A 54,373-nucleotide genomic window follows, 5' to 3' on the forward strand; every position below is an offset into this window, starting at 1 on the left:
GTCGGGCCCCACGCACTTTGACGATGGAGAATTCGGCCGCCACGAAAAAGGCGGTCATAAAAATGAGCAAGGCGACGATCAATAAGCTGAGTAACATGGGACTGTCCAAAAATTCCCCCAAAAATCGGGGAGTCACCTCCATTAACGTTAAGTCGTATGTCGTTCAGGAGAATCCCTGAAAACGAATAGTTTGTTTCAGTATAGTAGATTTACCAAAAATATTCAAAAAACAGGCGGAAAGGTTTCGACAAGAGGGGAATGAGGGAACTACAAATCGAGAAGAGATGAAGGAGGAATTGATATGGCTAACTATCCAGAACTAAAGGGAAAAGTCGCAGTCATCACCGGGAGTTCGAAAGGACTCGGGCGCGCCATCGCGGAACGATATGCGAAGGAAGGGGTTCATGTCGTCTTGAATTATCGTAGCAGCGAGGACGAGATGAACAAAGTCATTGAAGGCATCGAGGCTGCTGGCGGGAAAGCGGTCGCAGTCAAAGGGGACGTCGCCGAAGAGGGTCTCGCCGAGAAGATGATTGAAACGGCCGTATCGGAGTTCGGGAAGATGGACATTTTCGTCAACAATGCCGGCGTACAGGTCGAGGCGAAGACGCACGAGATGGAGCTCGATAACTGGAAGAAAATCATCGACACGAATTTGACGGGAACGTTCCTCGGTGTACGTGCCGCCCTCAAATACTTCGTCGACCATGAGATTCAAGGAAACATCATCAATATGTCATCGGTGCACGAAGTGATTCCACGTCCAGGCTATACGCATTATGCGGCGAGTAAAGGTGGCGTGAAGATGTTCACGAAATCGGTCGCCCTCGAGTACGCACCGAACAAAATTCGTGTCAATGGCATCGCACCAGGCGCCATCGACACACCAATCAATGAAGAGACGATGCAAGACCCTGAAGAGAAGAAAGGGCTCGAGGCACTCATCCCGACTCATGAGATTGGTCGTCCGGAACAGATTGCGGCCGTTGCGGCATGGCTTGCTTCAGACGAGTCATCATACGTCACCGGCGCGACGATTTTCGCGGACGGAGGCTTGTCGCTCTATCCATCATTCGGTCCTGAAAATAAAGTGCAATGATAAAAGGGAGACGCCGCTTGACGCGGAGCCTCCCTTTGTCTATTAACTGCTTAGTTGATCTTCCGCCGCGTATTTCGGCAAGATGATGGTGAATGTCGAGCCGTGGCCGACGCTCGAATCGACGCGAATCGTTCCGCCGTGTCCTTCGGCAATTTCTTTACAGATGGCGAGGCCAAGGCCCGTGCCACCGATTTTACGACTGGCCGAGTTGTCGACGCGATAAAACTTGTCGAACAGTTTCGGTAGCGCCGACGTCGGAATGCCGATGCCGGTGTCCTGAATCGAAATCTCGATGACATCGGACTTGTCATTCGTGACACAGACGGCGACTTTTCCGCCTTCCGGTGAATATTTGATCGCGTTGTGGAGCAAGTTCGTGAACAGTTGACTCAAGCGATCCCGATCACCGTATACATATAGATTCGTATCACATTCGAGGTCGAGCTGATGATGTTCACTCGCACCTTGATGGATGGCGATCGTTTCTTTTAAAATCGTATGCAAGCTCTCGGGTCGGCTATGGTACGTCTGTTTTCCGGACTCCATCCGTTGCACATCGAGCAGGTTGGAAATCAAGTCTTCGAGACGGAGCGTCTCTTGGTGAATCATCCCTAAATATTGATCGATGCGCTCCGCGGGCATCGTCCGGTAGCGAAGCAGCTCGGTGAAACCGATGATGCTCGTGAGCGGTGTGCGCAGTTCGTGCGACACGGTCGACACGAGTTCCGTTTTCAAACGGTCGACCTCGGTCTCTTGTGTCACGTCCCGGAAGACGAGCATCGTGCCGTGACGGGTGCCGCGCAAGTGGATTTTCTCCGCATACATCTGAATGAAGCGTTCTTCTTGATTCATCGAGAACGTCACACTTTCTTCCATGCTCTCGCCATCAAACGCGCGGCGCATGAATGAGAAGAACGAGTCTTTCTGATCGACTTGGAAACCAAGTTCTTCTAAATCGGCATCCAAACGATACAAGTCCATCTCGTTCCGTTTCGTGGCGGCTTGATTGAACATGATGAAGAGGGCCTGGTTGGCGAACTTCTCATGTGTCGTATGCTCGACATAAATGACCGCATCACGAATCGAGTGCAGGAGGCGCGCCGTCTTCTCGCGTTCTTCCTCGACTTGGTTGCGTTGTGTCGCGAGCGAAGAGGCCATTTGACGGAATGAGTTCGTCAATTGTCCGACCTCGTTTCGTGAAGATACGGCCGCTGGAATCGGAATGATGCGTTCATCCGCCAATCGTTCACTGTTGACGATCAACTCTTGAAGTTGACCGGTTAATCGTTTCACGTAAGGACGAGCAACGATAAAGAGGACGAGCAACACGGCGAGGAGGGAGAGGAGCCAGAGCACTTGCGCCCACTTTGTATGAGTGGCGAGTTGTTCTCGCAACTGATTCTCTTCTTCATTCAACGAGTTGCGGTATTCGGTGAACACCGTCTCCATATCGACGATGCTCGCACTCATGTCAGCTGCACTTTTTGAGTTGATTTTAAATTTGCGGTCGGCAGGCGGTTCCGCTTGCGGTGTCACTTTACCGAGCGTCGGCATTTTCAAAAACGGTTCTGTGACCGTCCCTTCGCGTTTGGCGATGACATATCGCTCTAGACTCGGCATGACGCGTTGTTGATAGGCCGAGAATAGCGTCCGTGCGTCGCTTGCATACGTCTTCTCTTTTTCAGTGACCGCGTTCGTCTCGAACCATGCGGTCTGAATCTCAATTAAGTCTTGTTTTTCTTTCACGCGGGCGAGCATCGCATCGTCGCCGAGGATGACATACCCGCGCATTTCATATTGCATCGACTGCCACGTCTCGAATAGTTCAGTCGCGTTCGTGCGACGTTCACTAATGTTCTCGAGCGATGACGTCGTTTGTTCGATTCGGTTTTCCGTATACATGTACACGGCGAGTGAGGTAAGGAGGATCAGTCCGATGAATAAATAGAAGACGAATAAAAACTGTCTTCCGATCCGCTGGTCAATCCATGCTTTCATAAAGACCGTTCCTTCCTGGAACTGCGTACGTTCCTACTGTGACAAATATCCTGCGAGTGTCGTTCCTTCATTGTACAGATTTGAACCAGTTGTTTCCACCAATCAAGAAATAAGCGGAAATTTAACTATTATCTATTGAATAATAGTGAATGATAAGCTATTGTTTAATATATAGTAGAGGAGGCGAAGAAATGAACCCTCAGTTCAAGAAAGGCGTACTCAATTTATGTGTGCTCGCGCTCGTCGAGACGCATGACCGCTACGGGTATGAGCTCGTGCAAGCCATCTCGGCAAAAGTCGCCATCTCGGAAGGGGCCGTCTATCCGCTCCTGCGGCGACTCACCTCGGACGGGTACTTCACAACGTACTTAAAGGAGTCGGCAGAAGGACCACCGCGAAAGTATTACACGATCACAGAGCAGGGGAAAGCTCATTTGGCAGAACTACGTGCGGAATGGGAAGCGTTCACGACCGGTGTCAACGAATTGATTGAAGGGGGAACGGACAAATGACAGAAGAACAATATTTATTGGAACTCGAACGGTTACTGATGGGAATGAGCGTCATCGAGCGGGTCGACATTTTACGGGATGTGTCGGAATACTTTGCGAGTGGACGAATCGACGGGAAGACAGATGCGGCGATGATTGAGGAACTCGGGGCGCCAAGCGCGCTCGCGAGCGAGTTGCTTGGTTCGGTCGACCCATCGCCTGACGTACGAAAAGAACCGGCCGTTGTCAAAAGCCAGAACGTGGCGTTTCGCAACGTCTCGATTAACGTCCTGCAAGCACACGTCCAAGTCGTGCCGTCTCATGACGGCTTTGCCTACGCCACGCTCGAGACGGAACGGGACCACGGGGTGACGATGGAGATCGTTGGGGACACCCTGGAGATTCGAATCGAATCAGAGCGCCGGTTCGGTCTGTCGAACTTGTTCGCCTGGGCAGTGACAAAGGCACCGGTGTTACACGTCGAGCTACCACGCCATGCGTATGAGCAAGTCGTCTTGAAAAATCGTCTCGGCTCCTGTGACGTGCGCAATCTCGAGGCCGCATCGGTCGAAGTTGAGAGTGAGAACGGGAGCATCACGGGCCATACTGTTAGCGCCAAGCGAGGCTCGTTCCGCTCTTCGAACGGGAAAGTCAGTCTCACGTCGATGACAGGGCAGGACCTTGACGCGCAATCGTCGAACGGACGCGTGGAAGTGCTTGGCTCGACTGTGGATCGTCTCGATGTTCAGTCGTCGAACGGCCGTCTCGATATCCATGACGTGACAGGGGCAGTCGAGGCGAAGACATCGAACGGACGCATCGACTGTGTCATCGATGTGCTCGAGCATCCGGTCCGTCTGAAAACGAACAACGGACGCATCGATGTGCGTTTGAAGCGAGATCCGCGTGACGCCGTCATCCGGGCCAAGACGAGAAACGGCAAAGTCGAACTGTTCGGGGATCGGGCGAACGAGCGGACGTTCGGGGACGGGACGGTCGAACTCAAACTGACGAGCTCCAACGGGAGCATCACCGTCGAATAAGCATGAAAAAGACTCGCGCGTGAGCTATTCACGCGCGAGTCTTTTTGTTTACAGATCGTGGACGAGCAAGTAGGCGACACGGACTGGTCCGTGCACCCCAACAATCAAATTCATCTCGATATCGGCCGAGTTCGATGGACCTGAGATGAAGTTGACTCCGTTCGGCGAGTTGAGCTCACCGGAGCGGTCGAGGTCGGCCAATTGTTTGGCCGCCTGCGTCATCCGCGGGACAAGTACCGATTTCGGGATGATGGCGATATGGTCGCGCGGCAATAGGCTGATTGTACGTGACTTGCCGGGTGCTGCGTATTGAACGATGGTTGCACTCTCGGCGAGGGCCTGGTCGGCAATCGTGATGCCGATATCGGCTTTTATGGCGAGGGCACGGCTGTCTTCCGGGCGCTCCACATCCCACCAGTCAAACAATTCGCTCGTGTTTGGGGCCCACGCCTGAATCCGGTCGTCATGTTCAGCGATGATGGCCTTCCCTTCATACCGATCAATTAACAGACGGAGCGTATCATCGAGGTTGGCCGACTCGCATTCGACGACGTCGGTGTGGATGCGTGTCGCGACCATCCGGAACGTTTCGAGCAGTTCCTCGTCGGACGCATCTTTCAACACCTCGTCTTGCGGTCGGTGCTTATACACTCGTTTCGGCGGCGTCAAATCGACGTCACGTCCGAGTTGCCCTGCGATTCGTTTTAGAAAATCCTCGCGATTGGTGATTGTGCCTGGATTCATTCTGCATTCCCCCGTTTCTTGAACCAATCCCGCACCGTCTGCTTGGCGGGTTGTGGTAAGTCTTTCGAATCCGTCCACGCCGGTAACCCTTTGTCGATTTGTCCCGCTTTCGTGAACGGGGACGATGCGAACGGCGCGATGTGTTCGGCCGCTTCAAATAAGAACGGACTCGAGGATGTGACGGCGAAGCCTTTCATGGCGATGCGCTCGACGAACGGTGATTGTCTCTTCTCCTCGACGATGACCCGACGATGCTCAATCAACAGCTCGTGAAGCGGGATTTTAACCGGACAGGCTTCCGTACAGGCACCGCATAGGCTCGAGGCGTATGGCAATTCTTTATAATTCTCGTATTCGTCGAGGAGCGGGGCGAGTACGGCACCGATCGGGCCCGGATAAATTGAGCCGTAGGCGTGACCACCGATATGGCGGTAGACTGGGCAGACATTAATACAGGCCGCACAGCGGATGCATTGGAGCACAGATTGGAACTGTGTGCCGAGGATACCAGAGCGTTTGTTGTCGACGATGACGAGATGGAACTCCTCTGGTCCGTCGACTTCGCCGTGACCGCGCGTGCCAGCGAACGTCGTGATGTACGAGGTGAGTCGTTGACCGACGGCGCTCCGACATAGCATATTGACGAGCACCTCGAACTCTTCATACGATGGCACGATCCGTTCCATGCCCATGACCGAGATGACCGTGTCCGGAAGCGACGTCACCATTCGACCGTTCCCTTCGTTCGTCACGAGCCCGACGGCACCGCTCTCGGCGATGGCGAAGTTACAGCCCGTGATGCCGACTTCTGCTTTCAAAAAGTCTTTCCGCAACTCACGGCGAGCATAACGCCCGAGCTCGGTCGGGTCGTTCGATCCTTCATAGCCGTGGGCCGTGAACGTCTCGTGGACGGCGTTTCGGTCTTTGTGCAAGGCCGGGGCGACGATGTGCGACGGTGGATCGTTGTCGAGCTGCAGAATCCATTCCCCGAGATCGGACTCGACGACCGTGCATCCTTCCTCATGGAGCGCCTCATTCAACCCGATTTCTTCTGTCACCATCGATTTCGATTTGACGACGTGCTTGGCATTCTTGGCGCGAACGACTTCCCGGATGTAACGGTTCGCTTCTTCCGGCGTCTCGGCGAAAAAGACGTTGCCGCCTCGTTTGGAGATATTCTCGCTCAATTGATACAAGTAATAGTCAAGATGTTCGAGCACATGTTGGCGAATCTCTTCCGAATGGTCCCGAAACGCTTCCCAATCCCCAAGCTCACCTGCCGCGTTCAGCCTTCCGTCACGTAATCGGTTCTGGGCCGAACTGACAGCTTGGCGCATGAACGGATTATCAATCCCGTCTTTGCGTCGATCTTGAAACTTCTCATCTAACCGAATCCCCATGCTCATGCTTGTTTCACCCCTTCGTTCAACACTTCCGCGATATGCATCACTTTGATTGGATGACCTTGTTTATGGAGGCGTCCCCCGATATTCATCAAACACGAGGCGTCCGCCCCGATGAGCACCTCGGCCCCCGAGTTCAAGATCGATTCAACTTTCTCATCGACCATCTGCACCGAGACGTCTGGCATCTTGACGGAGAATGTCCCCCCGAAGCCGCAACAGTTGTGGACATTGTCGAGCGGGAGCATCGTCAAGCCGTCGACATTTTTGAGCAACTGCCCCGGTGCCGCCTCGATGCCGAGCAGGCGCGTCATGTGGCACGAGGCGTGGTACGTCGCCTTGGCGGAGAACTTGGCCCCGACGTCCGTCACTTCGAGCACGTCGACGATGAACTGCGTCAATTCGAACGTCTTCGCCGCATGGGCCTCGGCCCGCATCTTCCAGGCAAGGTCATCTTTGAACAAGTGCGGATAGTCGCGCATCATCATGACACATGAACCGGACGGGCCGACGATATAATCGGCATCGGCCTTCTCGAACGTCTCAATCATATGCTTCGCAATCTTCTTCGTCTCTTCATGGTAGCCGCTGTTATAGGCGGGCTGACCGCAACACGTCTGCTCAAACGGGAAACTGACGTCACAACCTAGATGTTCTAATAGTTCGACCGTCGCTTGTCCTACCGATGGGAACAACGTATCAGAGAGACAAGTGACGAACAGTGCCACTTTAGGCATGTCCATTCCTTCTTTCCTGTTCATAGTTTTATTCGTAAACGGTTTCACAGTTATTATTCCATAACAAACAGCCACAAAACAGAAAAATGGGACGAATCTCTCAAATAAATGTAAAATCCTACCTAATTGAGAACTAAATGATAATGAATCAAGATTCAGGACGGAACTGATATACGACAGTGTTCCCGTGCTGAATAACAGAAAAACCCTCGTCGGTCGACGAGGGCACGAATCTAACTTATAAGAAGAACATTTCCAAAATGAACAGTGCGCCGAACAAGTAGATGAGCGGGTGGACCGTCTCTTTGTTCATCGCTTTGAAGATTGGATACAGGATGAACCCGAAGGCGATCCCGCGTTCGATACTGCCCGAGAGCGGCATGATGAGAATCGTCATGAACGCCGGGAAGTATTCGCTGAAATCGGTCCAGTCGATATAGCGGACGTTCGTCAACATGAGCGCACCGACGATGATGAGCGCCGGCGCCGTGATGGCGGCAACGCCAGAGATGGCACCGATGAGCGGGCTGAAGAATAGGGTGAGTCCGAACAAACCGGCTACGACCGCTGTCGTGAGACCGGTCCGTCCGCCTTGGGCGACACCGGCAGCTGATTCAATGTAAGCCGTCGACGGGCTCGTCCCGACGAGCGAGCCACCCATTGTCGCGAGCGAGTCGGCGAACAAAGCGCGGTGACCGTTCTCAATCGTCCCATCCTCTTTCAACAGGTTGGCCTGTTTTCCGACACCGACGAGTGTTCCCGTCGTATCGAATAACGTGACGAGGAAGAATGACAAGACGGCACCGAACAAGCCGTATTGGATGACGTCTGAGAACGCCGTGAGCGGATTGACCATCAGTCCTTCCGGCAATGTCGGCATCGCCGTCACGCCTTCAATCTTCAACAGACCCATGAAATAGGCGGCGATTCCGGTAAGTACCATCCCGATGAGGAGCGAGCCTGGGACGTTCCGAGAGAACAAGAGCGCCGAGACAATCAAGCCACCGAGGACGAGCAAGACACTCGGCGATGACAAGTCCCCGAGCCGGACAAGGTTCGCCTCATCCGCAACGATGAGACCTGACAACTTCAATCCGAGCGAGGCAATGAACAAACCGATACCGGTCGTGATGGCATGCTTGAGCGACGCTGGAATCGCTTGAATCAGTTTCGTCCGAATCGGTGACAGCGACAAAATCAAGAAGAAGACCGACGAGACGAACACGACGCCGAGCGCGGTTGACGGAGCAATCTGTTGCTGGGCGACGAGTGTATACGCGAAGAATGCGTTCAGTCCCATCCCTGGTGCAACGGCGATTGGGAGGTTGGCGTAGAACGCCATGAGTCCGGTACCAATCAAGATGGCGATGATGGTCGCCGTGAACGCTTGTGCGAACGGGATGCCGGCATCTGACAGAATCGCAGGGTTGACGACGGAGATGTATGCCATCGTCACGAACGTTGTGATGCCGGCCATCACTTCTTGTTTAACGTTCGTCCCATGTTGTTTCAATTGAAAAAAGTTCATGAATAAAACTCCCTATCATTAGTAATTTCCGAACAATAATGTTCGTCAATCTTCGAATTAACGTTATCAACTTGATGACTATACAAAATGAGCTGGCTGTCGTCAATGATTTTGAGTGAAAATACCTGAAATATTCTCATGTAAGCGCTGAATGTTCGGAAATAGACAAAATAAAAATAGTACTTGCTCTGAAACGCGTTTCAGACTGTACGGTTAAGTCAAAGGAGGGAAAGCTCATGAATCCGACAACGTGGAAGACATGGTGTAGTGGGATCGTCTACGAACTCGTCATCAATCAGTTGTATACGCCGCTCGGAAGAATGTTGTGCGCCCGTTTCCAAGACGAGTTTCTTCATCTCTCCGTCGAAGAACGGTTTCGTCTCGTCCAAGCCATCCGGAAACAAGTGATTGCGAAAGGTGACAGTCAGGAGTCAGAGTGGGTACACTATATGCAAAGACTGACAGATTGAGGTGAAGCGGAATGGCGAACATCCGAGATATCGCAAAATATGCGGACGTATCCGTGACGACGGTATCGCGCGTGCTCAATGAGCACCCATACGTGTCGAAAGAGAAGCGGGAACGGGTGCGACGGGCGATGGCCGAACTTGGCTATTTACGGAATCAGCAGGCGCTGACGTTATCGACCGGTCGCACGCAACGCTTTGTCGTCGTGTTGCCGTATTTGGATCATCCGTATTATGGACTGTTCGTCAACGGGCTCGCGAAAGCTGCCCTCCAAAGAGATTATCGACTCGTCATGTGGCAGACAGAATATCAACTCGACCAAGAGCGGCAAGCGCTTGATTTATTGAAGCACCGTGAAGTCGATGGGGCGATTCTGTTATCCCATACGATGTCATTCGATGAGATGGAAACGTATAGACAGTTTGGTCCGATCGCGGTCGCGACCGTCGGAGCGCCGCAGACGATTTCTTCGGTCCACGTCGATCATTACACCGCGTTCGTCGCCGGTTTGCGCGTGTTGGCGCAAGCGGGATATGCCGAAATCGGCATCGTGTTGTCAAGACAAGACAGTCCAAGCTCGATCGCGCGTCAGCAAGCGTACTTCGATGAAGTCGAACTTGCGCGTGAGCGGTGGGTCTGGACCGGTTACTTGACGAGCGAGGACGGAATCGGACTGGCCGATGCGTTTCTACGTCAACAAGAGCGTCCTCGAGCGCTCTTTTTCTCGTCGGATTATGTGGCGCTCGGTTTTTTAGGGGAATTACGCCGTCGCGGTGTCAGCATCCCCGATGAAGTCGCCATCCTGGGCTTCGATGGTCATCCGATCGGTCAGGCATTCGGTCTGTCGACGATGCACTCGCCAAATGAAGACATCGGCCGGACGCTGTTCGACGTGACGTTTGATGAAATGAACGGTGCAGCTTCGGTCACAAACAGTTTAACGGTCACGTATTTGCCGGGGACGACGCTCTAGGCAACTTCCTCGCTCGTCTTTTCTGAAACGATTAGAATGGAGACAGAAGTCGAGAGGAGGATGACAGATGAAGATTAACGTGACAGAAGAAGCACTCCAATTTTTTAAAGATGAAATGGAAGTCGAGGCAGGCCAGACGGTGCGCCTCTTCGCCAAATATGGGGGTTCGACCGATTTGACGCACGGCTTCTCAGTGGGCGTCATCACAGAAGACATCGACAACGCTGTAGTCGAAACGGAAGAGGACGGGATTCGCTTCGTCGTGGCTGAACAGGATGAATGGTTGTTCCAAGGACAAGACGTCAACGTCGAGATCCGTGGCGACGAGGTCGTATTCGTTCAAGCGTGACATCACAGTTTGTTAACAGAAAGAATACATCCGTTTGAAGCCATCCAGCTCGGGGAACAGTCTACGACATGACAAAACCGAAAGGATGAGACAGATGTCAGAACAAGATAAAAAGCGTGAACAAGAAGAACAAGAGAAGTTGAAACGAGACCAACCGGATATTTCGCACGAAGAAGATTCAAAAGGGGATCATTCGGACCTTGAAGAGACGGACGAAGACGAACAAGCGTAAAGAGCCCCTAGTGGCTCTTTTTGTTTGGGAATTGAAAGAATGAGTATAGACGTTATAATGGATAAGGGAAAACTATCATAGTGAGGAGAATGTATGATGAGTACAGTACTAGTCTTTGGACATAAAAATCCAGACACAGATACGATTTGCTCGGCGCTCGCTTACGCGGAGCTCAAGAAAAAGTTAGGGATGGACGCCGAGGCGATCCGCCTCGGTGAAGTGAACGGGGAGACGCAATATGCGCTCGACCACTTCCGCGTCAAAGCACCACGCCTCGTGGAACGCGTCTCGGACGAAGTGAACTCGGTCATCTTGGTCGACCATAACGAGTTCCAACAAAGCGCGGAAGACATCGAGGACGTACGCATCCTCGAAGTCGTCGATCACCACCGTATCGCCAACTTCCAAACAGCAGATGCCCTCTACTATCGGGCGGAGCCTGTCGGATGCACGGCGACGATTTTGCTCAAACTCTATAAAGAGCACGGTGTCGAAATCGCGCCTGACATGGCAGGATTGATGCTATCGGCGATCATCTCGGACTCGCTCTTGTTCAAGTCACCGACATGCACGGACGAGGACATCAAAGCGGCAAAAGAACTCGCAGCTATCTCTGGTACAGATATCGAGACATACGGTCTCGAGATGTTGAAAGCCGGAGCCGACCTTAGCCAAAAGACGATCCCAGAACTCATCTCGCTCGACGCGAAAGAGTTTGCGATGGGCGACTACCGCATCGAGATTGCTCAAGTGAACACGGTCGACGCGAACGATGTATTGAGCCGTAAAGCTGAAGTCGAAGCGGCAATGGCCGTGAAGATATTAGACAAAGAACTCGATTTGTTTGTCTTCGCCATCACGAACATCTTGACGAACGATTCAGAAGCACTCGTTGTCGGTAAGAAGACTGACCTATTCGAGCAGGCGTTCAACGTCAAATTGGTTGATGGCCTTGCGACACTCCCTGGTGTCGTCTCACGTAAAAAACAAATTGTGCCTGTGTTGACTGCTGCAGCCACAAACTAAGAAATGCATGGACGTCCTGTCGATCGACTGGGCGTTCATTTTTTGTTTTATAACGAACAAGGCTCGAAGCGTCTGCTTCGAGCCTTGTTCGCATATATATTGTCAGGATTTCGTAATCACGAACAGCATGAACCGGCGTCCCTCTAGTTGGATTGTCTTCCATATGTTCCGATGCGCCATAACTTCTCGAACGGACCATATCGATGCGATTTGAGCCACCACATCGAGAAGAACGCTTGGGCAATCAAAATTGCGATGCTTAAGAACAATCCTTCCGTCAACGACAGGCGACCGTAGTAGCCGAGGGCGATGACCGGCAGGACGACGACGAGCGTGTGCGTCAAATAGTTCGTCAGCGCCATACGGCCGAGCGCCTGCAGTGGACGAAATGCGCGCCCGTTACGGACGGCAATCGTAAAGAGACAGACGTACGTCGTCGCGAGCAGTTTCCCAGAGACGAGGACAGCCGCAGAGTTCGTCGCCGAATACTCGGCACCGCTACCGTAGTGATGCCAAATAATGACTGCGAAGAACGGTATGGCCGCTATCGTACAGATGATGGCCGTCCGTGTCAATCCTCGGATGCTCCACGTGAGGAGTTTCCGTTCCCGTCCGATATAAAGTCCGAACAAGAACAGGCTTAGAATTTCAACCCCGACAAAAAATGAGTTTTGGAACATGTCAAAAATCTCTTCGTCTAAGCGATAGTCGAACCATGGGCCGAATCCAGAATTAAAGATTGCCGGGAAAGGATCACCACTAAACCTAAATCCGAGCGATAATTCTAAGTACATGGATGAGACATAGAAGAGTAAAAAGCTCCCAATCAACAAACTCCATGCCCATGTCAAAATCGCCCGGTTGCTTAATCCATAAAACAGTGGGAGCAACAAGCCCCACATCGCGTACGTATGTAAGATGTCACCCGACCAAATGGCCAGGTGAACGAGTCCGAATAGAAACAAAATCACGATACGGCGGATATAACGGGCGACCGAGTCCCCGCGCGCATACGAGCGCTCGAGAAAAATCGAGAAGCCGATTCCGAACAAGAGCGAGAAAATCGTGTAAAACTTCGTCTGGACGAACAAATCGAATAGCGTCCGAACGAGTAAATCGCTCCCCGCATAGTCGGCGCGACCGGAAATCCAGTCGCTTCCGAGCATTGTGGGGATGTTGACGAGAAAGATGCCGCATAGGGCAAACCCTCGAATGATGTCATATAGAACGATACGTTCGTTTACTTGAATCGGGCCAGCCATACGCCACTTCCTCTACACGGATTAGAATACTTTTGTCGTCCACGATTCGCAGTTCCAGACGTCGGTGACGATGTCTTGATAGAACTCCGGTTCGTGACTGATGAGTAGGATACTGCCTTTATATTCTTTCAACGCGCGCTTCAACTCTTCCTTTGCGTCGACGTCCAAGTGGTTCGTCGGCTCATCGAGGAGGAGCAAGTTCGATTCGTTGTTTTGGAGCTTACAGAGACGGACCTTCGCCTTCTCTCCACCACTGAGGACCGCGATTTTACTCTCGATATGCTTCGTCATGAGACCGCATTTCGCGAGCATGGCACGGACTTGTTGCTGGTTGAGTGATGGGAACTCGCTCCAAATCTCTTCGATACATGTGTTGTTGCTGACGGCCGCTTCTTGTTCGAAGTACCCAATCTCCAAGAACTCACCGCGTTCGACGGTTCCTTCAAGCGGGTTGATCATGCCAAGAAGGCTCTTCAACAGTGTCGTCTTCCCGATCCCGTTCGCACCGACGAGGGCAATCTTCTGACCGCGCTCCATTTGGAGGTCGAGTGGTCGTGAGAGCGGCTCATCATAACCGATGACGAGATTTTTGGCGTCAAAGATGAGACGACCTGACGTGCGTGCCTGCAAGAACCGGAACTCTGGTTTTGGACGTTCCGCACTCAGTTCGATGACGTCCATCTTATCGAGTTTTTTCTGGCGCGACATCGCCATGTTCCGCGTCGAGACGCGTGCCTTGTTGCGGGCGACGAAGTCTTTCAAGTCGGCGATTTCTGCCTGCTGGCGTTTATAAGCCGATTCAAGCTGCGAGCGTTTCATCTCGTACACTTCCATGAACTTGTCGTAGTCCCCGACATAGCGTGACAAGTCTTGGTTCTCCATATGGTAAACCAAGTTGATGACGCTGTTTAAGAACGGGATATCGTGCGAAATCAAGATGAAGGCGTTGTCGTAGTTCTGGAGATAACGCTTCAACCACTCGATGTGGGCCTCGTCCAAATAGTTGGTCGGCTCATCGAGGAGAAGGATGTCCGGCTTCTCGAGAAGCAATTTCGCGAGCAATACTTTCGTCCGCTGACCACCTGAGAGGTCCGTGACGTCACGGTCGAGTCCGACATCTAAAATACCGAGACCGCGTGCGACTTCTTCGACTTTCGCGTCGATGATATAGAAGTCGTTCGAATCGAGCATTTCCTGCAGTTCGCCGACTTCGGCGAGCATGTCGTCCATCTGTTCAGGCGTCGCATCGCCCATTTCCATGTAGAGCTCACCGATTCGTGTTTCGGTGTCAATCAAGTATTGGAATGCGCTCTTTAACACGTCCCGAATCGTCATCCCACGCTCGAGGACAGCGTGCTGGTCGAGGTAACCGACACGGACGTTTTTCGCCCACTCGATTTTGCCTTCGTCCGGTTGGAGCTTACGTGTGATGATGTTCATGAACGTTGATTTTCCTTCACCGTTCGCTCCGATGAGGCCGATGTGTTCGCCTTTCAATAGACGGAAAGACACGTCGTTCAAAATGGCGCGGTCACCGAAACCGTGGCTCAAGTTTTGTACTGTTAATATACTCATATTTCTTATTCGTTCCCTTCAAAGTTGACTATCCGATATTGTAGCATGGATTCAAAAAAATTAGTACGCCAGTCCGACTGATTGGCGGATGAAGAGTTGGTCTTCAACGGCGTTCAGCATGAACTGGGCGACATCGGCCCGTGAAATCTGTTTTCCGTTGTCTGGAATGCTGTCGATAGACGTTCGATACACCGAGGTCCGGGGACCGTCCGTCAATTGCATCGGCCGCACAATCGTGTAATCGAACGACGAGTTGCGCCATAAATCGACCGCGGCCCGGTGATCACGGAGCGGTTTCCGAAGCATGAACGTGACGACCGTGCCGGCGATACCTGGAATCTCTTTGTCGATTCCGGCCGAGGCGAGATAGACGACCCGACTGATGGCGTTTGCTTTCAGCGCCGGGACGAGTGCGTCGGTGACGCGGGCCAAGAAGTCCGAATCGCTCAAGTCGGTCCCGAGACAGCTGATGACGGCGTCATGACCAGCGAGGGCATCTGTCAAAGCGGCGCTGTCTGTGACGTCGCCTTCGATGATTTCAAGTTGCGGGGTCGGAATCAATTTTTTCTGTTCCCGTACGAAAGCGGTCACATGATGACCATGCTCGATGGCTTGATCGACAAACTGATGACCGGTCCGACCGGTGGCACCTAAAACGAATAGCTTCATAATGGATGTGGCTCCTCTCGTTTTTCCAGTATCTTTAGTATACAGCAGTTTCAGAAAAATCGAACTTTTAGCCGTCTTTTCCAAAACGGGTTGCAATTTATAAAATATCGTCTAGAATAAGTCCTATCTTATATAAATAAAAGATTCGCACTCGTATATCCGTGAGAATATGGCTCACAAGTCTCTACCGAACCACCGTAAATGGTTCGACTACGGGTGACGCTTGTCGTGTGCATTCGTTTTGTTTCCATGCGGTTCGTCGTCCCCGGGTTGGGGTGACGAATCGCATTTTTTTATTGGAGGGAAAACAATGAAGCAATTAGAAGACAAAATCAGAGATGAAGGGCAAGCGTTGTCCGAACACGTATTGAAAGTCGATGCCTTCTTGAACCATCAAGTTGATCCTGTCTTGATGCAGGCGATTGGTCGTGAGTTCGCGGACCGGTTCCGTGACGCGGGAATCGATCGTATCGTCACATTGGAATCGAGCGGAATCGCCCCAGCCATGATGACGGCGCTTGAGATGGACATCCCGTTCGTCTTTGCCCGTAAACGTAAATCACTTACGCTCCAAGACGATCTCGTCGAAGCGGATGTTTACTCGTTCACGAAACAAGAGACGAACCGCATCAGTTTGAGCCGTCGCTTCGTCCAACCTGGGGAGCGCGTGCTCGTCATCGATGACTTCCTCGCCAACGGGGAAGCCGCACTCGGTTTGACGCAACTCGTCGAATCCGCCGGTGCGGTCGTCGCCGGTGTCGGCATCGTCATCGAGAAGTCGTTCCAACCGGGACGGGACAAGTTGCTCGAGCGAGGCTATCAAGTCGAGTCACTAGCCCGAATTGCCAAGCTTGAAGCAGGTGAGATTTCCTTCGTGGAGGTGGTCCGATGAATACGTTTAAGACAGCCAGCCTTGGTTTCCAACACTTACTCGCCATGTACACGGGCGCGGCCATCGTCCCGCTCATCGTCGGTGGTGCCATCGGACTCGGTCCGACGGAACTCGCGTATCTCGTCGCCATCGATTTGTTCATGTGTGGTGTCGCGACGCTGTTGCAAGTCTGGACGACTCGTTTCACCGGTGTCGGTCTGCCAGTCGTACTCGGTTGTACGTTCACCGCGGTCGGTCCGATGATTGCCATCGGTAGTTCGAGCGGCATCACCGCCATCTATGGGGCACTCATCGCGAGCGGAATCATTGTCATCTTAATTTCAGGCTTTGTCGGGAAACTGGCTCGCTTCTTCCCGCCGGTCGTGCTCGGCTCGGTCGTGACGATTATCGGTCTCTCGCTCATCCCAGTCGCTGTCAATGATATCGGCGGTGGGATGCCAGGTGAGCCTGGCTTCGCTTCGATGCAAAACTTGGCGCTCGGTGGCTTGACCATCGGTTTGATTCTCGTCTTGAACCGAATCGGTACCGTGTTCACGCGCGCGGCCGCTGTCTTGTTTGCGGTCTTGATCGGTACAGGGGTCGCCGCGTTCCTCGGTCTCGTCGATTTCAGTCCGGTCCGTGAGGCCGGTTGGTTCCAAATGGTACAACCGTTCTACTTCGGGATGCCGACGTTTGACGTCTCGGCCATCCTCGTCATGACGCTCGTGGCCATCATCTCGATGATTGAATCGACCGGTGTCTTCTTAGCATTGAGCGATATCACGAAAAAACCGATTGGCTCGAACGAGTTGACGAAAGGGTATCGGGCCGAGGGTGTGGCAACGATTCTCGGAGGGATTTTCAACAGCTTCCCGTACACGACGTTCAGTCAAAACGTCGGTCTCGTCCAATTGTCAGGCGTCAAATCACGTCGCGTCATCTTCTGGACGAGCGGTCTGTTGATTTTGCTGGGCTTCTTGCCGAAAGTCGCGACGTTCACGACATTGATCCCGAAACCGGTTCTCGGCGGGGCGATGCTCGTCATGTTCGGCACGGTCGCCGCGTCAGGGATTCGGATTTTGAGCCAAGTTGATTTTGCGAAAAATGAGAACTTGATTACAATCGCCTTGTCGATCGGTGTCGGGCTTGGCATCACGGCCAACCCGGCCATCGTCGCAAATATGCCGGAAGCGGTGCAGTTGTTCACGGACAGTGCCATCGTCGCCGGATCGTTCACTGCCTTGTTATTGAACGGGTTCTTCCGACTCGTCGACCGGTTCCGTCCGGCCGAGGTCGTTGCCGATAACCGGCAAGTCAGCTAGACTGAAAGGAACTACGTAACTAGGGGGGAACAAGCATGGGGAAAACTGCACTTGTCGTTGGCGCCACCGGATTGATTGGACGCGAACTCGTCGAACAGTTGCTCGAACAAGAACGGTATGATCAAGTCTGGATAATCGTCCGCCGCTCGAAACGATGGAGTCATCCGAAACTGCATGAAGTCGTCGGATTCGAAGAGATGGACGAGGCGTTGCCGCACATTGATGACGTCTACTGCGCACTTGGGACGACGATTGCCGTCGCTGGTTCACGTCAGGCGTTCAAACATGTCGATCTCGACTTGCCGCTTGAAGTGGCACGTGTCGCGAAACGACACGGGGCGACACGTTACGCCGTCGTCTCGGCGCAAGGCGCGTCACTTCGGTCACCTTTCTTCTACAACCGGGTGAAAGGGGAGCTCGAGAACGGGCTCAAAGTGTTTGGCTTCGAACACTTGATTATCGCCCGTCCGTCGCTCTTGCTCGGGGATCGAGAGGAGTTCCGTCTCGGCGAGAAAGCAGCCGAGGTCGTCAGCCGTCCGCTCCAACCGTTATTGCTCGATAAATTACCAGATGCTGCACCGATTCAAGCGCTCCATGTGGCGCGCGCGTTGATTATGGCCGCGGAAGAAGGACAAGGCATCGAAGTATTGACGTCTGGCATGATGCAGAGGATGAGCCAATGAACCCATTAACGAAGAAACGGACCAAAGCCGTCTTGATTGACGGTGTCATTGCCGGATTGCTAAGTTTTGGTGTCGAGCAGCTCGTCCGCAAGAAAGTGAAGAGCGAGTTCGTCCACGTCGTCATCACGCCGACACTCATCGCCTACGCGCTCGAGGCATGTCAGATGCGCCGTGGCGGACAGACGCTCGGGTATAAGCTGATGGGTCTCGAGTTGAAAAATGACGATGGGACACCGGTGACGGCCGAGCAGGCGTTCAAACGAGCACTGCACCGCGATACGCGTTCGATTGTCACCTACGTCAAGGACCGCGCACACTTCGAGGCCGAAGACGGTGCCGTCTTGCCGCACGACGCTGCGTTCCATATGCACGTAACCGAAAAAAACTGACCTCACGCGAGGTCAGTTTTTTTTAGTCTTTGATACGGCTGAGGATGGCTGTCGTCAAGGCGACGATTGTTCCGAGGACGAGTCCGTTCGAGAACACGGTCGCCAAGAGCGGCGGCAAATCGTTCATCGCCCCAGGTGGGAGCAACATCGCGCCGGCCCCAATCACAAGTGGAAGACCGACAGTGAGTGACGCCGTCTTTTGGTTCAATTCGAACGCTGCCTCGTTAATCCCGATGATAATCATCGTCGCGATGAGCGGGGTGACGATGGCGTATCCGACGGCGGCTGGGATGCTCGCGATTAGCGAGACGAACGGACCGATGAGGGCGAGCACCATCATCACAGCATGGGCCACGAGATGGGGTGAGCGATGAACGCTCTCCGTCGAGGATAAGAAACCAGCCGTTCCAGAGATGGCGACCGGTCCCGGTGTCCCAAACATGCCCGCCACCATTTGACTGATCCCACTGACGACACCAGATGCCGGGACGTTGCCTTCGATTTGACGCTTCTCACGCGAGCTGACGATGCGTTCAATCAATTTGATATTGGCAAGGACGTTCGTCATGAGAAGGAGCGTGATGACGAACGCAGTCGGAAGCAAGTTCCAATCCCACACCCACGTTCCGAACGGGAACAGTTCAGGAACAAGGAAGAATGACTCGGAACGGACAATCGGGTTGCCGAGTCCGAGCAAGTTGAACAACCAAAATCCGGCGATGAGCGTCATGACGAGTCCATACTGTTTGAACCGGCTACGCTCGAGTGTGAGCGCGAACAACACGAGACCGGCCGTCGCGACGGCTTGAACGATGTTAATGCCGTCCTCGGTCACGCCAAAGCCGCCTTTGATGACGGCACCCGACAGTTGCAGGACGAGCAGAATCATATAGACCCCGAGCACTTGCGGGGTGAACAACGACAGCATCCGTCGCAACAGGCCGGTGACAGTCATGACGACACCGAGCACACCACTTAAGAACAACATGAAACCGAGCGCTTGGAGCGTCTCTTGTCCGCTCCCATAAAGTGCTGGACCGATGGAGGCATAGAGTGTGAACACACCCCACCAAATCCCGGCTGGTCCTTCTAAGATGGGCAGGCGGTGGCCGAGAAGCGTCTGGATGATGCTGAAGAGTGCGAAGACGAACAGTGAACGTGAGATGAACGTCATCGTCTCGCCTGGCGACAGTTCAAATAGGGCAGCGATCGAGAGCGGTGGTACAATGTTTGTAGCTAAAATAAAAATAAACCACTGAATCGTCGTGGTTACAGAACTTTTGGTCATGGTGTCCCCCTGGTATTTCCCTTTTTTAATATTAGTGTACCGTGACGGGGAAGTGGATGCAAATGGAGGTATATAATGAAGAAAAAACTGAAGTGGATTGGCCTCGGCCTATTAGGAGTCATCTTGGTCGCCATCATCGGCTTCCTCGTGTGGACGCAACTGACGTACGGACCGACGGAAGAAGCGCGCGGTTACGCGGCTGAGGCGACGAAAGTGGACAATCGACTCGAGTTCGGGCAGACGGACAGCGAGGTTGGGTTCATCCTGTATCCTGGGGCGAAAGTCGAGAAAGAGGCGTACGCTTACTATGGCACCAGACTGGCAGAGGAAGGTGTCTTCGTCGCCATCCCATCGTTGCGCTTGAATCTCGGGATAGCAGATATCGATGCTGCGGAGACGATTATCGCCGCCCATCCAGACATCGAACGTTGGGTCGTCGGCGGTCATTCACTCGGCGGTTCGGCGGCGTCCGGTTATGCGCTCGAACACGAGGAGCAAGTCGAGGGGGTCATCTTCCTCGCATCGTATCCGATCAGTACGATGGCGGATAGCAATTTGCGTGTTTTGTCCGTCTCCGGGGAGATTGACGGTCTGGCCACACCAGCTGATATCGAGGCGAGCCGTGACAACGTCCCGGATGACGCCGTCTTCTATCAAATCAAAGACGGCAATCACGCCAACTTCGGGATGTACGGCCCGCAAGACGGGGATAACGATAGTCCGCTCAGCGCCAAAGAGCAACTCGACGAGACGATTGACCAAATTATCGAGTGGCTCTAAAAAACAGCGTGCCCACATCATGGGGCACGCTGTTTTAACGTTGGTCGAGCTGATGACTGACCGCGGTCAATAAGGCGGTCACGAGCGCGACGGCGCCGGCGACGAGGGCGAGCGTCATCACGGGTGCGTTGGCATAGACAAGACCACCGAGCGCCGAGCCCATCCCGATGCCGACATTACTTGCGACCGGCATGAGCGATGACGCCAGTCCTTTAGCGTCCGGATTGAACTTCTCGGCCAAGTCGATCAAGTAGATTTGCGTCGATGTCGTCAGTAGAATCGCCATGAACGACATGAGTGCGATATTGATTAGACCGAGCGTCACGTTCGACGTCGTCACATACAAGGCCGCCAAGACGAGCGCTTGGATGAGAAAGACGAACCGGAGACGTCCAATCGGATTATGGCTGGCGATTTTCCCGGCCGCCATATTGCTGAAGATGGAGATGAACCCGTAAGCAAACAGGATTGGGCTAATCCAGGCGACCGGGACGCCGAGTACACCTTTCAAAATCGGGACGAGATACGTATAGACGACGTACGTCGCGCCGAAGCCGAACGCCGGGATGAAGAACGCGATTAAAATCCGCGGGTTCGTCAGTAGGCGCAACTGATCGGCAATCGACGTCTTGACGCTCGTCAACTGACTCGGGACGACACGGTAGACGGCGAAGAGCGCGATGACACCTAAGGCGGTCGTCAACAGGAACGTCGTCTCCCATCCGGCCCGTTGGCCGATGAACGTGCCGAGCGGGACACCGAATACGTTCGCCATCGTAAAGCCACCGAAAATGAACGAGACGGCAATCCCGCGCTTCCCGGTCGGCACTGATTCACTGGCGACGAGCATGGCGAGCGAGATGAGCACACCCGTCACGACGGCGGTCATCATCCGGAGGACGAGCAATATCCCGTACGTTGGAGCGAGGCTACTAAACAAATTGAAGACGATGAACGCAGCGGTGAGTGTGAGCATCAGTTTTCGTTTCGGCAAATGGCTTGTGAACGACATCGTTAGTGGTGTTCCAATAGCGAAGGTGATCGCGAACGCCGAGACGAGCGTTCCGGCCGTGGCAATCGAAATCGATAGGCCATCGGCGATATCGGGTAAAATCCCGACGATGACAAATTCACTCGTGCCGAGCACGAACGTGAGCAAGGCGAGCGATAAGATAAGCGTCCAGTCGGTCCGACTGAGCGATGGGGTAGTCGTCAAAATAAAATCACTTCTTTCGTTCAAGGTTGTTAGACTTCAGTCGTTTTCAACCATACAGGATTTCCACGCAAAGCAAAACCCTTTTCCCTTCCGTGAGGAAAAGAAAAGGGTACCATTTACCGCCAAAATGCCGTTGCTTCGACACCGGCATGATCCGAGACGAGCGGACCGTTCTCGCCATCAAAGACGACGGCATGGCGTGAGACGTGGATCGGGGCGTTCGTCAGCATCAAGTCGATGCGAAGCGCCTGCTTGTTCTCGTCCCAGCCGGCAATCTTGCCTTGGACGGTCGCATCGCCTTCACGCTCGGTCGCCAAATGGAACAAATCTTGGAGACCGTGCTCAATCAAGTAATCGTACCCTTCGCCACGGATGAAGGCGTCGTTATTGAAGTCACCGAGCAGCAAGGCGCGGTCGTCGTCCTCTACGCGGCGCAACAGTTCATCGAGCTGATGGCGCACCGGTTCATCGGCATCATGCCACCAACCGAGGTGACAGGAGTAAATCGCCGTCGGCGCGTCCATGCCGTCCACGACCGCCTTGACGATTTTCCGAGATTTGTAATCGTTCGGGTCGGTCGTCTGGGAGACGAAGAACGATTCGGTCGATACGAACGGGGTGCGCGACAAAATGGCGACGCCTTCTTCGTAGATATCATAGCCATAATGGGCGAAGTCCCACGTCATGTAGTAATCGACGCCTTGCTCTTTCAAACGCTCGACGAGCACATAGGCGAAGTTGTTCTCTCGAATCAAGCCGTCGATGAGCGGGGCTTCTTTATGTTGATTCACTTCTTGGAGTGCGATGATGTCATATTCCTCGCTCGCGATTCGTTCGACGATCGAGTCGATTTTCTCTTGTTGACGGTCCTCTAACCAGGCGTGACAGTTCAGCGTTAAAATATTCACGATAGTCCTCCTTTAGAAAAAACAGGCCAACTCGTACGAGCTGGCCTGTTGATTATGCACCGATGACGTCTTGAATATCTGACTTCAATACGTCGGCTTTCGGGCCGTAGATTGCTTGGACACCGCGGTCTTTCAAGATGAGACCCATGGCGCCGTTCTTTTTCCATTCGCTCTCTTCTGAGACGAGCGACATATCTTTGACTGTGACACGGAGACGCGTCATGCAGGCATCGACGTCCTCGATGTTCTCTTCCCCACCGAGTAGAGCGATAATCCCCATGACCTGTTCGTTGCCTGTCACGTTCGATTTCTCTGTCACTTCTTCCATATAGTTCCCGTTACGACCTGGCGTCGGAAGGTTCATCTTCTTGATGAAGAAGTTGAACACACCGAAGTTCAAGAAGAAGAAGGCAGCCGAGACGAGGAAGAAGTTAATCAAGTCTTGCAAGAGTCCCGCTTTGACAATCATCGGGATGCGTGTGAGCAATTCAATCGCACCGAACGCGTGGACACGAAGGTCGATGACATCTGCTAAAGCGAAGGCGGCACCGGCCATGAGCGCGTAGACGACGTAAAGGACTGGAGCGACGAACATGAACATGAATTCGATTGGTTCTGTGACACCCGTCAAGAAGACGGCGAGACCAGCCGACAAGAACATCGGTTTGTATTGTGCTTTCTTGTCTTCGTCGACGTTGCGGTACATCGCGTAAGCAGCACCGATCAAGGCAGCGAATGACAAGATGACTTGACCGACTTTGAAGCGGGCCGGTACGACGTCAGCAAGCAAGGCGTTGTAAGCGGCTGTATCACCAGCGGCGCGAAGGTTAACGAGGTCAGTGACCCAAGCCAACCAGAGCGGATCTTGACCCGCAACGACCGAACCAGCTGTCGCACCTGTCAAAATCGTGTACGTGCCACCGAGCTCCGTGTAGTTCATCGGCACAGTGAGCATATGGTGAAGGCCGAACGGCAAGAGGAGACGTTCGAGCGCACCGTAGATGAACGGCGCGAGGACTGGTGCCGTGTTGCGTGATGTGGCAATCCATTCACCGAAGCTGTTGAGCGCGCCTTGAATCGTCGGCCAAATGATTGACAACGCGATGGCGGCAACGACCGAACCGAGGATGACGACGAATGGCACGAAGCGCTTCCCGTTGAAGAACGAGAGGGCGTTCGGCAATTTGTTGAAGTTATAGAACTTGTTATAAAGGGCTCCACCGAGGAAACCAGCGATAATCCCGACGAACACGCCCATGTTGAGAGCTGGTGAACCGAGTACAGATGTGAAGTAGTCGGCGACGACAAGGTCGGCTCCGAAGAGAGACTGGACTGTCGCTTCCGGGTCTTGGAGCATCGTTCCATTGACGGCAAAGATGGCGCCTGTGACGCGGTTAATCAAAATGAAGGCGATCAGTGCAGCGAAGGCACCGCCGGCTTTATCTTTCGCCCACGAGCCACCGATGGCGACTGCGAACAAGATATGTAAGTTGACGATGATTCCCCAACCGAGATCTTCAATGATGCGAGCCGTCGTGAGCAAGATGCTGACGTCTCCGGCTGACATGCCAATCAATTTACCGATCGAGATCATGAGACCTGCGGCCGGCATGACGGCGATGACGACCATTAAGGCCTTGCCGAGTTTCTGCCAAAAGTCGAACGAGATGAGTTGTTTCATGTGATACGCTTCCTTCCTATACGGAACTTTTTATCTGTCTATGGCGACTGTCAATGCAATCGCTTGCATAGATGATTGTAATCGATTGCATAACTTTGTGCAACCGTTTTCCTAATTTTCATAGATTTTCATAATTGAAACCAATTTGGCTCGTTTCTCACCTAACTTGTCAGTCGGAACGAATCTCGCTACAATACTAGAGGTTGAAAGGGGCGAGAACGATGGGATGGAGACAGACGACATCGGCATTATCAAAAGAAGAGCAGACGGCCATGCTTGAGGAGTTGTTGCAATCGGGCCTGTTATTAGAAGAAGACCGACTGCTATATAGCATGTTGATGCCAGACCGGGTCAAACGGATGCAAGAAGTGTTGGAGTTACGGACGAACCATATCACGATTTTGACAGAAGGGGTCGATGATCCGCACAATCAGTCGGCCGTGCTCCGTTCGGCGGACGCGTTCGGTGTCCAGACGTTGCACGTTGTCGAAGGGCGGGCTAAGTTCAAACCGAACTCGATTATCGCCAAGAGCGCCGATCGGTGGGTCGACGTGGTCGAACATCCTTCGATCGAGGATGCGATTGATCGGTTGAAGGCGGACGGTTACCAAGTGCTCGCGACGGCACTCAGTGAAGAAGCGGTCCCACTCGAGGATATCGACGTGTCAAAACCGACCGTGCTCTTGTTCGGGAATGAACATCACGGCGTATCGGAACGGGCGCTCGCCAAAGCGGACGGCAATTACTTGATTCCGATGCAAGGATACGTCCAAAGTTTGAACATCTCGGTCGCTGCCGCCATCTCGTTGTACGATGTGACGACGCGGGCGCGCCACGTCGTGACGGAAGGCTATGGACTGAAGGCGAAAGACAAGCAACGCATCTTAAAAAATTGGATGGTGAAGAGCCTTCCGAAGCGGTCGCTCGGCATGTATAAGCAAAAAGGTTTGACCGCTTTTGCGCGCGAGACAGGAAAAACGGAGTAAACGGCGAAAGGTACAGGCGTACGAACAACTTGTCCATATTCGGAAAGGGGATGGAAAGATGAGTACGACCAGTTCATTTATCGTGAAAGATGTGACGACGCATTTCAAAGACTATGAAGAGGAATTCTTTAACCTGTACCGAACGCTTTACGGGGACATCGATCAACTGCGTTTTAAAGAACGGCTGTATCGCCATGCGAACCCGCTCGTGTTGCTTGCGTTTTCAGACGAGCGTCTCGTCGGGTTCAAAATCGGTTACGAGGCCGAGCCATATCGCTTCTATAGCTGGGCCGGCGGCGTCCACCCTGAGTTTCAAAAGCATGGCATCGGCCGCAAGCTGATGGATACGCAACTCGAGTGGGTGAAAGCGCAAGGGTTCCATTCGATTCGAACGAAAGCCCGTAACACGAACAAAGGGGTCATCATCTTGAACCTGTTGTGTGGCTACGACATCATGGGGGCGTATACAGAGGATAACGAGCCTCGCATCATGATGGAGAAACAATTGAACTGACCGAAAAGCCGTGGCGCATGCCGCGGTTTTTTTGTGGGCATGAAACCAAATGGGGCCGCATCCGTATTATAGAAAAAAAGGGGGAGACATCATGGTCCATGCGTTTGCATTTGGAGAAGAAGTATACATCGATTCGACGGGGATGGGGGATTCGTTTTTCGAAGGGATGTTCGGTATCTTCCCGATTGTAATCATTAGTATCATCGGATTGTTTTTGTTCGCCGTGATGGCAGGCATCCGTAATCAAGTGAAGACGAATAGTATCTTGAAAGACATGCAACGGTTCGCCTCCGATTTAGCCGACCATCCGAGTGATGAATCGGCGAATCGGCTCGCCGACTATTTGCGGGACGTGACCTCGTTCCCGGTGCATCGCACACAGATGGAGCCGTTTCGGGTCGCGCTCGGGAGCTATCAGTTGGTCATGGAGTCGCCGCACGTACACGACGAGACGAAAGAGCGGATTGACCGCCAATATAAACGGCTCGGCATTTTGGACGGGGAAAAGTTCGCCGACGAGCCGGCACCGCGCCGCCGTTCAAGCTCGCATCATCACAATCATCATGACCATCATAATCACCACATGTGAAAAACGCGCCAGGGAATGTTCCCCGGCGCGTTTTCGGCGCACTTGAATCGTATCTGGTTAGGAACGAGTGACAAGTAAAGGTGTCATCGGTCATCGGTAATTGGTTGGTCCATGGCCGTATGCTCATCCTAGACGTAGGAACAAGTGGTGGCGCCAATCCTTGACCCGGAGTCTCACCGGGCCAAGGTCACATGTAACGACTCGGGTCAAAGTCAATCTCCGTTCGATAGTTGGCCGCGTTGATGGCGTTTGAGATGCGGTTCGCCCGCTTCTCGACGTCAATCGCTTTCAAGCGATATAGCTCCGGATCGTAGAGTGCATGCTTGATGACGGCAGTCCCTTCACCAAAACCGTATTGAAACTCGCGCTTCGGACGCTCGGATAGTTCTTGATACATGCGGGCCTGAGCACGTAGTTGAATCGCGAACTCAATGGCCTCGACGAGCGGGAGTGGCCCGTCGTGCGTCTCGATTACCGTCTTCAAGTTCGCCTCATAAACGAGACGATCGAGACAACGCATATCTCGACGAATCGACTCGAGTTCGACTTCGATATCCTCGAGTGAGCGCGATTGAATCGTCGGGAGCGGCTCGTCTTTCTCGAGTTCGATGAACGCGACGCGCTCGACTTCTTCTAACAATTTATCAATCTGCTTATGGAGCAGGCTCTTCAGTTTGATGGCATCTGCCAAGTACATAGGGATTCCTCCTTCTGCTTTTTCTAACCGTACCATAATGTGACTCCTAAAAAAAGGAAGGCGTTACTTTTTCGAGACGAGGCGATATGATGAAAGAAAGAGAGGAGGGCGACCGATGAACAAGTGGAAAACGCAATGGATGATTGCCATCGTCTTGGTCGTGTTCGGGACGGCGATGTTCCTCTATCAATGGATCGATTTGCGACCAGCGGAGATTCAGGATTATATCGTTCAATTCGGTTGGCTCGCCCCGCTCGTCTATATCATCCTGTTCACGTTTCGTCCGCTTATCCTGTTTCCGACGTCCGTCCTATCTGTCGCCGGCGGCTTGGCGTTCGGGACGTTCGCCGGCGTTGTCTATACGGTCATCGGGGCCACACTCAGCGCGCTCGTCGCGTATTACGTGGCGATTCGCTTTGGCGACCGCTTTTTGCATCATTTCGAAGCGAGCAGCTATGAGAAGCTCCAACATAAAATCGAAGAGGACGGGTTCTTTTACGTTTTGATTTTACGCCTGATTCCGCTCGTCAACTTTGACTTGGTCAGTTATGCCTCCGGGCTGGCGAAAGTGCGACTCCCGGCATACGTGCTCGCGACGACGGTCGGCATGATTCCGGGGGCGTTCGCCAACAACTTCCTCGGCAGCAGTATCGCGAGTGGAGACTTTAAGATGATCATCCTCGCCCTCGTCGTCTTAGTCGTCCTGACGCTCGTTGCAACCGTGTTCCGCGAACCGATTAAACGACAAATTAATCGCTATAAAAAGAAGTAGGCGCTCAACGGGAGCGCCTACTTTTTGATTTATCGGTTGTCGACTGTCTCAGGATACAAGTCGTGATTGAACAAACGATGTTCAGCCATTCTTTCGTATTTCGTGCCCGGTTTTCCGTAGTTGTAGTACGGGTCGATCGAGATGCCGCCGCGGGGCGTGAACTTGCCCCACACTTCGAGATAACGTGGCTCCATCAACTTGACGAGGTCTTTCCCGATGACGTTGATGCAGTTTTCGTGGAAATCGCCGTGGTTGCGGAAGCTGAACAAGTACAACTTGAGCGATTTCGACTCGACGAGCTTCTCGTCCGGGATGTATGAGATGTAAATCGTCGCGAAGTCCGGTTGATTCGTGATCGGGCAGAGTGACGTGAACTCTGGGGCGTTGAACTTCACGAAGTAGTCGTTCTCCGGGTGACGGTTCGGGAACGCCTCGAGGACGTCCGGTGCGTATTCAAAAATGTATGGGACGCTCTTCTGTCCGAGGAGCGACAAGTCTTGTAAGTCTTCTGGTCTCATAGGTATTCTCCTTAGACGCCACGTTCGTTGGCGTACAGTAATGTGTGCAGTTGTGGCAGGACACGGACGCTTTGCCATGACGGGTCACGGGCTACGTCCTCCCACAGTTCTTTTAAGCGACGGAGCTGGGCGTCGGTGATGTCACCGTCCGCACCGGGCTCAGGATTGCCGGCCGATAAGTACATGACGTCCGGGGTGTAGCGCGTCTGGACCGATTTCGCATAGGCGAGGTCAATCTCGTCGAAGACGGCGACTTTGAACGTTGTCTGTTCGGGACGTAGCCGTTCGACGATGGCGTCGAGTTTCTCCCAGTCGGTCGTCATGCCGGAAGACGGTGGTTTCGGGCTGAGCGTCACGTCGTCGATGTCAGCGAGCCAATCCTGATAGCGACTGCCTTGCGTCTCGACGGCGAGTTTGACGTCACGCGCCTTCAGTTTCGTCACCAAGTCTTTCATCGCGGCGATGAGGAGCGGGTTGCCGCCCGAGATGGTGACGTAGTCATACACACCGAGCGCGTCGAGCCGTTCGATCACCTCGTCGGCTGTGAGCATGTCAGGTTTTTCTGAGCCGTCCCAAGTGAAGGCGGAGTCGCACCACGAACAGCGATAATCGCAACCGGCGGTCCGGACGAACATCGTCTTTTGCCCGATGGCGCGGCCTTCCCCTTGAAACGTCGGGCCGAACACTTCGAGGACAGGGATTTTCATCAGTCCACCAACCATTCGCGGCGGAACTCGGCGTACGAGGTCGGCGTCTCGTACAGTTTGACGAATTCGACGCGGACGTCGCGCTCGTCAGGCAAGTGCTTGGCGAGCTGTTCGAAAATCCAGTAGCACATGTTTTCGGCAGTCGTGTTCATATAAGGTAACGACTCATTCAAATAACGATGGTCGAGGTATGGTTCGAGTTCTTCTTTAAAGATGGCTTTTAAATCACCAAAGTCGAGCGTCATGCCACGGTTATCGAGAAAACCGCTGATGCCCATTTGCAATTTATACGTATGTCCGTGCAGCGCGCGGCATTTGCCGTCATAATCGAACAAGTGATGAGCGGCGTCGAACGTCACTTCTTTGACGATTTGGACGCGGTGCGGACAATAGATGAGCGAGCCTTCTTGTTTGGCTTCGACACTCGTCGGGGCGAGGAATGGGGCGTTCTTCATACGCGTACCTCCTCATAAGCGGCGAGGCCGTTTTGACGGAGCACGCAAGCCGGGCATTCGCCGCAACCTGATCCGAGGATGCCGTTATAGCACGTGAGCGTCCGTTCTTTGACGTAATCGAACGCACCGAGCTGATCCGCGAGTTCCCACGTCTGCTTTTTATCGAGCCACATGAGCGGCGTGTCGATGACGAACGGATAGTCCATCGCCAAGTTGAGCGTCACGTTCAAGGACTTGACGAATTGGTCCCGGCAATCCGGGTAACCGGAGAAGTCGGTTTCACATACACCGGTGACGATGTGATGCATCCCGAGCTGTTTGGCCATAACGGCCGCAAAGGATAAGAATAAGTGATTGCGTCCATCGACGAACGTGTTTGGGACGTCCGCATTGTCGATATCGAGATCATGTCTCGTGAGCGCATTAGAGGTGAGTTGTCCAAGTAAGGACAAGTCGAGGACGTGGTGCGGGACATCGAGTTCGGCCGCAATCTCTTTTGCGACCTCGATTTCCGCGTCATGGCGTTGCCCGTAGGCGAACGTCACCGCTTCCACATGAGAGAATTGTTGTTTTGCCCAAAATAGGCAGGTGGTTGAATCTTGACCGCCACTAAAGACGACCAATGCTTTTTCGTGTTGCAACGTGCACACTTCCTTTTTCGCTAGTTTTGATGTCGGAGGAGGTTACGAACTCCGGAGGTCACCCTCGAGCGTTTACTTTACCATAAAAAGACGTTTGACAGGGAAAAGAGAAGCAGGTATAGTAAAGAACATCACTGAAACACTTTCGCGCATAAAAGCGTTTAAGCGGTTGGGTAGAAAATGATGAAACTGAAAGGAGGGGACGTCGATGCAGATGAAAGGAAAAGAGGCTGTATTCGTCGTGCTGATGAGCGGTATTTCCCTGCTCGCACTGATGTTTTTGGCCAAAGCGACGCCACATATGGCGATCTTTGGCACAATGGTATTAATAGGGGGTTACGCGTATTATCGGACGCGTGATTTCAAACAAATTGAAGCGGCGATGATTAGCGGGATTCGTGAAGCCATCATGCCGGTCTTGATTTTACTGTTGATCGGGATGTTGATTGGCGTATGGCAAATGTCTGGCACGGTGGCGACAATCCTCTCCATCGGTTTAGATACAATTTCAGCACAATGGTTCTTGCCGAGCGTCCTGCTCATCACGATGATCGTCTCGTCGTTCACGGGTAGTGCCTTCACGACAGTCGGTACGGTCGGGGTCGCCTTGTTCGGAATCGGGATGGCGCTCGGGATCTCTCCGGCGCTCGCGGCCGGGGCCATCGTTTCGGGTGCACTCTTCGGTGACAAGATGAGTCCGCTATCGGATACGACGAACTTTGCACCGGCCGTGGCTGGTGTCAAACTATTCGACCATATCCGCTTTATGATGGGGACGACCGTACCGGCCATCCTCATCACCCTCGTCTTGTTCACGCTTCTCGGTCGGAGCGGTCAAGCGGCGGATACGACGCAAATCGCTGAAGCGCAGGCGGCACTCGCTGGACGATTCAACTTGTCATGGTTGACGCTTCTCGCGCCGGTTCTCGTCGCGGTGCTTGCGTTCCGTCGCATGCCGGTCTTGCCGACGATGCTCGTCGGGATGTTCGCCGGAGTGTTGACGGCTGGTTTCGTTCAAGGCAACTGGAACGTCACAAACTGGTTCGGTGTCATGCAGGCCGGGTTCAAGTCGGGTGTCGAGAACGAGACGATTGCAGCTGTGCTCGATCGTGGCGGACTCGAGTCGATGCTCTGGTCGGTCAGTCTCGTCTTGATTGCGCTCGCGTTCGGTGGCTTGCTCCGTGAGCTCGGCGTATTCCAAGCGATTGTCGATGCGTTGCTCGAACGATTGAAATCACCAGGCAGCTCGGTGTTGTCGGTCGTCCTCAGCTCGATTGGCGTCAACTTGCTCGCGGGCGAACAGTACTTGTCAATCTTGCTCCCAGGTCAAGCGTTCAAGCAAGGGTTCATCGATCGCGGCATCGATCCCCGTTACTTGTCACGTGCCCTCGAAGACGGTGGGACGGTCATCAACCCGCTCATCCCATGGGGCGTGTCGGGTGCGTTCTTCGCCGCTACACTCGGGGTGCCGGTGCTTGAATACGCACCATTCGCCTTCTTCCTCTGGCTCAGCCCGATTTTCTCGATTATTCTCGGATACGTGAAGTTGGGAAAGCAGCGTGAGACGATGCGAATCGCATCTTAATCGAATCACTCAAAAAAACCATCTAGGACAATTAAAGGTCCTGGATGGTTTTTGAGTGTCTCAAGTAAAAGAGCTCTCAAGTTCCCATAGCGCATCTCCGAACTGGTCGATGAGCGCCTGAGCCCTCGATTCGATGTTCGATGGCAAGTCAGCTCTTGAGAAATACTGCAAGTCCAGACTTTCTCCGTCGTTCATGGCTAACGCCCCTTGCACGCGCTTCGCATGGAAGAGGTTGATGACACTATGCGTTTCGTCTCCGTTCGGATACTTGAAGTAAAACTTCGGTCCCGAACAGACACCGACGAGTTCAAATTGATTCGTTTCAAGCCCTGTCTCTTCATTCAATTCACGAGCGGCCACTTCTTCTAACGTCTCATTCAACTCCATCGAGCCTCCGGGCAATCCCCAATCATTCGTATCGGACCGATGTTGGAACAACAGCTCCCCGTATTCGTTCAAAACGAGGATGGTCGCCCCGACACTGATGAGCGGCCTGCTCCCCACTGTCTGTCTTAACTCTAGAAGATACCCCATCTTTCTTCGCCTCGCTTTCTCGTATGTCATACCATTCGATTCCGATCATGAATTCCCTTTGACTACGAAGGGCATTTTTTTTGTGTCCGTGCGCTAACGTTTGAGAAAATAGGTGGAGGAGGGATGACGATGAAACGACTCGACCTATCATTTTATGAACAACCGACGATTGAATTGGCCCGATCGCTGCTTGGTAAGTATCTCGTCCACAATCATTTCGACGGTCAAATTGTCGGGAAAATCGTCGAGACGGAAGCGTACCTTGGTGCCATCGATCGAGCGGCCCATAGCTTCGGCGGCAGACGGACGAATCGGACCGAGGTCATGTTCGGGATGCCGGGACACGTCTATACGTATCAGATGCACACGCATACACTCTTGAACGTCGTGAGCGGTCCGGTCGGCACGCCGGAAGCCGTCCTCATCCGAGCCATCGAGCCGATTGAAGGACAGGCGATTATCGACATGCATCGTCCTGGCATCAAACGGTTCGATCAGACGAACGGTCCTGGGAAACTGACGAAAGCGCTCGGGATCACGATGGACTTGTACGGGCATTCGCTCCAACATGAACCGCTCTATATCGTCGAAGGGGAAGTCATTCCAGACATCGAGGCCGGTCCGCGCATCGGGATTCCGAACACGGGCGAAGCGCGTGACTATCCGTATCGCTTCTTCGAACGGACCAATCCGTACGTCTCCAAGTTTCGCTGAATGTTTATGGTCCGGTTAGTTGTGGAACACTCCCTATGTGCTTAAAAATAATGAGGGAGTGTTTCAATATGGCAAAAGTAGCAACGCTAATCACAGACATGTTTGAAGACGTAGAGTTCACGGGTCCACGCGACGCATTGGTGGAAGCGGGGCACGAAGTTGTCACGATTGAAAAGAAAGCTGGGAATACAGTCGAAGGCAAACAAGGGGAGTCGAAGGTCACAATCGACAAAGCCATCGACGACGTCTCACCAGAAGACTTTGACGCACTGCTCTTACCGGGCGGATTCTCACCTGATTTATTGCGCGAAGATGACCGTTTCGTCCAGTTCGCGAAAGCGTTCATGGACGCGAAAAAGCCGGTGTTCGCCATTTGTCACGGACCACAGCTGTTGATTACGGCGAAGACGCTCGAAGGCCGCGATGCGACGGGCTACAAGTCGATTAAAGTCGACATGGAATACGCTGGAGCGAAGTATGCGGACAAAGAAGTCGTCGTCTGCCAAGAACAGCTCGTGACGAGCCGTCAACCGGACGACATCCCGGCGTTCAATCGCGAGATGCTCAATCTGCTTAAATAATGTGCAGGCCACGGAATGTTTCCGTGGCTTTTTTTTTGTGTCAGCGGGAATAGACAAACAAGGAGGAGATGTATGATGAAAAGAGCACGTTCACCTAGTTAAGTCGGTCGAAACGTTGTGTTGCTTGGTTGGATGCGTTGGTTCGATGCGCTCATCCCAGCCTACACGATTGAACGTCTGTTTTGGGAGTCGCGGACGATCACGATTCAAGAGGTTGTCTATCTCGAAATGATTTACGCCGTCCTCGTCGTGATGCTTGAAGTGCCGACGGGTGTCCTCGCCGACCGATTTGAGCGGCGGCGGCTGATGCAGATCGGGGTCGGGTTGGAATGTCTATCGTTTATCGTTCTACTGTTGTCGTTCTCGTTTGTCGGGTTTGCTGTCGCCATCGGCTTGTCAGGCATTGGAGCGGCGTTTCGAAGCGGGGCCGAGAATGCGTTGCTGTATGAGACGCTCGAACAGGACGGAAAGGCGGGAACGTTTGAACGTACAGTCGGTCGATTGAACGTCATCGGAATCGTCGCAGCCGTGCTCGCGGCTCTCAGTGGCAGTCTGTTGGCGACACGCTTCCCGTTTGAGCTGAATTACGTGCTGTCGATTGTCAGTTTGTTCATCGCGACGACATGCAGCCTCGGTCTGATTGAAACAAAGCGAGTCGTATCGGACGAACGGTTGATGTGGGCGGACATCGCGGCCGGTTTCCGCTTTATTCGGCAACATCGTCGCGTGTTTATCGTAACGTCGTTGTTTGTTGTGACCATTAGTGCGTTCAATTTTATCGATGAGTTCTGGCAGTTGTATGCGCGCGACGTCGCGCTTCCGCTTTATTGGTTCGGGATGCTATCAACGATTCTACTGCTCATCCAAATACCTGGACAGTTGATCGCACCGGTGCTGTTACGTTTCGCCACGGCCGAGCGTTGGTTGCGCTGGATTGGCTGGGGCATCGGTATTGGCTTTGTCATCCTCGGTCTGTATCCAGGGCCGACCGGTCTCGTGATGATGGTCGGAATGGCCTGTCTCATCGGGATCGTTGAACCGCTCTATCTCGGGGCGTTGCACCACCGTGTCCCGTCCACGATTCGGGCGACGACGGAATCGTCCGTCTCGATGTTGCTGCATGGCGGCATCATCCTGTTCGGGCTCGTGTTTGCCGTCGGGGCAGGGGTGACGCTGTTCGCCGCCTTTTTGTTCATCGGGATTACCGTTTGTGTGCATCAAGCGATTGTCACGGTCAGAGCGTGGAAAGAGGATGCTTCCTGAAGCGTCCTCTTTTTTTACGTCTCAAGACCTAGGGCGGTTGAGAATAAATTTGTGTATGATAAGAAACAATACTGGAGTAGGAGATAAACAATGGAATGGTATGAATTATTTATTGGCTTTTTGCTAGGCGTCGTCGAAGGACTGACAGAGTTTGCTCCGGTATCGTCAACGGGACATATGATTCTCGTGGATGACCTGTGGCTCAACTCGAGCAGCTTCCTCGGTCAAGAGGTGGCGAACACATTTAAGATCGTAATTCAGCTCGGTTCGATTTTAGCGGTCATCGTCGTATTTCGAAATCGATTCAAAGAGTTGTTGAATCCGAAGGAGTTGCTCGCGATTCGCAGCAGCGGGCCGACAAAGAAACTGAACTTGCTGCATATCTTCATCGGTCTGCTCCCGGCAGGCGTGCTCGGGCTATTGTTTGAAGACTATATCGACGAGAACTTGTTCTCGATCAAGACCGTTTTAATCGGACTCGTCATCGGAGCATTCTTCATGATTGCCGCGGATTTGTCAGGCGTGAAGCGTCAAACGACAGCAACGCTCGATGAGATTTCGTATAAACAAGCGCTCGGTGTCGGCTTGATTCAATGTTTCTCGCTCTGGCCAGGTTTTTCACGCTCAGGGTCGACCATCTCGGGCGGTGTCCTCTTAGGGATGAGTCACCGGGCCGCGGCAGATTTTACATTCATCATGGCCGTACCGATCATGTTCGGTGCTAGTGCGCTGTCGCTCTACAGCAAATGGGAGTACTTTACGATGGCGACCCTACCGGTCTTCGTTGTCGGATTCATTAGCGCGTTCTTGTTCGCGCTCTTGTCGATTAAGTTCTTCTTGAAGTTGATCAACAAAGTGAAGTTGACGCCGTTCGCGATTTATCGCATCGTGTTGGCGGCTGTGATTTACTTCTTGTACTTCTAAGAAAAAAAGCGCATGTCAGCACATGCGCTTTGAAACCAATGATCCATCAAGTTCGTATAACCAAGTAGAGGTGAGAACATGGAACATATCGTTGTCGTATTGGGAACGTTAATCGGCTTAGGAGCTGTCGGTACATTATTGTACGTGACACGCCTTGCCTATGAATCATGAGAACGGATAGTGATAGAAGCGCTCACGTTGGAGTAACTCCATGACGTGGGCGTTTTCTGCGTTGTCGATGGCGCGTAACAGGCCTTCCGTCTGTGAACGGTGGGCGAGCAACGCCTCACGCTTCGCCGTGCTCTCTTGACCGACTTCGATGACTACGTGCGGTTTTCCGAGTTCGGCGTCGGTGCGATGGTCGAACGCGACTCCTAAAAATTCAGGACGCTTCGAGGCATCGATGTCTTGCAACGCTCGGACGACCGCACGTGCCGTCGCCTCGTGATCAGGGTGGACGGCGTAACCCGGATAGAAGGAGATAACGCGTGCCGGCTGTACTTCCTCGATTAAGGCGCTGAAACGTGCCGCCAGTTCCGCTTCGTCTTCGAATTCGACGGTTTTGTCGCGAAGTCCCCACATGCGGAGGTCATCGATGCCCATGACGGCACACGCTTCCTCGAGCTCATGTTTACGAATTTTCGGCAACTCTTCACGCGTCGTGAAAATCGGCGAACCCATATTGCGGCCCATCTCACCGAGCGTCAGGCAGACGTACGTGACCGGGAATCCGTGTTTATGGTGTTGGATAATCGTCCCGGCCGAGCTGAACGCTTCATCATCGGGATGCGGAAAAATAACGAGTAATGGTCCATTCATTGGCTTTCCACCTCCGAGGCTCCTTGCGGGAGCGGTTTGATGTCTAAGTGTAAGGCGCAGGCGAGACGTCCGAGACGATCATGGCCGGCGAGCAGGAGCTGGTCTCCGTGCTGTTCGTAGTCGGTCAAACCTTCGACGTAAAGCCAACCGTGATCGAATTTCAAGCCGACCCGGTATGGTCCATCACCCTTGATTTGGCCGATGCTATATTCGATGACGACGTTGCGAATGAACATACCGGCGTTATGGAAATCAGGGTCGTTATGCGTCGCATACGCCCCGTTCGTCGTCTCGACATGGACATAGAGCGGCATGGATACATGCGCGTCCAAATAAGTCTGGATGGTTGTAGGTTGAATTGATTTCACGCGGTTCCCTCCAATGGAAACGATGACCCGAGACATGCGTCCCGGGCCACCCGTTATGATTGTGTTGCTAGTTTTTTGCGGTAACCGGTATGGTTCGTTGGCCCAACGTATTGGTTGAGGCGGAACGAATGACGGACCGCTTCCGTGATGAACTCTTTTCCGATTTCGATGGCTTCATCGACCGAGTGACCGTTCGCGAGTGACGCCGCGATAGCTGACGAGAACGTGCAGCCGCCGCCGTGTGTGAAGGCAGGGTCGATTTTTTCGCTCTCGAGGAGGCGATACTCGTTGCCGTCGTAAAGCACGTCGAATGCTGTGTCGAAGCCGAGCTTGCCACCGACTTTGACGATGACGATTTCAGCGCCGAGTTCATGGATCAAGCGAGCAGCCTCTTTGATTTCTTCCATCGTTGAAGGTGTCTTATCGAGGCCAGCGAGCATACGCGCCTCGAACAAGTTTGGTGTGATGATTTTAGCGACCGGCACGAGGTGCTTGCGCATCGCGACCGCGACGTCCGGGTTGAGAATCTCGTCGGCACCTTTACATGCCATGACTGGGTCGACGACCGCGTTTTGGATGCCGTACTCTTTAATTTTACGGGCAGCGAGTTCGATAATCTCTGGAGTCGGGAGCATACCTGTCTTGACAGCATCGACACCAATCCCAGCGAGGACCGTATCAATCTGTTTCTCGATCAATGTCGTGTCGATCGGGAACACTTCGTGATGCCACGCGTTATGTGGGTCTTGAGCCACGATGACCGTGAGGGCGGTCATGCCGTAAACACCGAGCTCTTCCATCGTTTTCAAGTCAGCTTGGATGCCTGCACCGCCACTCGTATCCGAGCCAGCGATTGTTAAAGCTTTTTTCATCGTCATAGTCGTTCAATCCCCTTTGTCTGTTTGGATAGTTTCACTATAACGACTTTTTGGCGTTACGACAAATCCCGAGGTCGCATTCAGACCGGAATAAGTTTTGAAAATTGATGGCAGGATTTCAATCGTATTTGGGGAATAGTAATGAATAGGGTGTAGACCACTTTCAATTGGCTAGGAGGAAAACCGCATGTTAGTGCATAGCTTATGCATTCCGAAGAAAGATGTCGTCACAATCAGTGAAAAGGCGACATTGCGCGAGGCGCTCGACACGCTCGAAAAGACAGGATACCGTTGTGTCCCTGTACTCGATGAGACGGGAACGTTTTTCCGCGGTAATATTTATAAAATGCATATTTATCGCCACGGGATGAGCGGGGCGAGCCTAGACGATAACGTCATGGAACTCATCAAGAACACACAAAAGTACGTCCACGAGTCAGACGGCTTTTTCAAAGTCTTCTTCTCAATCAAAGAACTTCCGTATATCGCGGTCTTGAAAGACGAGAGCAACGAATTTTACGGGATTTTGCCACACGGGAAGATGCTCGGCATGCTCGAAGAGGCATGGAGCCGTGACACGGGGAGTTATGTCGTCACGATTGCACTCAGTGAGCAGGCAGGGGCGCTCGAGAAAATCACGAAAGTCATCAGCAAATATTCATCAATCGCCAGCCTTATGACGCTTGACGCCAAGAGCAAGGTGTTGCGTCGTGTGTTAATCACGTTGCCGCCGGACTGTGACGAGAAGACAAAAGACAAGATTGTCGCCAAACTCGAACAAAAAGGGTTCCGCGTCGTCGAAGTCGAGAATTTAAATAACTGACGAAAGGCCTTCCTCGATGCGAGGAAGGCCTTATTCAATCCAATCGTTTTTCCATCCGGATATCCGGCCAAAATTGACCGTCCCAGTACGTGAATGCCTCGATACGGGCAATTTCGTGATAACCGAGCTTTTGATAGAGGCGATGCGCCGCTTCGTTGAATCCGAACACACCTAGCTCGATGCGTGGCACACCTTGGGCACGAAGTCAATTTGCCAACAACGTGAGGGCTGCGGTGCCGACGCCTTTCCCGCGACCTGTCTGTTCACCGATGACCAGACCAAGCCAAGCGCTGCCGCGTTCTTTGTCATACAAGTGCGGGGCGTCATAGATGACGTTCACCTCGCCGATGAGCCGATCATCGTCGTAAATCAAGAAAATATCGTGCGTGTCCAGACGTTCCGTCAAGTCTGCGACCGTCATGTGGTGTTCCGCGACGAGTTCGGCTTCGGATCGGGCCGGACGAATCAAATGGACGATGGCGGGATCGTTATTCCAACGATTGAACGTCGCGACGATGGCGTCGGACGCTTCTCGCAATGGGACGAGCGAGATGGGCATCGAGTTCCCCTCCTTTCAGGCATCCTTCTTTGCCCTCGAACTGAAAAGTCCCCTTTTTACTGAATCGGCTTCAAGACGTTGAGGTGGCTCGGAAGCACTTCGAACGTGAGCGGGAGTTTACCGCCCGTATCTCCGTCGGCATTGACCGGAAGTGATTCTGGCGAGTCGACATGGACCCGTTTCGTCGTGAAGGACGTGACGCTGTCCGTCTCTTTCAACTTGCCGGTGAAGAGGGCCGGCGCGAGTTGGATGGCGTCTTTAAAGCCGAGGTTCTCAAACAGATAGACGTGAAGTAACCCATCGTTCAGTTCGGCGTCCGGTTCAAAGTTTTCAAACCCGCCGACCGAGTTCGTGAGGGCGATGACGACCAAATAGGCGTCTCCATCGAACGTGTGCTCTTCGGCTTGGACCGACAAGGCGTATGGACTATGCTCACGGAACGCTTTGATTCCTTCAATCAAGTAGGCGAACGGGCCCCATTTTGTCTTCTCTTCGACACTGACCTCGTCGACAGCCTCGGCGATGAGGCCGATCGCGATGACGTTCATGAAGTAGCCGTTCTCGTATTTACCGATATCCATCGGTGTCGGTTGCGCCGTCTTGAGCGCCTCGATGGCATCTGCGGGGTCGCTAGGGACACCGAGCGCGCGTGCGAGATCGTTGACGGTACCGAGCGGGATGATGCCGAAATCAGGACGATGATCGGCTTCGGCGAGCCCCGTTACGGCCTCGTTTAGTGTCCCGTCGCCACCCATCGCGATGACAGCTTTATATTGTTTCGATGCCGCTTCTTTCGCAAAATGTGTGGCATCGTCTGCTTTCTCCGTGAACCGGACATCGACGTTGCCGTAACGCTCTCGCAAGACCTCCTCCGCGGCCGCGGCGTGTTCTTTCCCTAACTCTTTCCCAGACGACGGGTTGACGATTAACATGACTGTATCCATCAAAGTACATTCCCCTTTTCACATTCAGATATTGTCATGTATTCCCGTCCTGTGGCGAGGCTAGTCATAAAAAAACAACACAGACGTGTTGTTTAATAATGGCGGAATGCCGACATATCAAGGTGGCTAGCATCTGATTCGTCGACGGCGAGTTCAATCTTCAAATGTTCATGGAACGGCGAATCGAATGCACCCATGCAGGCGACCGGTTCATGGTCAGGGACGGGGGACTTACGTTTCGTTTTGACGAACAAGTAGTCCTCACGCGACAACGTCAATAAGAAGCGTTCGACCGCATGGGGTTCGCGCGTGACGTTCGGCCATGGCAAGTGATTGAATAGTAAAAAGACCGCGCCTTCTTTTTCGAGCGCATAGTCTGGGGCGATCCCTTCCCGGTTCAACAACTCGATGACCGTACTCAAATAGGCTTGTTTAATCGTCAATGAAATCTCGTAATACTCACGCATACCGTCCACCCTTTCTAAAAATCGCAATAATTCCATTCTATACGTTTCAGACAGAGGCGACAATGAAGAAGTTTCTTGACGAAGCGTTTTTCCCACCGTATACTGCTCATGTCCTGCTATACTAAAGGTAAATGATGAACGAATTGAGGTGAAACCGACATGATTGAATCACTCGAATTGAAGGCATGGATCGTCTTGGCACGAGCGATGGACGCAATCAGTGACCGTGTGAAGGACGATTTACGACGCCACCAATTGAATTCAACAGAGTTCGGTGTTTTATCCGTCTTGTATAAACGAGGGGATACCCCGCTCCAGCAAATCGGAGACCAAATTTTGATTACGAGCGGAAGCGTCACGTACGTGATTGATAAGCTTGAAAAACGTGGCTTAATTGAGCGTGTGGCTTGCCCGTCTGACCGACGCGTCACATACGCCTCGTTGACAGAGGAAGGTAAGCGCTTGATGGACGTCGTCTATCCAGAGCATATCGAGATTTTTAAAGACATCTATGGTCCCCTTAGCGACCAAGAGACTGAACAGTTAATCGATTTATTGAAACGAGTCGGTTATAACGCGGCAGGCAAATAACACCTGCCTGTTTATTTTTGGCCATTTATCTTGAAGTTAAACTAATTGACTGTGAGATATACAGATGATATAGTTCTAACTGTTGTTACAAAAATAGAGATCACACTTATGGAGGAACCCATTTATGAAAAAGGTATTATACGTATCGGCTAACCCGAAACCAACAGAATTGTCATACAGCAAACAAGTCGCAGAAACGTTCATGACGACACTCACGAACGAGAATGCGTCACTCGAAGTCGAAGCGATCGAATTATACGATGTCGATGTTCAAGAAATCGACGGCGACGTCCTCAGTGCATGGGGCAAATTCGCTTCAGGCGAAGCCCTCACTGACGTCGAAGCGGCTAAAGTCGCGACGATGAACGGCATGCTCGAGAAGTTCATGGAAGCTGACATGTACGTGTTCGCAACACCGATGTGGAACTTCTTCTTCCCAGCTCGCATGAAAATGTTCCTCGACAGCGTATTGACTGCTGGTAAAACGTTCCGTTATACAGAACAAGGCCCAGTCGGTCTTCTCGAGAACAAACAAGCGATCCACATCCAAGGTACGGGTGGAATCTACACAGGTACAGACCTCAACTTCGCAGACGCATACCTTCGTCAAGCACTCGCATTCGTAGGCGTGACAGAAGTGACGACACTTCCAGTTGAAGGCATGAACCAATACCCAGACAAAATCGAAGAAATCGTTGCTGACGCAAAAGCGAAAGCCGAAGCACTTGCGAAAGAAGTCGCAGGCGCAGTCACAGTATAATGATCAAGGCGAGTCCAATCGGGCTCGCCTTTTTGTGTGCCATCGATTCGGGTATGATAAGACGGAAAGGGGAGAAACACATGGGAGAACAGTTATCAAATCGCCTGCTCGGGGATTGGAGCGACATCATCGCATCCGAGATGGCCGAGCCTTATTTTACTAACTTGAAAGCGTTCGTCGATGAGGCGTATGCGTCATCGACCGTATATCCGGCCCGAGAAGACATTTGGAATGCGTTCGTCTATACGAAGTTCAAGGACGTCAAATGCGTCATTCTCGGACAAGATCCATACCATGGGCCAAACCAAGCGCATGGACTGAGTTTCTCGGTCCAAGACGGTGTACGTTTCCCACCGTCGCTTCGAAATATCTTTCAAGAATTGCATGACGATATCGGCTGTCCCGTACCGACCAGCGGGAATTTAGAAGCATGGGCTCGTCAAGGCGTGTTGCTGCTCAACACCGCGCTCACGGTCGAAGCAGGCAAAGCCGGTTCGCATCGGGGACAGGGCTGGGAGCAGTTCACCGATTCCATTATCGAGCGACTTGGACAGCGGGAAGAGCCGCTCGTGTTCATCTTATGGGGGAACGACGCGAAGAAGAAACAGAAATTTATTGGCCCGCAACACGCCGTCTTGACCTCGGTCCACCCGAGTCCGCTCTCGTCGCATCGCGGCTTTTTCGGATCGAAGCCATTCTCGCAAGTGAATGCGAAGTTGAGTGAGTGGGGACAACATGAAATCGATTGGTGTTTGTGACAGTCTGCAGATGCGGACTGTTTTTTTGTTGACGGCGTCCGAATCGTCTGTTATCGTTACTAGCAACAAGATACTTTAGCGCTTAAAAGCGAATGTGCATAGAAGCATAACTGTATAACAGTATAAAAGCAATGACCGAACCGAAGTAGAGACATCTTCCCTGGCCCAGAGAGCGTGTGGTGCTGTGAACACGCCCATAGGATGAATCGAATTACAGTTCGCGAGCTCTCACTTGTTGAGCGGTCCCCCGTTATCGGAGTAGAGTGACTAGACGTCCGTCTAGTAATCAGGGTGGTACCGCGGCATAGTCGTCCCTATCGAGTGAATCGATAGGGATTTTTTTACGTTCAGTCAACTAAAGGAGGAAACATCATGCTCACACAAATCATTCCACGCCATTTGGCCCCTCATATTTCGCCACAGTTCTACGACGAGTACACGCCGACCGATCATGCTGTCTGGCGCTTCGTATTGCGACTGAACTTGCACACGCTTGAAGGTAAGGCCCATCCGTTTTACATCGAAGGGTTGAAAAAGACGGGGATGGGACCTGAGCGTCTCCCGAACGTCGAACAGATGACCGAAGAGATGCGGTCGGCCGGTTGGTCGACGGTCGCAGTCGATGGTCTCATTCCAGGCGTCGCCTTCTTTGATTTCCAAGGCAACGGGATGTTGCCGGTCGCGACCGATATCCGAAAAGTCGAGAATATTTTGTACAGTCCGGCACCGGATATCATCCACGAGGCGGCCGGCCATGCGCCGATGTTGATGGATCCTGAATTTTCACAGATTGTGAAGCGGTTCGGTCAGCTCGGGGCGAGGTCATTCATGAATCGAGAAGAACATGCCTCGTTTGCAGCACTGAAACGATTGACCGTCGTGAAGGAGAATGCGAACTCGACGGACGAGGAGATTGCGGCAGCCGAAGCGTCTGTTCATGCGGCCAAAGCCCAAGTGACCGGTTTCTCGGAAGCACAACAAGTCGCCCGCATCTTTTGGTGGACGGTCGAGTTTGGTCTCATCGGTGATGTAGACAATCCACTCATCTACGGGGCAGGCCTGTTATCTTCGGTCGGAGAGAGCCGTCACTGTTTGACAGACGCCGTCACGAAGCATCCATTCAATTTGGAGCATGCCCTCGAGACGAAGCAAGACGTGACGAATATGCAACGCGAGTTATTCGTCATTCCAGACTTTGAAGCGTTGAAGGACGCGCTAGACGAACTCGAGTCACGGATGGCGGTCAACCAAGGTGGGATCGCTTCGCTCGAGAAGGCGCTTGCGTCGGGCAGTCAATCGACCGTCCGACTGGAAGACGGGACGGACCGCGTCGGTGTGATTCGTCACGTGACACGCTCTGGAGCCCATGCCCTCATCCAATGGGACGACTGTGTGAACGTCAATCACGGTCAATTGATGAACTTGCATAATCATGGCCTGCTCGTGCTCGATGGACCGCTTCAAGACGTGTTGGCGACAGCGGACATTCGGTTAGACGGTCAAGTCGTCAGCGAGACGACAGAGGCGTTGCATCTCGAAGACGTCGTCATCACCATCGAAGGACGACAGATTAAACTGGAGACACTCGAAGTGAGACAAGATACGCTGCCGTCGATTTTTCCGGGCACCGAGATTGAAGAACTCGTCATCTTGGAGAAGCCGGTCCAGATCGAACGTGACGCCCGAGTATGGACGAACGATGACCCGATGTTCAATCAGGTCCGCAATATGCGGGAGCAAGGCGAGTCGATTGATGAGCTCGTGCCGACGATTCTTGCCGATCATCCCGATGCTTGGTTGCTCCACATCGAATGCTTGGAGCTCGTCGAGTCTGATGCGCTTCGACAGGCGTTGACGGAACGGTTGCACGCGTTACGTGAGACGTCACCGTCGCGGCATGAGTTGATTGGCCGCGCGCTCGCATTGCTCAACTGACAAAAATAATCCCCGCCCAATGATGGGCGGGGATTATTTTTTAACGCGTCGTTTCACGCAAGAACGTGATTAAACGGCGATACGTTGCACTGGCTGCCGGCTTATCCATTTCAAAATGGTAGTCGTGGCCGAGTGTGTGCTCGTTTCGGTCATAAAAGACGCTCGTGACGTCCGCACGACCTGAGAGGATCGTCGCAAATTCTTTCGCTTGCGTCTCGAACGAACCGGTGTTGCCATCGGTGATAAACGTCGGAACGAACGTGGCCGGGATATTGACGAGCGGTGACGCTTCCGCGACGACCGGCAAGTCTTCCCAATTGTACGTTCCGAAGTAAGCCCAACCAATCCGTTTGAACAAGAAGCGGTTGACCGCCTTCGATGACTCGATGATGCTTCGTTTTAAGTCATAAGGACCTGACATGAGAATCGTGCCGAGGATCGACGTTTTCGGAACGACTTGATTCACTTCGGCCGATGGTGCGTAGTCGTCGTTCAATTGAATACCGACGAACTGAGCGACGAGTTGGGCACCGTTCGAATCACCCGCAAAAAAGACGCGGTCGAGGTCGAGACGGAAGCGGTCATTGTTTTCCGCGATATACGTGTATGCTTCTTCAAGCTGCTGGAGCGGGACGGGATACGTAACGTCAGGGGCAAGGGCGTAGTTGACGCTGACGACGTTATAGCCGTTGCTCGCGATTGACGTCGCATATTTGAAGACGTCGGCCTTGTCGCCACCGACGAACGAACCGCCGTGCACCCAAAAGATGGTCGGAACAATTTGTTTCTCGCCTTCATAGCGAATCAAGTCGAACGTCCCGTTCTCATAGGCTGAATGATAGTCGATATCTTTCCGGACCGATGTTTTTTGAACGACTTCATCAAACCCTTTGATGGCCACTTCGTTCCCGCCGGCAAATGAGGTCTTAACGAGACGTGAGGTCGGTTTCGGGGACAAAAATACATAGGCGGCACCGGCGACAGCCGTACCGACCAGTCCAAGTCCTGCTCGTTTCAATCCTTTATTCATCGTAATTCCTCCTTGGTTCAATCCAGTTTGTTCACTTACCGATCAATGAGGACCGTTCCCATGAACGTCTCAATGACGTGGGCAATCCCGTCTTCGTTGTTTGATTTCGTGATGAAGTCGGCTTTGCCTTTGACCGTCGTGTTGGCGTTGCCCATGGCGACTCCGAGGCCGGCCCATTCAATCATCGTGAGGTCATTGTTCCCGTCACCACAAGCGATAACGTGGGCTTGCTCAATTCCGACGTGTTCGGCGAGGAAGGCGAGGCTCGTCCCTTTCGTCACACCCGCTTCAGTGAACTCAAGGAAAAACGGTTTTGAACGCGCGACAGCAAGTTTTCCTTCAAGTTCGACTTGCAGTTTCGTTTCGATTGGAGCGAGCGTGTCGCCGTCACCGAGCATGAGACATTTGACGACAGGCGTCGTGACCGCTTCTTTGAAATCGGCGACATGGATGACCGGCATCCCCGTCAATTCACCTTCGATATCAGTATACGGGTTCGGTTGATCGGTTACGATTTCGTTACCGATGTACGTATGAATCGCGATTTCTTCCCGGACACTGATATCATGGAGATGGGCGACCGTTTCCGGAAGCAACGTACTCGAGAAGATTTCTTCATTCGTCTCACAATTGATGATTGAGGCACCGTTGAATGAGAGAATATAGCTACCATATTTGGCAAGTTCGAGTTCACGGGCGGCATCCCACATCGCGTATGTCGGGCGACCGCTCGCGAGCACGACTTTATGTCCGCGTTCTTGTACATCTAGCAAGGCTGCTTTCGTCTTGGCGGAAATTGTATGGTCGCTCGTGAGGAGCGTATCGTCCATATCTAAAACAATCATCTTGTAACTCATAATGGTAAGGAGTCCTCCTTCAGAATCTAATGACTCCATCCTAATACGATTTGAGGTCAATTGACAACCTTGTCGCAAAAACGTAACTATAATGTAGAGTAGTGAACTTCAGAAGAGGTGGATATATGAATCGAATATTAGTAGCCGAAGATGAGCATGCGATTCGCAGCTTTATCATCGTTAATTTAAAACGAGCCGGATTTGACGTCTTTGAGGCGACGAACGGACGCGAGGCGGTCACAGCGTTCGACCGTGAGCCGTTCGATGTCGTCTTGCTCGACGTGATGATGCCTGAAATGGATGGATTCGAGGCATGCGCCGCCATCCGCGACTTAGATGAGAACGTCGGCATCATCATGCTGACGGCACGCACGCTTGAAGAAGATAAGATTGAAGGGCTCGGCAGAGGGGCGGACGATTATATCGCCAAGCCGTTTAGCCCAGGTGAGCTTGTGGCACGGATTCAAGCACTCCTGCGCCGTGTCGAGAAAGTGAAGCGTAAAGAGAAGAAACGGTTGAAGTCCGGACCGTTCGCCATCGATTTGGCGGCGAAGCAAGTGACGAAGTATGGGCAGGCGATTGATTTGACCCCGACCGAATACGATTTGATTTGTCACCTCGTCCAAAACGAGGAAGTCGTCTTATCGCGTGACGCGCTGTTAGATGCCGTCTGGGGCATCAATTACTTCGGGGACAGAAAGACGGTCGACGTCAACATCCGTCGTCTCCGTCAAAAGATTGAAGACGACCCGAGTCACCCGGCTTATATCGAGACGCTATGGGGGCATGGGTACAAGTGGCGGAGACATGACGGATGAAGCAACAGCTCGTCATTCGAATTATGCTCGTCATGACGTTCGTGCTCGTCTTGCTCGTGAGCGTCCTGTCGTACGGAACGTACCGCTATTACTATGAATATGAATCAGAGGCGCTACTCAGCCATGCGACGACGAGCGCCTATCTGTATCCACAGGCGCAAGTCGGATTCGAGACACCGAGCGCGTTCTCGGTGCTCGTTCGGACATTCGGCTATCCCGGTACCGATTTGACGATTGTCGACCGGACCGGTCAAATCATCAAGACGACAGGACAGCGGGCGCAACAGGCGGCCTTTTCGACCGAACAGTTGCAAGATCTCGCTCGAGGCGAGTCCGTCGTCCAAGACTACGATGCCGATGGGAATCACTATTTGTCGGTGACGAGTCCAATCATCACGGAAGAGACGAGTGAATTCGCCATCAGCTTCACGCGGCCGCTCGCCGACCTTGACACGTTGATTCGCGAGATTTGGATGGCTGTCGTCATGATTGGCATCTTGATTTGGCTGGTCGCGCTCTATGCTGTCATTCGGATTGCAGACCGCTTCGTGCGACCGATTCGAGACATCATTGAGACGGCCGATGAGATGGCACAAGGTGATTTCGATGTTGAAGTCTATTCCAATGAAAAACATGAGCTCGGGGCACTGGCCCGGACGCTCACATATTTAGGTGCGAAAGTCCAGCAGCACCAGTCGACGCGGAATGAATTTCTATCCAACGTGTCGCACGAATTGCGGACACCGCTCACTTCGATTAAAGGGTGGACGGAGACGATTCGAGGCGGGGACGAGAAAGTGTCGGACGAGACTGAGCTCGGTTTGAGCATCATCCATTCGGAGACGGAGCGGATGATCGGGCTCGTCGAGCAGCTGCTCGATTACACGAAGATTGAAGAGAGCCGGCTCGTCTTGTATCGGCAAGAACTTGATCTCGTGTCGTTGTTACGGAAAGTGACGATTCAATTGAAACAGTCGCTCGAAGACAAACAGATTACGCTCATTGAGCGATATCCGCAAAAGTCGATCGGACTGTTCGATGAGAACCGGCTGAAGCAAGTATTTTTAAACTTGCTCGAGAACGCCATCCGCTTCTCGCCAGAAGGTGGGACGTTGACGATACGGTTCGTGCAATCGGAGCGAGTCGCGTTCATCTCAATTATTGACGAGGGACCTGGTATTTCACGGGAACACTTGCAGCGCATCACTGAAATGTTCTATCAGGCGCAAGTGACGAAAGGGAGCAGCGGGCTCGGCTTGGCGATTGCTAAGGAGTTAATCGAGGCGCACGAAGGAAAGCTCGTTATCGAAAGTGAGATCGGTCATGGGACGACGGTGACCGTTCTCTTGCCGCTTGACCCGAGCGAACTGCATTAAAAGGGTTAAACCTTCCGAATTCAGGATACATGTAATTGTATGTAGAATGAGGGAGGTTTTTTTCATGGCAACGAAATCATTGAAGCCATTGTCAGGTAGTCCGAACGCCGTCTCGACCGAAACGACAATCGAAGCGCTACGCATGGAGCCGCTCCCATACGGGCGAGACCGCGCCGAGAGCATCGAGACAATCAAGATGGTGATGGGGCAACTGCCTCGGACCGAGCTCGTCAAGGAGACGGATGACACGCTCCATTATGTCGTGACAACGAAATTGATGCGCTTTAAGGATGACGTCGAATTCCGATTCGACGATGAGACAAGACAAATTGAATTCCGCTCGGCATCACGACTCGGTCACTCTGACTTTGGGGTGAACCGGAAACGGATGCAAGACGTGAGTGAACGCTATCGGAGGTTGATGAGATGAAGGATTATCAATTGATTGTGATTGGTGGGGGTGCGGCCGGAATGACGGTCGCGGCCGGTGCCGCAAATTTAGGGGCGAAAGTCGCTTTGGTCGAGAAGAAAAAACACCTTGGTGGAGACTGTCTTCACGTTGGGTGTGTCCCATCGAAAGCACTGATCGCCGCCTCGAAAGAAGCGAGCAGCATGATGCAAGCTGCCCGAGTGCTCGGAGCCGAGTTTGACGGCCGCGACCATTACCAGACGACGAAAGCACGCGTCGACCGTGCCCGTGCCATCATTCAAGACCATGACGGGACGGAACGTTTCGAAAAACTTGGGGTCGACGTATATATCGGCGAGGCCTCGTTCCAAAGCCCATACGAACTCAAAGTCGGTGACGATTTACTGATTGGGAAGAAATTCGTCATCGCGACCGGCTCGCAACCGACGATACCGCCGATTGACGGCTTGGACGACGTGCCATACTTAACGAATGAGCAAGTGTTTGAAGAAGAGACATTGCCGGAGAGCATCATCGTCATCGGGGCCGGGACGATCGGTCTCGAACTCGCCCAGTCGTTCGCTCGTCTCGGTAGCCAAGTGACCGTGCTCGAGGCACAGGATACGTTTTTACCGCGAGAAGACGAGTCGGTGAGCAAGTTGCTCCGTTCGCAGCTCGAGATGGCGATGCGCCTTAAAATCGGCATCAACATCAATCAAGTCTCGGAAGTCGACGGACGCGTTCACGTCACCGGCGAAATCGATGGCGAAACGGTCACGTACGAGGCGGACAAGCTGCTCGTGGCGACAGGACGGAAACCGAGAATCGATGAGCTTCGACTCGACCGGGCTCACGTCCACGTCAAAGACGGATTCGTCGACGTCACGTCGACGTACCGCACGTCACAACCTCATATATTCGCGATTGGCGATACGATTAAAACGTTACCGTTCACACACGCAGCTGGCGAGGAAGGAAAAGCGGTCGTGGCCAACGCCTTGTTCGGACTTTGGAACAAGGTCGACTACACGAAGATGCCGTGGATCACGTTCACGGAACCGGAAGTGTTCCACGTCGGCATGACCGAAGCTGAGGCACGGGAGCGCCATGGTGACGACGTCGAGGTGTTTGAAGCGAAACTGTCTGAGGTCGACCGCTTCGTCGCCGACCGACAAGAGACAGGTTTCGTCAAAATCATCACGCGCAAGAACGGCAAAATCATCGGCGGTCACGCCATCGGTATGACGGCCGGGGATTGGATGCAAATCGTCGTCTATGCGATGCAACGAGGCGATAAAATCGGCAAGCTGTCCCGCATGATTTATCCGTACCCGTCGCGAAGCGAGGCCGTGAAAAAAGTGGCCGACCTTTACTGGCGGAAACGCTTGTTCAACAGCCCGCTCACGGATTTGTCACGTAAGTATTTCGAATGGACTCGATAATAAAAAATCCCACTCTCAACAGAGTGGGATTTTTTATGGCAAGACGATTGTTTCGAGCATCTTCGGTGAGCCTTCTGATAAATCGACGAGTGGTTTAATCAACACTTCGACCCGGCGGTTTTTCGAGCGCCCTGCTTCGGTGTCGTTCGTCGCAATCGGTTTGTATTCTCCGTAGCTAGCGAGCGTGAACTGGCTAGGGTTCAAAGCATCGTTTGTCAACAGGCCGCGCATGAAAGCCGTGGCCCGGGCTGAACTGAGTTCCCAGTTCGACGGGAACCGGGCCGTGTTGATCGGGATGTTATCGGTGTGACCCGATACGACAATCTCACGGTTACCGGCTTTTTCCAGGATACCGCTAATCGAGCCGGCCACCGTTCTAGCCTCGGCGTCAAGCGTCGCTTCCCCCATACTGAACAAGGCTCGGTCTTGAATCGTCAAAACGAGACCGCTCGAGTTGATGGTCGCTTCAATCTCTTGTTCGAGCCCGTTCTTTTTGATGTATTGATTGACCTCTTCTTTTAACTCATCCAGTTTGGCGAGCTCATATGTCCGAGGATTCGCCGTCGTATCTGTCTTGTTCGTACGGCTGATGTCACTGTTCGAGGCGGTTGACGCTTGGAACACGCTCGTCCCGCCAGAGAACACTTGGTTAAAGGATTGAGACATTTTCTCGAGCTTCGTCTGGTCGATGTTACTCGAGGCGAACAAGACGATGAAGAGGGCGAGTAAGAGCGTCAATAAATCGGCGTAAGGGATTAACCAACCTTCCGGAATATGTTCCTCATGATCATGCTTCTTTTTGCGCTTCATAGTCGGCTCGCTCCTTTGGAGACAAATACACAGACAATTTATCTTCTAACGTCTTCGGAGACTCCCCACTTTGAATCGAGAGAATTCCTTCAATCATCATCTCTTTGATGATGACCTCGCTCTTCGAATACTGCTTTAATTTATTGGCGAACGGGAACCAGAGGACGTATCCTGTGAAAATCCCGAACAACGTCGCGACGAACGCGGCTGAAATCGCGTGACCGAGCTTTTCGATATCAGACAAATCTTTTAGGGCCGCAATCAAACCGATAACGGCTCCAAGAACGCCGAGTGTCGGCGCGTACGTGCCGGCTTGGGTAAAGATGTCCGAGTTCGCTTTGTGGCGTTGCTCCATGTTCTCGATATCGCGCGACATGACCTCGGCGATATATTCGGATGGTTGGCCGTCGATGACCATCATCATCCCTTGTTTCAAGAACGGCTCTTCAACTTGTTCGAGCGCTGTCTCGAGCGACAGGAGTCCTTCTTTACGCGCTTGCGTCGACAAGTCGACGAACTGTGTCAAAAGCCCGGATTTACTTGGTAACTCCTGCTTTTTGAAGAGAATTCCGAACAACTTCGGTACGTTTTGCAGCTGTTCTTTGGAAACGGCGATACTGACCGCGGCCGCTGTCCCGACAAAAATAATGACGAGTGCTGCCGGGTTGATGAGCGGGGCAATCCCGGCTCCTTTCAATACCATCCCTCCGACGAGGGTGAGGAACCCAAGTATGAGTCCTACTAACGTGACGACATCCATGTCTATGTTTTCCACCTTTCTAAAAAAAATCAGGAGACAAAAAAAGCGAGAGACTTAACTCGTCTCCCGCAAATGCGTTCCCGATGGTTAAGCGCCGTTTTCGTCAATCAGCATTTGGATGCTGATATTTCGTTCTTCACGCTCTATATCGGTTAACACGTCGTATTTTTTTAATAATGCGTACAATTGATTCACAACTTCTTGATCAAGTGACCAATGTAGCAGTTCTTCGAGCTGGAAATAAAGATGGGCGGGCATGCATTGTGACTGACGCTCCAACCTTCGCGAGACATCCGTTAGCGAATGATCTACCGTACTAGGGTCCACGGTTTCATTCAACCTCCTCAACATTCATAAAGTCTATCTCTCATATTACCAAAAAATCTGGCAAACAGTTAGCGATACATTTTTCTAGTTGGCAATTTTATAAGTGAGGAGTAATATGAGCCTTAGAAAACTTGATTTGAAGGAGATAGCGAGATGCGACATCGATTGACCGTACGGGAATTGCGCATAAAACGAATTGAGGCGCTTTACCGGCTCGTGTTTGAAAAGCCGGCCCGTTTTATCGCGACAGGCTTTTTGCTCGCCATTTTTTTAGGGGCGACGTTACTCTATGTGCCGTTCGCACAGACACAGCCCGTGTCCTGGATTGATTGTCTGTTTATCGCGACGTCGGCCGGAACGGTGACCGGATTATCGACAATTGATATTGGGACTTCCTTTAATACGTTCGGTGAGCTCGTCATCGTCGCCTTGATTCAAATCGGCGGTTTAGGTTTTATGACGGTCGCGCTCATGCTGCTTAGTGTGCTCGGAAAGAAAATCGGTTTAAAGCAGCGCATCTTGCTCCAAGAATCACTCAACTTGTCGGGACCCGGCGGCACGGTCCGTCTCGTCCGCAACATCGTCTTCACGACGCTCATCGTCCAGTTTCTCGGCATGTTGTTTTTAACGGTCGAACTGTACAGCACCGGTGAGTATCGCTTTGGTGAGGCGCTGTATTATGGCTTTTTCCACGCGGTCTCAGCGTTTAACAACGCCGGGTTCGCCCTATGGCCGGACAATTTGATGCAGTTCGAGCAGAATACGGCCATTGTGATCACGATTGCTGTGCTGCTCATGATTGGGGGTCTCGGCTTCACGACCATCGCGGATGCGACCGAGGTGAAGCGTTGGAAGCGCCTCGCCCTCCATTCGAAAATCATGATTGCCTCGCTTGCCATCGTCAACGGGATTGCCTGGTTCTCGCTCATGTTGTTTGAGTGGGTATCGAATGAGGGCGGACTGTATGGCCGTCCGTTCGGAGAAGCGATGCACGTCACCTTCTTCCAGGCTGTGACGACACGGACCGCAGGCTTCAATACAATCGACCTCACGACGATGGCGCCGATCTCAATCGGGGTCGTCTTGATTCTCATGTATATCGGTGCTGGAGCCGCTTCCACTGGGTCTGGGATTAAAGTGACGACCGTAGTTGTCATCTTGGCCGATATGTGGGCGTTCATCGTCGGGAAAAAAGAGACGGTCATCCTCGAGCGGACGATTGACGCGTTCCAAATTAAAAAAGCGTACATCGTGGCTATTACGAGTTTCTTCTTCATCTTATTGATTACCGCACTGACTATCTTGACGAACGGTCATATTCCGGCGACAGCACTCTTGTTCGAGACAGTCTCGGCCTTCGGGACGGTCGGGTTATCACTCGGGATCACGGCGGAACTGAACGATGCAGGTAAGAGTTTTATCATGTT

General features: G+C 52.7%; 63 protein-coding genes, 1 riboswitch and 1 other annotated feature (2 of these 65 cut by a window edge). Of the genes, 32 read left to right on the plus strand and 31 right to left on the minus strand.

All coding sequences use genetic code 11. The features are described from left to right. Nucleotides 1-109: the 5' end (the start) of a hemolysin family protein gene (locus tag KNP95_RS09060; RefSeq protein WP_035385700.1), read on the minus strand. It extends 1,214 nt beyond the left edge of the window; the window shows 109 of its 1,323 coding nt (coding positions 1-109); its start codon is at nt 107-109; its stop codon lies off the left edge, out of view. A gap of 192 nt (nt 110-301) precedes the next feature. Between KNP95_RS09060 and KNP95_RS09065 the strand changes: the two genes are divergently transcribed. Beyond that, entirely contained in the window at nt 302-1,099 is a 798-nt protein-coding gene (locus tag KNP95_RS09065) for a glucose 1-dehydrogenase (protein ID WP_029596296.1), read from the plus strand. Nucleotides 1,100-1,141: 42 nt separating this feature from the next. Here the strand turns inward: KNP95_RS09065 and KNP95_RS09070 are convergent, their stop codons facing one another. Next, a complete protein-coding gene (locus KNP95_RS09070; RefSeq protein ID WP_214715110.1) occupies nt 1,142-3,097 on the minus strand; it encodes a HAMP domain-containing sensor histidine kinase in 1,956 nt (651 codons plus the stop codon). A gap of 191 nt (nt 3,098-3,288) precedes the next feature. Between KNP95_RS09070 and KNP95_RS09075 the strand changes: the two genes are divergently transcribed. Continuing rightward, on the plus strand, nt 3,289-3,609 hold the full coding sequence (locus KNP95_RS09075; protein WP_021068067.1) for a PadR family transcriptional regulator: 321 nt from the start codon (nt 3,289-3,291) through the stop codon (nt 3,607-3,609). Next, nucleotides 3,606-4,631 (plus strand): DUF4097 family beta strand repeat-containing protein, encoded by a 1,026-nt coding sequence (locus tag KNP95_RS09080; protein ID WP_214836750.1) that lies wholly within the window; start codon nt 3,606-3,608, stop codon nt 4,629-4,631. The genes KNP95_RS09075 and KNP95_RS09080 overlap by 4 nt, the downstream gene beginning before the upstream one ends. A gap of 48 nt (nt 4,632-4,679) precedes the next feature. On the opposite strand, the gene KNP95_RS09085 is transcribed toward KNP95_RS09080, so the two are convergent. The 4 genes from KNP95_RS09085 to KNP95_RS09100 all read right to left on the minus strand — a co-directional run bounded on the left by KNP95_RS09085 (nt 4,680) and on the right by KNP95_RS09100 (nt 9,043). Further along, nucleotides 4,680-5,375, minus strand: a complete 696-nt coding sequence (locus KNP95_RS09085; protein ID WP_214836753.1) for a LutC/YkgG family protein — start codon at nt 5,373-5,375, stop codon at nt 4,680-4,682. Continuing rightward, complete coding sequence (locus tag KNP95_RS09090) at nt 5,372-6,775, minus strand: LutB/LldF family L-lactate oxidation iron-sulfur protein (protein WP_483299318.1); 1,404 nt, start codon at nt 6,773-6,775, stop codon at nt 5,372-5,374. Before KNP95_RS09090 ends, KNP95_RS09085 begins: the two co-directional genes overlap by 4 nt. 2 nt (nt 6,776-6,777) lie before the next feature. After that, on the minus strand, nt 6,778-7,515 hold the full coding sequence (locus KNP95_RS09095; protein WP_029596292.1) for a (Fe-S)-binding protein: 738 nt from the start codon (nt 7,513-7,515) through the stop codon (nt 6,778-6,780). 238 nt (nt 7,516-7,753) lie between these two features. Next, nucleotides 7,754-9,043, minus strand: coding sequence for an NCS2 family permease (locus tag KNP95_RS09100; RefSeq protein WP_214836759.1), 1,290 nt, complete (start codon nt 9,041-9,043; stop codon nt 7,754-7,756). 236 nt (nt 9,044-9,279) lie between these two features. On the opposite strand from KNP95_RS09100, the gene KNP95_RS09105 reads away from it, so the two are divergent. From KNP95_RS09105 to KNP95_RS09125, 5 genes are all read left to right on the plus strand, one after another. Then, nucleotides 9,280-9,513: a hypothetical protein gene (locus KNP95_RS09105; protein ID WP_029596290.1), complete on the plus strand. Its 234-nt coding sequence runs from the start codon at nt 9,280-9,282 to the stop codon at nt 9,511-9,513. Nucleotides 9,514-9,524: 11 nt separating this feature from the next. After that, nucleotides 9,525-10,484: a LacI family DNA-binding transcriptional regulator gene (locus KNP95_RS09110; RefSeq protein ID WP_029596289.1), complete on the plus strand. Its 960-nt coding sequence runs from the start codon at nt 9,525-9,527 to the stop codon at nt 10,482-10,484. Between the two features lie 67 nt (nt 10,485-10,551). Beyond that, the gene (locus tag KNP95_RS09115; RefSeq protein ID WP_029596288.1) at nt 10,552-10,833 is read left to right on the plus strand and encodes a HesB/YadR/YfhF family protein; all 282 of its coding nucleotides are present in this window, start codon (nt 10,552-10,554) and stop codon (nt 10,831-10,833) included. 94 nt (nt 10,834-10,927) lie between these two features. Next, the gene (locus KNP95_RS09120; RefSeq protein ID WP_021068076.1) at nt 10,928-11,065 is read left to right on the plus strand and encodes a hypothetical protein; all 138 of its coding nucleotides are present in this window, start codon (nt 10,928-10,930) and stop codon (nt 11,063-11,065) included. Nucleotides 11,066-11,161: 96 nt separating this feature from the next. Then, nucleotides 11,162-12,091 (plus strand): manganese-dependent inorganic pyrophosphatase, encoded by a 930-nt coding sequence (locus tag KNP95_RS09125; protein ID WP_214718511.1) that lies wholly within the window; start codon nt 11,162-11,164, stop codon nt 12,089-12,091. Nucleotides 12,092-12,234: 143 nt separating this feature from the next. On the opposite strand, the gene KNP95_RS09130 is transcribed toward KNP95_RS09125, so the two are convergent. From KNP95_RS09130 to KNP95_RS09140, 3 genes are read right to left on the minus strand one after another with little or no spacing between them, the layout of a single operon-like run. Beyond that, nucleotides 12,235-13,353: a DUF418 domain-containing protein gene (locus KNP95_RS09130; protein WP_214801560.1), complete on the minus strand. Its 1,119-nt coding sequence runs from the start codon at nt 13,351-13,353 to the stop codon at nt 12,235-12,237. A gap of 21 nt (nt 13,354-13,374) precedes the next feature. Continuing rightward, on the minus strand, nt 13,375-14,928 hold the full coding sequence (locus tag KNP95_RS09135) for an ABC-F family ATP-binding cassette domain-containing protein (protein WP_021068083.1): 1,554 nt from the start codon (nt 14,926-14,928) through the stop codon (nt 13,375-13,377). 60 nt (nt 14,929-14,988) lie between these two features. Beyond that, nucleotides 14,989-15,597, minus strand: a complete 609-nt coding sequence (locus KNP95_RS09140) for an NAD(P)-dependent oxidoreductase (RefSeq protein WP_214801557.1) — start codon at nt 15,595-15,597, stop codon at nt 14,989-14,991. Between the two features lie 131 nt (nt 15,598-15,728). Beyond that, nucleotides 15,729-15,830: riboswitch (purine riboswitch) on the plus strand. A gap of 77 nt (nt 15,831-15,907) precedes the next feature. Here KNP95_RS09140 and KNP95_RS09145 point away from each other — a divergent pair. From KNP95_RS09145 to KNP95_RS09160, 4 genes are read left to right on the plus strand one after another with little or no spacing between them, the layout of a single operon-like run. Then, the gene (locus KNP95_RS09145) at nt 15,908-16,489 is read left to right on the plus strand and encodes a xanthine phosphoribosyltransferase (protein ID WP_214801554.1); all 582 of its coding nucleotides are present in this window, start codon (nt 15,908-15,910) and stop codon (nt 16,487-16,489) included. Continuing rightward, nucleotides 16,486-17,790, plus strand: a complete 1,305-nt coding sequence (locus KNP95_RS09150; protein WP_029596283.1) for a nucleobase:cation symporter-2 family protein — start codon at nt 16,486-16,488, stop codon at nt 17,788-17,790. Before KNP95_RS09145 ends, KNP95_RS09150 begins: the two co-directional genes overlap by 4 nt. Before the next feature lie 35 nt (nt 17,791-17,825). Continuing rightward, a complete protein-coding gene (locus KNP95_RS09155) occupies nt 17,826-18,473 on the plus strand; it encodes an NAD(P)H-binding protein (protein ID WP_029596282.1) in 648 nt (215 codons plus the stop codon). Further along, nucleotides 18,470-18,862: an RDD family protein gene (locus KNP95_RS09160; RefSeq protein WP_058765436.1), complete on the plus strand. Its 393-nt coding sequence runs from the start codon at nt 18,470-18,472 to the stop codon at nt 18,860-18,862. The genes KNP95_RS09155 and KNP95_RS09160 overlap by 4 nt, the downstream gene beginning before the upstream one ends. A 22-nt stretch (nt 18,863-18,884) precedes the next feature. Here the strand turns inward: KNP95_RS09160 and KNP95_RS09165 are convergent, their stop codons facing one another. Beyond that, complete coding sequence (locus KNP95_RS09165; RefSeq protein WP_029596280.1) at nt 18,885-20,150, minus strand: purine/pyrimidine permease; 1,266 nt, start codon at nt 20,148-20,150, stop codon at nt 18,885-18,887. A gap of 75 nt (nt 20,151-20,225) precedes the next feature. On the opposite strand from KNP95_RS09165, the gene KNP95_RS09170 reads away from it, so the two are divergent. Continuing rightward, nucleotides 20,226-20,930, plus strand: a complete 705-nt coding sequence (locus KNP95_RS09170; protein ID WP_214801551.1) for an alpha/beta hydrolase — start codon at nt 20,226-20,228, stop codon at nt 20,928-20,930. Nucleotides 20,931-20,964: 34 nt separating this feature from the next. Here the strand turns inward: KNP95_RS09170 and KNP95_RS09175 are convergent, their stop codons facing one another. From KNP95_RS09175 to KNP95_RS09185, 3 genes are all read right to left on the minus strand, one after another. Further along, complete coding sequence (locus KNP95_RS09175) at nt 20,965-22,146, minus strand: MFS transporter (protein ID WP_251136219.1); 1,182 nt, start codon at nt 22,144-22,146, stop codon at nt 20,965-20,967. A gap of 116 nt (nt 22,147-22,262) precedes the next feature. After that, nucleotides 22,263-23,054, minus strand: coding sequence for an endonuclease/exonuclease/phosphatase family protein (locus tag KNP95_RS09180; protein ID WP_214801545.1), 792 nt, complete (start codon nt 23,052-23,054; stop codon nt 22,263-22,265). A 52-nt stretch (nt 23,055-23,106) separates the two neighbouring features. Continuing rightward, nucleotides 23,107-24,735, minus strand: coding sequence for a PTS transporter subunit IIBC (locus KNP95_RS09185; protein WP_058765444.1), 1,629 nt, complete (start codon nt 24,733-24,735; stop codon nt 23,107-23,109). Between the two features lie 221 nt (nt 24,736-24,956). Here KNP95_RS09185 and KNP95_RS09190 point away from each other — a divergent pair, with 221 nt between their 5' ends. From KNP95_RS09190 to KNP95_RS09200, 3 genes are all read left to right on the plus strand, one after another. Continuing rightward, nucleotides 24,957-25,721 (plus strand): TrmH family RNA methyltransferase, encoded by a 765-nt coding sequence (locus tag KNP95_RS09190; RefSeq protein WP_214836762.1) that lies wholly within the window; start codon nt 24,957-24,959, stop codon nt 25,719-25,721. Next, nucleotides 25,693-26,235, plus strand: coding sequence for a GNAT family N-acetyltransferase (locus KNP95_RS09195; protein WP_214801540.1), 543 nt, complete (start codon nt 25,693-25,695; stop codon nt 26,233-26,235). Before KNP95_RS09190 ends, KNP95_RS09195 begins: the two co-directional genes overlap by 29 nt. 91 nt (nt 26,236-26,326) lie before the next feature. Beyond that, on the plus strand, nt 26,327-26,824 hold the full coding sequence (locus KNP95_RS09200; RefSeq protein ID WP_251136218.1) for a hypothetical protein: 498 nt from the start codon (nt 26,327-26,329) through the stop codon (nt 26,822-26,824). Nucleotides 26,825-27,011: 187 nt separating this feature from the next. Here the strand turns inward: KNP95_RS09200 and KNP95_RS09205 are convergent, their stop codons facing one another. Further along, entirely contained in the window at nt 27,012-27,557 is a 546-nt protein-coding gene (locus KNP95_RS09205; protein WP_251136217.1) for a hypothetical protein, read from the minus strand. 79 nt (nt 27,558-27,636) lie between these two features. On the opposite strand from KNP95_RS09205, the gene KNP95_RS09210 reads away from it, so the two are divergent. Beyond that, nucleotides 27,637-28,293, plus strand: coding sequence for a TVP38/TMEM64 family protein (locus KNP95_RS09210; RefSeq protein WP_214801536.1), 657 nt, complete (start codon nt 27,637-27,639; stop codon nt 28,291-28,293). Between the two features lie 29 nt (nt 28,294-28,322). Here the strand turns inward: KNP95_RS09210 and queF are convergent, their stop codons facing one another. Genes queF through queC form a run of 4 tightly spaced genes read right to left on the minus strand, consistent with a single transcriptional unit; the run spans nt 28,323 to nt 30,614 of the window. Next, nucleotides 28,323-28,811, minus strand: coding sequence for a preQ(1) synthase (gene queF, locus KNP95_RS09215; protein ID WP_021068099.1), 489 nt, complete (start codon nt 28,809-28,811; stop codon nt 28,323-28,325). 11 nt (nt 28,812-28,822) lie between these two features. Beyond that, nucleotides 28,823-29,518 carry a 7-carboxy-7-deazaguanine synthase QueE gene (queE, locus tag KNP95_RS09220; protein WP_251128948.1) on the minus strand — a complete coding sequence of 232 codons (696 nt, stop codon included), beginning with the start codon at nt 29,516-29,518 and terminating at the stop codon, nt 28,823-28,825. Continuing rightward, nucleotides 29,518-29,973, minus strand: a complete 456-nt coding sequence (gene queD, locus KNP95_RS09225) for a 6-carboxytetrahydropterin synthase QueD (RefSeq protein ID WP_214709252.1) — start codon at nt 29,971-29,973, stop codon at nt 29,518-29,520. The genes queE and queD overlap by 1 nt, the downstream gene beginning before the upstream one ends. Further along, nucleotides 29,970-30,614: a 7-cyano-7-deazaguanine synthase QueC gene (gene queC / locus KNP95_RS09230; RefSeq protein ID WP_214836765.1), complete on the minus strand. Its 645-nt coding sequence runs from the start codon at nt 30,612-30,614 to the stop codon at nt 29,970-29,972. The genes queD and queC overlap by 4 nt, the downstream gene beginning before the upstream one ends. A 208-nt stretch (nt 30,615-30,822) precedes the next feature. Here queC and nhaC point away from each other — a divergent pair, with 208 nt between their 5' ends. Beyond that, nucleotides 30,823-32,199: a Na+/H+ antiporter NhaC gene (nhaC, locus tag KNP95_RS09235; RefSeq protein ID WP_214832899.1), complete on the plus strand. Its 1,377-nt coding sequence runs from the start codon at nt 30,823-30,825 to the stop codon at nt 32,197-32,199. Between the two features lie 60 nt (nt 32,200-32,259). On the opposite strand, the gene KNP95_RS09240 is transcribed toward nhaC, so the two are convergent. Then, nucleotides 32,260-32,733, minus strand: coding sequence for an NUDIX hydrolase (locus KNP95_RS09240; protein ID WP_034805169.1), 474 nt, complete (start codon nt 32,731-32,733; stop codon nt 32,260-32,262). A 123-nt stretch (nt 32,734-32,856) separates the two neighbouring features. On the opposite strand from KNP95_RS09240, the gene KNP95_RS09245 reads away from it, so the two are divergent. The 4 genes from KNP95_RS09245 to KNP95_RS09260 all read left to right on the plus strand — a co-directional run bounded on the left by KNP95_RS09245 (nt 32,857) and on the right by KNP95_RS09260 (nt 36,215). Beyond that, entirely contained in the window at nt 32,857-33,447 is a 591-nt protein-coding gene (locus tag KNP95_RS09245; RefSeq protein ID WP_214836768.1) for a DNA-3-methyladenine glycosylase, read from the plus strand. Nucleotides 33,448-33,515: 68 nt separating this feature from the next. Beyond that, nucleotides 33,516-34,028, plus strand: coding sequence for a type 1 glutamine amidotransferase domain-containing protein (locus KNP95_RS09250; RefSeq protein ID WP_029596270.1), 513 nt, complete (start codon nt 33,516-33,518; stop codon nt 34,026-34,028). Nucleotides 34,029-34,145: 117 nt separating this feature from the next. Beyond that, entirely contained in the window at nt 34,146-35,291 is a 1,146-nt protein-coding gene (locus tag KNP95_RS09255) for an MFS transporter (RefSeq protein WP_353048988.1), read from the plus strand. Nucleotides 35,292-35,381: 90 nt separating this feature from the next. After that, nucleotides 35,382-36,215, plus strand: a complete 834-nt coding sequence (locus tag KNP95_RS09260; protein WP_021068108.1) for an undecaprenyl-diphosphate phosphatase — start codon at nt 35,382-35,384, stop codon at nt 36,213-36,215. A gap of 165 nt (nt 36,216-36,380) precedes the next feature. On the opposite strand, the gene bshB2 is transcribed toward KNP95_RS09260, so the two are convergent. From bshB2 to pdxK, 3 genes are read right to left on the minus strand one after another with little or no spacing between them, the layout of a single operon-like run. Next, on the minus strand, nt 36,381-37,034 hold the full coding sequence (bshB2, locus tag KNP95_RS09265) for a bacillithiol biosynthesis deacetylase BshB2 (protein ID WP_034805162.1): 654 nt from the start codon (nt 37,032-37,034) through the stop codon (nt 36,381-36,383). Then, nucleotides 37,031-37,402, minus strand: a complete 372-nt coding sequence (locus KNP95_RS09270) for a YojF family protein (protein WP_214836771.1) — start codon at nt 37,400-37,402, stop codon at nt 37,031-37,033. The genes bshB2 and KNP95_RS09270 overlap by 4 nt, the downstream gene beginning before the upstream one ends. Before the next feature lie 53 nt (nt 37,403-37,455). Next, a complete protein-coding gene (pdxK, locus tag KNP95_RS09275; protein WP_021068111.1) occupies nt 37,456-38,280 on the minus strand; it encodes a pyridoxine/pyridoxal/pyridoxamine kinase in 825 nt (274 codons plus the stop codon). Between the two features lie 187 nt (nt 38,281-38,467). Between pdxK and cbpA the strand changes: the two genes are divergently transcribed. Beyond that, nucleotides 38,468-39,103 carry a cyclic di-AMP binding protein CbpA gene (gene cbpA, locus KNP95_RS09280; RefSeq protein WP_021068112.1) on the plus strand — a complete coding sequence of 212 codons (636 nt, stop codon included), beginning with the start codon at nt 38,468-38,470 and terminating at the stop codon, nt 39,101-39,103. A 34-nt stretch (nt 39,104-39,137) separates the two neighbouring features. Here the strand turns inward: cbpA and KNP95_RS16065 are convergent, their stop codons facing one another. The 4 genes from KNP95_RS16065 to KNP95_RS09295 all read right to left on the minus strand — a co-directional run bounded on the left by KNP95_RS16065 (nt 39,138) and on the right by KNP95_RS09295 (nt 41,073). Then, a complete protein-coding gene (locus KNP95_RS16065; RefSeq protein ID WP_251138517.1) occupies nt 39,138-39,293 on the minus strand; it encodes a GNAT family N-acetyltransferase in 156 nt (51 codons plus the stop codon). Nucleotides 39,294-39,308: 15 nt separating this feature from the next. Further along, entirely contained in the window at nt 39,309-39,662 is a 354-nt protein-coding gene (locus KNP95_RS09285) for a GNAT family N-acetyltransferase (protein WP_251138518.1), read from the minus strand. A gap of 56 nt (nt 39,663-39,718) precedes the next feature. Further along, nucleotides 39,719-40,606 (minus strand): diacylglycerol/lipid kinase family protein, encoded by an 888-nt coding sequence (locus tag KNP95_RS09290; protein ID WP_021068114.1) that lies wholly within the window; start codon nt 40,604-40,606, stop codon nt 39,719-39,721. A 92-nt stretch (nt 40,607-40,698) separates the two neighbouring features. Continuing rightward, nucleotides 40,699-41,073, minus strand: coding sequence for a hypothetical protein (locus KNP95_RS09295; protein WP_021068115.1), 375 nt, complete (start codon nt 41,071-41,073; stop codon nt 40,699-40,701). A gap of 159 nt (nt 41,074-41,232) precedes the next feature. Between KNP95_RS09295 and KNP95_RS09300 the strand changes: the two genes are divergently transcribed. The 4 genes from KNP95_RS09300 (at nt 41,233) to KNP95_RS09315 (ending at nt 45,117) form a co-directional block, all read left to right on the plus strand. Then, nucleotides 41,233-41,664 (plus strand): MarR family winged helix-turn-helix transcriptional regulator, encoded by a 432-nt coding sequence (locus KNP95_RS09300; protein WP_021068116.1) that lies wholly within the window; start codon nt 41,233-41,235, stop codon nt 41,662-41,664. A gap of 124 nt (nt 41,665-41,788) precedes the next feature. Beyond that, a complete protein-coding gene (locus KNP95_RS09305) occupies nt 41,789-42,424 on the plus strand; it encodes an FMN-dependent NADH-azoreductase (RefSeq protein WP_029596264.1) in 636 nt (211 codons plus the stop codon). Nucleotides 42,425-42,504: 80 nt separating this feature from the next. Beyond that, nucleotides 42,505-43,182, plus strand: coding sequence for a uracil-DNA glycosylase (locus tag KNP95_RS09310; protein ID WP_214832893.1), 678 nt, complete (start codon nt 42,505-42,507; stop codon nt 43,180-43,182). 122 nt (nt 43,183-43,304) lie between these two features. Then, nucleotides 43,305-43,501: a binding site (T-box leader), on the plus strand. Between the two features lie 53 nt (nt 43,502-43,554). Further along, nucleotides 43,555-45,117: an aromatic amino acid hydroxylase gene (locus KNP95_RS09315; RefSeq protein WP_214836774.1), complete on the plus strand. Its 1,563-nt coding sequence runs from the start codon at nt 43,555-43,557 to the stop codon at nt 45,115-45,117. Between the two features lie 40 nt (nt 45,118-45,157). Here KNP95_RS09315 and KNP95_RS09320 read toward each other — a convergent pair whose 3' ends face one another. Beyond that, complete coding sequence (locus KNP95_RS09320) at nt 45,158-46,147, minus strand: alpha/beta hydrolase (protein ID WP_021068120.1); 990 nt, start codon at nt 46,145-46,147, stop codon at nt 45,158-45,160. Between the two features lie 35 nt (nt 46,148-46,182). Then, complete coding sequence (locus KNP95_RS09325) at nt 46,183-47,004, minus strand: Cof-type HAD-IIB family hydrolase (protein WP_214718464.1); 822 nt, start codon at nt 47,002-47,004, stop codon at nt 46,183-46,185. 125 nt (nt 47,005-47,129) lie between these two features. Here KNP95_RS09325 and KNP95_RS09330 point away from each other — a divergent pair, with 125 nt between their 5' ends. From KNP95_RS09330 to KNP95_RS09345, 4 genes are all read left to right on the plus strand, one after another. Then, entirely contained in the window at nt 47,130-47,822 is a 693-nt protein-coding gene (locus tag KNP95_RS09330) for a response regulator transcription factor (RefSeq protein ID WP_021068122.1), read from the plus strand. Next, nucleotides 47,819-49,198 carry a sensor histidine kinase gene (locus KNP95_RS09335; RefSeq protein ID WP_214834806.1) on the plus strand — a complete coding sequence of 460 codons (1,380 nt, stop codon included), beginning with the start codon at nt 47,819-47,821 and terminating at the stop codon, nt 49,196-49,198. Before KNP95_RS09330 ends, KNP95_RS09335 begins: the two co-directional genes overlap by 4 nt. Nucleotides 49,199-49,262: 64 nt before the next feature. After that, entirely contained in the window at nt 49,263-49,628 is a 366-nt protein-coding gene (locus tag KNP95_RS09340; protein WP_214718462.1) for a DUF1499 domain-containing protein, read from the plus strand. Then, nucleotides 49,625-51,049, plus strand: coding sequence for a dihydrolipoyl dehydrogenase family protein (locus KNP95_RS09345; RefSeq protein WP_214718461.1), 1,425 nt, complete (start codon nt 49,625-49,627; stop codon nt 51,047-51,049). The genes KNP95_RS09340 and KNP95_RS09345 overlap by 4 nt, the downstream gene beginning before the upstream one ends. Nucleotides 51,050-51,082: 33 nt before the next feature. Here the strand turns inward: KNP95_RS09345 and KNP95_RS09350 are convergent, their stop codons facing one another. From KNP95_RS09350 to KNP95_RS09360, 3 genes are all read right to left on the minus strand, one after another. Next, on the minus strand, nt 51,083-51,859 hold the full coding sequence (locus tag KNP95_RS09350) for a flagellar motor protein MotB (protein ID WP_214755008.1): 777 nt from the start codon (nt 51,857-51,859) through the stop codon (nt 51,083-51,085). Next, a complete protein-coding gene (gene motA, locus KNP95_RS09355; protein ID WP_021068127.1) occupies nt 51,837-52,619 on the minus strand; it encodes a flagellar motor stator protein MotA in 783 nt (260 codons plus the stop codon). The genes KNP95_RS09350 and motA overlap by 23 nt, the downstream gene beginning before the upstream one ends. A gap of 87 nt (nt 52,620-52,706) precedes the next feature. Then, on the minus strand, nt 52,707-52,958 hold the full coding sequence (locus tag KNP95_RS09360) for a hypothetical protein (RefSeq protein WP_233005246.1): 252 nt from the start codon (nt 52,956-52,958) through the stop codon (nt 52,707-52,709). 141 nt (nt 52,959-53,099) lie between these two features. Here KNP95_RS09360 and KNP95_RS09365 point away from each other — a divergent pair, with 141 nt between their 5' ends. Then, a protein-coding gene (locus KNP95_RS09365; protein WP_214836777.1) for a TrkH family potassium uptake protein crosses the window boundary here: on the plus strand, nt 53,100-54,373 show its 5' portion. The gene runs 106 nt beyond the window's last position; the window shows 1,274 of its 1,380 coding nt (coding positions 1-1,274); it begins with the start codon at nt 53,100-53,102; its stop codon lies beyond the right edge, outside the window.

The organism is Exiguobacterium sp. s36, from assembly GCF_018618345.1.
In the GTDB taxonomy this organism is placed as follows: domain Bacteria; phylum Bacillota; class Bacilli; order Exiguobacteriales; family Exiguobacteriaceae; genus Exiguobacterium; species Exiguobacterium chiriqhucha.

What these genes read in the sequence shown, in the direction of transcription:
- KNP95_RS09065 (WP_029596296.1), top strand. Translation starts at nt 302, where the DNA reads ATGGCTAACTATCCAGAACTAAAGGGAAAAGTCGCAGTCATCACCGGG.
- KNP95_RS09070 (WP_214715110.1), bottom strand. Translation starts at nt 3,097, where the DNA reads ATGAAAGCATGGATTGACCAGCGGATCGGAAGACAGTTTTTATTCGTC.
- KNP95_RS09075 (WP_021068067.1), top strand. Translation starts at nt 3,289, where the DNA reads ATGAACCCTCAGTTCAAGAAAGGCGTACTCAATTTATGTGTGCTCGCG.
- KNP95_RS09080 (WP_214836750.1), top strand. Translation starts at nt 3,606, where the DNA reads ATGACAGAAGAACAATATTTATTGGAACTCGAACGGTTACTGATGGGA.
- KNP95_RS09085 (WP_214836753.1), bottom strand. Translation starts at nt 5,375, where the DNA reads ATGAATCCAGGCACAATCACCAATCGCGAGGATTTTCTAAAACGAATC.
- KNP95_RS09090 (WP_483299318.1), bottom strand. Translation starts at nt 6,775, where the DNA reads ATGGGGATTCGGTTAGATGAGAAGTTTCAAGATCGACGCAAAGACGGG.
- KNP95_RS09095 (WP_029596292.1), bottom strand. Translation starts at nt 7,515, where the DNA reads ATGCCTAAAGTGGCACTGTTCGTCACTTGTCTCTCTGATACGTTGTTC.
- KNP95_RS09100 (WP_214836759.1), bottom strand. Translation starts at nt 9,043, where the DNA reads ATGAACTTTTTTCAATTGAAACAACATGGGACGAACGTTAAACAAGAA.
- KNP95_RS09105 (WP_029596290.1), top strand. Translation starts at nt 9,280, where the DNA reads ATGAATCCGACAACGTGGAAGACATGGTGTAGTGGGATCGTCTACGAA.
- KNP95_RS09110 (WP_029596289.1), top strand. Translation starts at nt 9,525, where the DNA reads ATGGCGAACATCCGAGATATCGCAAAATATGCGGACGTATCCGTGACG.
- KNP95_RS09115 (WP_029596288.1), top strand. Translation starts at nt 10,552, where the DNA reads ATGAAGATTAACGTGACAGAAGAAGCACTCCAATTTTTTAAAGATGAA.
- KNP95_RS09120 (WP_021068076.1), top strand. Translation starts at nt 10,928, where the DNA reads ATGTCAGAACAAGATAAAAAGCGTGAACAAGAAGAACAAGAGAAGTTG.
- KNP95_RS09125 (WP_214718511.1), top strand. Translation starts at nt 11,162, where the DNA reads ATGAGTACAGTACTAGTCTTTGGACATAAAAATCCAGACACAGATACG.
- KNP95_RS09130 (WP_214801560.1), bottom strand. Translation starts at nt 13,353, where the DNA reads ATGGCTGGCCCGATTCAAGTAAACGAACGTATCGTTCTATATGACATC.
- KNP95_RS09135 (WP_021068083.1), bottom strand. Translation starts at nt 14,928, where the DNA reads ATGAGTATATTAACAGTACAAAACTTGAGCCACGGTTTCGGTGACCGC.
- KNP95_RS09140 (WP_214801557.1), bottom strand. Translation starts at nt 15,597, where the DNA reads ATGAAGCTATTCGTTTTAGGTGCCACCGGTCGGACCGGTCATCAGTTT.
- KNP95_RS09145 (WP_214801554.1), top strand. Translation starts at nt 15,908, where the DNA reads ATGAAGCAATTAGAAGACAAAATCAGAGATGAAGGGCAAGCGTTGTCC.
- KNP95_RS09150 (WP_029596283.1), top strand. Translation starts at nt 16,486, where the DNA reads ATGAATACGTTTAAGACAGCCAGCCTTGGTTTCCAACACTTACTCGCC.
- KNP95_RS09155 (WP_029596282.1), top strand. Translation starts at nt 17,826, where the DNA reads ATGGGGAAAACTGCACTTGTCGTTGGCGCCACCGGATTGATTGGACGC.
- KNP95_RS09160 (WP_058765436.1), top strand. Translation starts at nt 18,470, where the DNA reads ATGAACCCATTAACGAAGAAACGGACCAAAGCCGTCTTGATTGACGGT.
- KNP95_RS09165 (WP_029596280.1), bottom strand. Translation starts at nt 20,150, where the DNA reads ATGACCAAAAGTTCTGTAACCACGACGATTCAGTGGTTTATTTTTATT.
- KNP95_RS09170 (WP_214801551.1), top strand. Translation starts at nt 20,226, where the DNA reads ATGAAGAAAAAACTGAAGTGGATTGGCCTCGGCCTATTAGGAGTCATC.
- KNP95_RS09185 (WP_058765444.1), bottom strand. Translation starts at nt 24,735, where the DNA reads ATGAAACAACTCATCTCGTTCGACTTTTGGCAGAAACTCGGCAAGGCC.
- KNP95_RS09190 (WP_214836762.1), top strand. Translation starts at nt 24,957, where the DNA reads ATGGGATGGAGACAGACGACATCGGCATTATCAAAAGAAGAGCAGACG.
- KNP95_RS09200 (WP_251136218.1), top strand. Translation starts at nt 26,327, where the DNA reads ATGGTCCATGCGTTTGCATTTGGAGAAGAAGTATACATCGATTCGACG.
- KNP95_RS09205 (WP_251136217.1), bottom strand. Translation starts at nt 27,557, where the DNA reads ATGGTACGGTTAGAAAAAGCAGAAGGAGGAATCCCTATGTACTTGGCA.
- KNP95_RS09210 (WP_214801536.1), top strand. Translation starts at nt 27,637, where the DNA reads ATGAACAAGTGGAAAACGCAATGGATGATTGCCATCGTCTTGGTCGTG.
- queF (WP_021068099.1), bottom strand. Translation starts at nt 28,811, where the DNA reads ATGAGACCAGAAGACTTACAAGACTTGTCGCTCCTCGGACAGAAGAGC.
- queE (WP_251128948.1), bottom strand. Translation starts at nt 29,518, where the DNA reads ATGAAAATCCCTGTCCTCGAAGTGTTCGGCCCGACGTTTCAAGGGGAA.
- queD (WP_214709252.1), bottom strand. Translation starts at nt 29,973, where the DNA reads ATGAAGAACGCCCCATTCCTCGCCCCGACGAGTGTCGAAGCCAAACAA.
- nhaC (WP_214832899.1), top strand. Translation starts at nt 30,823, where the DNA reads ATGCAGATGAAAGGAAAAGAGGCTGTATTCGTCGTGCTGATGAGCGGT.
- KNP95_RS09240 (WP_034805169.1), bottom strand. Translation starts at nt 32,733, where the DNA reads ATGGGGTATCTTCTAGAGTTAAGACAGACAGTGGGGAGCAGGCCGCTC.
- KNP95_RS09245 (WP_214836768.1), top strand. Translation starts at nt 32,857, where the DNA reads ATGACGATGAAACGACTCGACCTATCATTTTATGAACAACCGACGATT.
- KNP95_RS09250 (WP_029596270.1), top strand. Translation starts at nt 33,516, where the DNA reads ATGGCAAAAGTAGCAACGCTAATCACAGACATGTTTGAAGACGTAGAG.
- KNP95_RS09260 (WP_021068108.1), top strand. Translation starts at nt 35,382, where the DNA reads ATGGAATGGTATGAATTATTTATTGGCTTTTTGCTAGGCGTCGTCGAA.
- bshB2 (WP_034805162.1), bottom strand. Translation starts at nt 37,034, where the DNA reads ATGAATGGACCATTACTCGTTATTTTTCCGCATCCCGATGATGAAGCG.
- pdxK (WP_021068111.1), bottom strand. Translation starts at nt 38,280, where the DNA reads ATGACGATGAAAAAAGCTTTAACAATCGCTGGCTCGGATACGAGTGGC.
- cbpA (WP_021068112.1), top strand. Translation starts at nt 38,468, where the DNA reads ATGTTAGTGCATAGCTTATGCATTCCGAAGAAAGATGTCGTCACAATC.
- KNP95_RS09285 (WP_251138518.1), bottom strand. Translation starts at nt 39,662, where the DNA reads ATGCCCATCTCGCTCGTCCCATTGCGAGAAGCGTCCGACGCCATCGTC.
- KNP95_RS09290 (WP_021068114.1), bottom strand. Translation starts at nt 40,606, where the DNA reads ATGGATACAGTCATGTTAATCGTCAACCCGTCGTCTGGGAAAGAGTTA.
- KNP95_RS09295 (WP_021068115.1), bottom strand. Translation starts at nt 41,073, where the DNA reads ATGCGTGAGTATTACGAGATTTCATTGACGATTAAACAAGCCTATTTG.
- KNP95_RS09300 (WP_021068116.1), top strand. Translation starts at nt 41,233, where the DNA reads ATGATTGAATCACTCGAATTGAAGGCATGGATCGTCTTGGCACGAGCG.
- KNP95_RS09305 (WP_029596264.1), top strand. Translation starts at nt 41,789, where the DNA reads ATGAAAAAGGTATTATACGTATCGGCTAACCCGAAACCAACAGAATTG.
- KNP95_RS09310 (WP_214832893.1), top strand. Translation starts at nt 42,505, where the DNA reads ATGGGAGAACAGTTATCAAATCGCCTGCTCGGGGATTGGAGCGACATC.
- KNP95_RS09315 (WP_214836774.1), top strand. Translation starts at nt 43,555, where the DNA reads ATGCTCACACAAATCATTCCACGCCATTTGGCCCCTCATATTTCGCCA.
- KNP95_RS09320 (WP_021068120.1), bottom strand. Translation starts at nt 46,147, where the DNA reads ATGAATAAAGGATTGAAACGAGCAGGACTTGGACTGGTCGGTACGGCT.
- KNP95_RS09325 (WP_214718464.1), bottom strand. Translation starts at nt 47,004, where the DNA reads ATGAGTTACAAGATGATTGTTTTAGATATGGACGATACGCTCCTCACG.
- KNP95_RS09330 (WP_021068122.1), top strand. Translation starts at nt 47,130, where the DNA reads ATGAATCGAATATTAGTAGCCGAAGATGAGCATGCGATTCGCAGCTTT.
- KNP95_RS09335 (WP_214834806.1), top strand. Translation starts at nt 47,819, where the DNA reads ATGAAGCAACAGCTCGTCATTCGAATTATGCTCGTCATGACGTTCGTG.
- KNP95_RS09340 (WP_214718462.1), top strand. Translation starts at nt 49,263, where the DNA reads ATGGCAACGAAATCATTGAAGCCATTGTCAGGTAGTCCGAACGCCGTC.
- KNP95_RS09345 (WP_214718461.1), top strand. Translation starts at nt 49,625, where the DNA reads ATGAAGGATTATCAATTGATTGTGATTGGTGGGGGTGCGGCCGGAATG.
- KNP95_RS09350 (WP_214755008.1), bottom strand. Translation starts at nt 51,859, where the DNA reads ATGAAGCGCAAAAAGAAGCATGATCATGAGGAACATATTCCGGAAGGT.
- motA (WP_021068127.1), bottom strand. Translation starts at nt 52,619, where the DNA reads ATGGATGTCGTCACGTTAGTAGGACTCATACTTGGGTTCCTCACCCTC.